Origin of the sequence: Qipengyuania pacifica (assembly GCF_019857205.1) — a bacterium.
Classification (GTDB): Bacteria; Pseudomonadota; Alphaproteobacteria; order Sphingomonadales; family Sphingomonadaceae; genus Qipengyuania; species Qipengyuania pacifica.
The window spans coordinates 57,153-114,514 of the sequence record NZ_JAHWXO010000009.1; the positions used below are offsets into that span (position 1 = coordinate 57,153).

Annotated in this window: 53 protein-coding genes and 1 tRNA gene (2 of these 54 cut by a window edge); 30 read left to right on the forward strand and 24 right to left on the reverse strand. The window is 60.2% G+C overall.

What is annotated here, in order from left to right; translation table 11 throughout:
• Positions 1-804: the 3' portion of an NADPH:quinone oxidoreductase family protein gene (locus KYK83_RS13755; RefSeq protein WP_222828657.1), read on the forward strand. It extends 162 nt beyond the left edge of the window; only the last 804 of its 966 coding nucleotides appear in the window; the start codon falls outside the window, past its left edge; its stop codon occupies positions 802-804.
• A 62-nt stretch (positions 805-866) separates the two neighbouring features.
• Here KYK83_RS13755 and KYK83_RS13760 read toward each other — a convergent pair whose 3' ends face one another.
• From KYK83_RS13760 to KYK83_RS13795, 8 genes are all read right to left on the reverse strand, one after another.
• Positions 867-1,439: a F0F1 ATP synthase subunit B family protein gene (locus tag KYK83_RS13760; RefSeq protein WP_222828660.1), complete on the reverse strand. Its 573-nt coding sequence runs from the start codon at positions 1,437-1,439 to the stop codon at positions 867-869.
• Positions 1,432-1,926 carry a F0F1 ATP synthase subunit B family protein gene (locus KYK83_RS13765; RefSeq protein WP_222828662.1) on the reverse strand — a complete coding sequence of 165 codons (495 nt, stop codon included), beginning with the start codon at positions 1,924-1,926 and terminating at the stop codon, positions 1,432-1,434. Before KYK83_RS13765 ends, KYK83_RS13760 begins: the two co-directional genes overlap by 8 nt.
• A 79-nt stretch (positions 1,927-2,005) precedes the next feature.
• Entirely contained in the window at positions 2,006-2,233 is a 228-nt protein-coding gene (locus KYK83_RS13770) for a F0F1 ATP synthase subunit C (RefSeq protein ID WP_006832363.1), read from the reverse strand.
• A gap of 39 nt (positions 2,234-2,272) precedes the next feature.
• Positions 2,273-3,061: a F0F1 ATP synthase subunit A gene (locus KYK83_RS13775; protein ID WP_255407933.1), complete on the reverse strand. Its 789-nt coding sequence runs from the start codon at positions 3,059-3,061 to the stop codon at positions 2,273-2,275.
• Positions 3,062-3,116: 55 nt separating this feature from the next.
• Positions 3,117-3,437: an AtpZ/AtpI family protein gene (locus KYK83_RS13780; RefSeq protein WP_222828663.1), complete on the reverse strand. Its 321-nt coding sequence runs from the start codon at positions 3,435-3,437 to the stop codon at positions 3,117-3,119.
• A gap of 188 nt (positions 3,438-3,625) precedes the next feature.
• Positions 3,626-4,018: a YdbL family probable chaperone protein gene (locus KYK83_RS13785; RefSeq protein WP_222828745.1), complete on the reverse strand. Its 393-nt coding sequence runs from the start codon at positions 4,016-4,018 to the stop codon at positions 3,626-3,628.
• Positions 4,019-4,026: 8 nt separating this feature from the next.
• Positions 4,027-4,194 carry a YnbE family lipoprotein gene (locus tag KYK83_RS13790; RefSeq protein ID WP_369828432.1) on the reverse strand — a complete coding sequence of 56 codons (168 nt, stop codon included), beginning with the start codon at positions 4,192-4,194 and terminating at the stop codon, positions 4,027-4,029.
• Between the two features lie 32 nt (positions 4,195-4,226).
• The gene (locus KYK83_RS13795) at positions 4,227-7,454 is read right to left on the reverse strand and encodes an intermembrane phospholipid transport protein YdbH family protein (RefSeq protein ID WP_248284473.1); all 3,228 of its coding nucleotides are present in this window, start codon (positions 7,452-7,454) and stop codon (positions 4,227-4,229) included.
• Between the two features lie 59 nt (positions 7,455-7,513).
• On the opposite strand from KYK83_RS13795, the gene radC reads away from it, so the two are divergent.
• The 9 genes from radC (at position 7,514) to KYK83_RS13840 (ending at position 15,883) form a co-directional block, all read left to right on the forward strand.
• Positions 7,514-8,224, forward strand: a complete 711-nt coding sequence (radC, locus tag KYK83_RS13800) for a RadC family protein (RefSeq protein ID WP_222828747.1) — start codon at positions 7,514-7,516, stop codon at positions 8,222-8,224.
• 105 nt (positions 8,225-8,329) lie between these two features.
• On the forward strand, positions 8,330-9,640 hold the full coding sequence (gene purB, locus KYK83_RS13805) for an adenylosuccinate lyase (RefSeq protein ID WP_222828664.1): 1,311 nt from the start codon (positions 8,330-8,332) through the stop codon (positions 9,638-9,640).
• A gap of 56 nt (positions 9,641-9,696) precedes the next feature.
• Entirely contained in the window at positions 9,697-10,053 is a 357-nt protein-coding gene (locus KYK83_RS13810; RefSeq protein ID WP_222828666.1) for a DUF1049 domain-containing protein, read from the forward strand.
• The gene (pyrF, locus tag KYK83_RS13815; RefSeq protein ID WP_103023613.1) at positions 10,053-10,727 is read left to right on the forward strand and encodes an orotidine-5'-phosphate decarboxylase; all 675 of its coding nucleotides are present in this window, start codon (positions 10,053-10,055) and stop codon (positions 10,725-10,727) included. The genes KYK83_RS13810 and pyrF overlap by 1 nt, the downstream gene beginning before the upstream one ends.
• A gap of 11 nt (positions 10,728-10,738) precedes the next feature.
• Positions 10,739-11,380 carry a phosphoribosylanthranilate isomerase gene (locus KYK83_RS13820; protein ID WP_222828667.1) on the forward strand — a complete coding sequence of 214 codons (642 nt, stop codon included), beginning with the start codon at positions 10,739-10,741 and terminating at the stop codon, positions 11,378-11,380.
• On the forward strand, positions 11,377-12,591 hold the full coding sequence (gene trpB / locus KYK83_RS13825; protein WP_222828669.1) for a tryptophan synthase subunit beta: 1,215 nt from the start codon (positions 11,377-11,379) through the stop codon (positions 12,589-12,591). The genes KYK83_RS13820 and trpB overlap by 4 nt, the downstream gene beginning before the upstream one ends.
• A gap of 232 nt (positions 12,592-12,823) precedes the next feature.
• Positions 12,824-13,612 (forward strand): tryptophan synthase subunit alpha, encoded by a 789-nt coding sequence (trpA, locus tag KYK83_RS13830; protein WP_222828671.1) that lies wholly within the window; start codon positions 12,824-12,826, stop codon positions 13,610-13,612.
• Between the two features lie 121 nt (positions 13,613-13,733).
• Positions 13,734-14,582, forward strand: a complete 849-nt coding sequence (gene accD / locus KYK83_RS13835) for an acetyl-CoA carboxylase, carboxyltransferase subunit beta (RefSeq protein ID WP_222828673.1) — start codon at positions 13,734-13,736, stop codon at positions 14,580-14,582.
• 8 nt (positions 14,583-14,590) lie between these two features.
• Entirely contained in the window at positions 14,591-15,883 is a 1,293-nt protein-coding gene (locus KYK83_RS13840; RefSeq protein ID WP_222828674.1) for a bifunctional folylpolyglutamate synthase/dihydrofolate synthase, read from the forward strand.
• Positions 15,884-15,906: 23 nt separating this feature from the next.
• Here KYK83_RS13840 and KYK83_RS13845 read toward each other — a convergent pair whose 3' ends face one another.
• The gene (locus tag KYK83_RS13845; protein WP_222828676.1) at positions 15,907-17,634 is read right to left on the reverse strand and encodes an AmpG family muropeptide MFS transporter; all 1,728 of its coding nucleotides are present in this window, start codon (positions 17,632-17,634) and stop codon (positions 15,907-15,909) included.
• A gap of 71 nt (positions 17,635-17,705) precedes the next feature.
• On the opposite strand from KYK83_RS13845, the gene KYK83_RS13850 reads away from it, so the two are divergent.
• The 3 genes from KYK83_RS13850 to rsmD all read left to right on the forward strand — a co-directional run bounded on the left by KYK83_RS13850 (position 17,706) and on the right by rsmD (position 20,247).
• Positions 17,706-18,869, forward strand: a complete 1,164-nt coding sequence (locus KYK83_RS13850; RefSeq protein ID WP_222828678.1) for an aromatic ring-hydroxylating oxygenase subunit alpha — start codon at positions 17,706-17,708, stop codon at positions 18,867-18,869.
• A 71-nt stretch (positions 18,870-18,940) separates the two neighbouring features.
• Entirely contained in the window at positions 18,941-19,705 is a 765-nt protein-coding gene (locus KYK83_RS13855) for a pseudouridine synthase (RefSeq protein ID WP_103023604.1), read from the forward strand.
• Positions 19,702-20,247: a 16S rRNA (guanine(966)-N(2))-methyltransferase RsmD gene (gene rsmD / locus KYK83_RS13860; protein WP_222828679.1), complete on the forward strand. Its 546-nt coding sequence runs from the start codon at positions 19,702-19,704 to the stop codon at positions 20,245-20,247. The genes KYK83_RS13855 and rsmD overlap by 4 nt, the downstream gene beginning before the upstream one ends.
• Positions 20,248-20,262: 15 nt before the next feature.
• On the opposite strand, the gene KYK83_RS13865 is transcribed toward rsmD, so the two are convergent.
• On the reverse strand, positions 20,263-20,763 hold the full coding sequence (locus KYK83_RS13865) for a hypothetical protein (RefSeq protein ID WP_222828681.1): 501 nt from the start codon (positions 20,761-20,763) through the stop codon (positions 20,263-20,265).
• Between the two features lie 294 nt (positions 20,764-21,057).
• Positions 21,058-21,684: a hypothetical protein gene (locus KYK83_RS17290; RefSeq protein ID WP_234003138.1), complete on the reverse strand. Its 627-nt coding sequence runs from the start codon at positions 21,682-21,684 to the stop codon at positions 21,058-21,060.
• 124 nt (positions 21,685-21,808) lie between these two features.
• On the opposite strand from KYK83_RS17290, the gene KYK83_RS13875 reads away from it, so the two are divergent.
• Complete coding sequence (locus tag KYK83_RS13875; protein ID WP_222828682.1) at positions 21,809-24,118, forward strand: ATP-dependent helicase; 2,310 nt, start codon at positions 21,809-21,811, stop codon at positions 24,116-24,118.
• On the opposite strand, the gene KYK83_RS13880 is transcribed toward KYK83_RS13875, so the two are convergent.
• The 3 genes from KYK83_RS13880 to KYK83_RS13890 form a co-directional block, all read right to left on the reverse strand.
• Positions 24,115-24,942: a sterol desaturase family protein gene (locus KYK83_RS13880; protein WP_222828684.1), complete on the reverse strand. Its 828-nt coding sequence runs from the start codon at positions 24,940-24,942 to the stop codon at positions 24,115-24,117. The two genes, KYK83_RS13875 and KYK83_RS13880, sit on opposite strands and share 4 nt — an antisense overlap.
• A 42-nt stretch (positions 24,943-24,984) precedes the next feature.
• On the reverse strand, positions 24,985-26,340 hold the full coding sequence (locus KYK83_RS13885; RefSeq protein WP_222828686.1) for a DEAD/DEAH box helicase: 1,356 nt from the start codon (positions 26,338-26,340) through the stop codon (positions 24,985-24,987).
• 119 nt (positions 26,341-26,459) lie between these two features.
• Positions 26,460-26,960: a hypothetical protein gene (locus KYK83_RS13890; RefSeq protein WP_222828688.1), complete on the reverse strand. Its 501-nt coding sequence runs from the start codon at positions 26,958-26,960 to the stop codon at positions 26,460-26,462.
• Positions 26,961-27,188: 228 nt separating this feature from the next.
• Between KYK83_RS13890 and KYK83_RS13895 the strand changes: the two genes are divergently transcribed.
• Positions 27,189-28,637: an FAD-binding oxidoreductase gene (locus tag KYK83_RS13895; protein WP_222828690.1), complete on the forward strand. Its 1,449-nt coding sequence runs from the start codon at positions 27,189-27,191 to the stop codon at positions 28,635-28,637.
• 64 nt (positions 28,638-28,701) lie between these two features.
• On the forward strand, positions 28,702-29,490 hold the full coding sequence (locus tag KYK83_RS13900; RefSeq protein ID WP_196845938.1) for a SapC family protein: 789 nt from the start codon (positions 28,702-28,704) through the stop codon (positions 29,488-29,490).
• Between the two features lie 321 nt (positions 29,491-29,811).
• Here the strand turns inward: KYK83_RS13900 and KYK83_RS13905 are convergent, their stop codons facing one another.
• Entirely contained in the window at positions 29,812-30,762 is a 951-nt protein-coding gene (locus tag KYK83_RS13905; protein ID WP_222828691.1) for an N-formylglutamate amidohydrolase, read from the reverse strand.
• A gap of 141 nt (positions 30,763-30,903) precedes the next feature.
• Here KYK83_RS13905 and cpdR point away from each other — a divergent pair, with 141 nt between their 5' ends.
• Complete coding sequence (gene cpdR / locus KYK83_RS13910; protein WP_103023597.1) at positions 30,904-31,296, forward strand: cell cycle two-component system response regulator CpdR; 393 nt, start codon at positions 30,904-30,906, stop codon at positions 31,294-31,296.
• Between the two features lie 78 nt (positions 31,297-31,374).
• Positions 31,375-31,449: transfer RNA gene (locus tag KYK83_RS13915), tRNA-Val, on the forward strand.
• A gap of 118 nt (positions 31,450-31,567) precedes the next feature.
• On the opposite strand, the gene cls is transcribed toward KYK83_RS13915, so the two are convergent.
• A complete protein-coding gene (gene cls, locus KYK83_RS13920; RefSeq protein WP_222828693.1) occupies positions 31,568-33,001 on the reverse strand; it encodes a cardiolipin synthase in 1,434 nt (477 codons plus the stop codon).
• 408 nt (positions 33,002-33,409) lie between these two features.
• Here cls and KYK83_RS13925 point away from each other — a divergent pair, with 408 nt between their 5' ends.
• The 5 genes from KYK83_RS13925 (at position 33,410) to KYK83_RS13945 (ending at position 38,614) form a co-directional block, all read left to right on the forward strand.
• Complete coding sequence (locus tag KYK83_RS13925) at positions 33,410-34,207, forward strand: LuxR C-terminal-related transcriptional regulator (RefSeq protein WP_222828695.1); 798 nt, start codon at positions 33,410-33,412, stop codon at positions 34,205-34,207.
• Between the two features lie 201 nt (positions 34,208-34,408).
• Positions 34,409-35,710: a UDP-glucose dehydrogenase family protein gene (locus tag KYK83_RS13930; RefSeq protein WP_222828697.1), complete on the forward strand. Its 1,302-nt coding sequence runs from the start codon at positions 34,409-34,411 to the stop codon at positions 35,708-35,710.
• Positions 35,711-35,842: 132 nt separating this feature from the next.
• Positions 35,843-36,970, forward strand: coding sequence for a glycosyltransferase family 4 protein (locus KYK83_RS13935; protein WP_222828699.1), 1,128 nt, complete (start codon positions 35,843-35,845; stop codon positions 36,968-36,970).
• On the forward strand, positions 36,967-37,935 hold the full coding sequence (locus tag KYK83_RS13940; RefSeq protein WP_222828701.1) for an ATP-grasp domain-containing protein: 969 nt from the start codon (positions 36,967-36,969) through the stop codon (positions 37,933-37,935). The genes KYK83_RS13935 and KYK83_RS13940 overlap by 4 nt, the downstream gene beginning before the upstream one ends.
• A gap of 16 nt (positions 37,936-37,951) precedes the next feature.
• Positions 37,952-38,614, forward strand: a complete 663-nt coding sequence (locus KYK83_RS13945; protein ID WP_222828703.1) for an HAD family hydrolase — start codon at positions 37,952-37,954, stop codon at positions 38,612-38,614.
• Here KYK83_RS13945 and KYK83_RS13950 read toward each other — a convergent pair.
• The 6 genes from KYK83_RS13950 to KYK83_RS13975 form a co-directional block, all read right to left on the reverse strand.
• Positions 38,611-39,177 carry a sugar transferase gene (locus KYK83_RS13950; RefSeq protein ID WP_222828705.1) on the reverse strand — a complete coding sequence of 189 codons (567 nt, stop codon included), beginning with the start codon at positions 39,175-39,177 and terminating at the stop codon, positions 38,611-38,613. The genes KYK83_RS13945 and KYK83_RS13950 overlap by 4 nt on opposite strands.
• Before the next feature lie 18 nt (positions 39,178-39,195).
• On the reverse strand, positions 39,196-41,535 hold the full coding sequence (locus KYK83_RS13955; protein ID WP_222828707.1) for a GumC family protein: 2,340 nt from the start codon (positions 41,533-41,535) through the stop codon (positions 39,196-39,198).
• 202 nt (positions 41,536-41,737) lie between these two features.
• Positions 41,738-42,970 carry an outer membrane beta-barrel protein gene (locus KYK83_RS13960; protein ID WP_222828708.1) on the reverse strand — a complete coding sequence of 411 codons (1,233 nt, stop codon included), beginning with the start codon at positions 42,968-42,970 and terminating at the stop codon, positions 41,738-41,740.
• Positions 42,970-43,548: a polysaccharide biosynthesis/export family protein gene (locus KYK83_RS13965; protein WP_248284474.1), complete on the reverse strand. Its 579-nt coding sequence runs from the start codon at positions 43,546-43,548 to the stop codon at positions 42,970-42,972. Before KYK83_RS13965 ends, KYK83_RS13960 begins: the two co-directional genes overlap by 1 nt.
• 156 nt (positions 43,549-43,704) lie before the next feature.
• Positions 43,705-44,907, reverse strand: coding sequence for a DegT/DnrJ/EryC1/StrS family aminotransferase (locus tag KYK83_RS13970; protein ID WP_222828710.1), 1,203 nt, complete (start codon positions 44,905-44,907; stop codon positions 43,705-43,707).
• Positions 44,897-46,978 carry a polysaccharide biosynthesis protein gene (locus KYK83_RS13975; protein ID WP_248284475.1) on the reverse strand — a complete coding sequence of 694 codons (2,082 nt, stop codon included), beginning with the start codon at positions 46,976-46,978 and terminating at the stop codon, positions 44,897-44,899. Before KYK83_RS13975 ends, KYK83_RS13970 begins: the two co-directional genes overlap by 11 nt.
• A gap of 390 nt (positions 46,979-47,368) precedes the next feature.
• Here KYK83_RS13975 and KYK83_RS13980 point away from each other — a divergent pair, with 390 nt between their 5' ends.
• The 6 genes from KYK83_RS13980 (at position 47,369) to KYK83_RS14005 (ending at position 54,507) form a co-directional block, all read left to right on the forward strand.
• Entirely contained in the window at positions 47,369-48,586 is a 1,218-nt protein-coding gene (locus KYK83_RS13980; RefSeq protein WP_222828712.1) for a glycosyltransferase family 4 protein, read from the forward strand.
• Between the two features lie 60 nt (positions 48,587-48,646).
• Positions 48,647-49,504: a methionyl-tRNA formyltransferase gene (locus tag KYK83_RS13985; RefSeq protein ID WP_248284476.1), complete on the forward strand. Its 858-nt coding sequence runs from the start codon at positions 48,647-48,649 to the stop codon at positions 49,502-49,504.
• A gap of 2 nt (positions 49,505-49,506) precedes the next feature.
• Positions 49,507-50,196, forward strand: coding sequence for a PIG-L deacetylase family protein (locus tag KYK83_RS13990; protein ID WP_222828715.1), 690 nt, complete (start codon positions 49,507-49,509; stop codon positions 50,194-50,196).
• 226 nt (positions 50,197-50,422) lie between these two features.
• Positions 50,423-52,081: a hypothetical protein gene (locus KYK83_RS13995; protein ID WP_222828716.1), complete on the forward strand. Its 1,659-nt coding sequence runs from the start codon at positions 50,423-50,425 to the stop codon at positions 52,079-52,081.
• Between the two features lie 236 nt (positions 52,082-52,317).
• A complete protein-coding gene (locus tag KYK83_RS14000) occupies positions 52,318-53,511 on the forward strand; it encodes a glycosyltransferase family 4 protein (RefSeq protein ID WP_222828718.1) in 1,194 nt (397 codons plus the stop codon).
• A 132-nt stretch (positions 53,512-53,643) separates the two neighbouring features.
• The gene (locus KYK83_RS14005) at positions 53,644-54,507 is read left to right on the forward strand and encodes a class I SAM-dependent methyltransferase (RefSeq protein ID WP_222828719.1); all 864 of its coding nucleotides are present in this window, start codon (positions 53,644-53,646) and stop codon (positions 54,505-54,507) included.
• On the opposite strand, the gene KYK83_RS14010 is transcribed toward KYK83_RS14005, so the two are convergent.
• Together KYK83_RS14010 and KYK83_RS14015 are read right to left on the reverse strand one after the other, a co-directional pair.
• Positions 54,479-55,663, reverse strand: coding sequence for a glycosyltransferase (locus KYK83_RS14010; protein ID WP_222828721.1), 1,185 nt, complete (start codon positions 55,661-55,663; stop codon positions 54,479-54,481). The two genes, KYK83_RS14005 and KYK83_RS14010, sit on opposite strands and share 29 nt — an antisense overlap.
• 28 nt (positions 55,664-55,691) lie before the next feature.
• The gene (locus tag KYK83_RS14015) at positions 55,692-57,077 is read right to left on the reverse strand and encodes a pectate lyase family protein (protein WP_222828722.1); all 1,386 of its coding nucleotides are present in this window, start codon (positions 57,075-57,077) and stop codon (positions 55,692-55,694) included.
• Between the two features lie 248 nt (positions 57,078-57,325).
• Here KYK83_RS14015 and KYK83_RS14020 point away from each other — a divergent pair, with 248 nt between their 5' ends.
• Positions 57,326-57,362 carry the start of an O-antigen ligase family protein gene (locus KYK83_RS14020; RefSeq protein WP_222828723.1) on the forward strand. It continues 1,328 nt past the right edge of the window, so 37 of the gene's 1,365 nt are visible here — the first part of the coding sequence; the start codon lies at positions 57,326-57,328; its stop codon lies off the right edge, out of view.

The following is a 57,362-nucleotide window of genomic DNA, read 5'->3' on the forward strand; positions in this document are numbered from 1 at the left end:
GTGCCGTTCGTGTCCGGGCTCGAAATGGCCGGCGATGTCGTCGAAGCACCGGAAGGGAGCGGCTTCAAGCCGGGCGACAAAGTGCGCGGCGGTGCCAAGACGGGGGCGTTTGCCGAATATGCCGCCCTCCCCGCAGCCTCGCTCCGGACCATTCCCGCCGGTCTGGATTTCGCTAGCGCGGCCGCGATGGGAGCCGCTTACCAAACCGCATATGTGGCCCTCGTCGAAATCGGCGGACTGCGGGCCGGACAGACCGTTCTCGTCCACGGGGCCAGCGGCGGCGTGGGTCTTGCAGCCTGCGACCTTGCTCGCGCGATGGGAGCGCAAGTCATCGCCGCCACTCACAGAGCGGACAAACTCGAGCAACTCCACACGATTGCCAAACCCCACGCAGCGATTTGCAATACCGGTCGCTTCAGGGAGGACGTTGCGGAAATCACCGATGGCCACCTGTGCGATCTGGTCTTTGACCCCATCGGCGGGGATGTCTTCGACGAAAGTACGCGCTGCGTGACCTTTGGTGGAAAGCTTCTCGTAATCGGCTTCGTTTCCGGCCGCATTCCGGAAATTGCCGTCAACATCCCATTGATCAAAGGCTTCTCGGTCGTCGGTGTACGCGCAGGCGAATATACGCGCCGCTTTCCCGATCGCGGCGCACGAATTGCAGACGCAATCGATCGTCTGGCGCACGAAGGGCATATAGTGCCCCATATCGACCGTAGACTACCGCTCACATCCTGGCGCAAAGCGTTCGAAACGATGCAGCGCGGCGAAATCATCGGCAAACTCGTCCTCGAACCCTGAATCGAAAAGGGCGGCCCCACGGACCGCCCTCTCGAATATTCTCAACCAGGTTCGTTCGCAGATCAGATGCCCGCGATGACCTTGCCGGCCAATGCCTTGTCGGCTTCGGCGTCGTGCTTTTCTGCGATCAGCTTGCGGCTTGCAGCCGTGGCAGCGTTGACGGCACGATTGCGCACATCTTCCACTGCCTCGCGCTCGGCAGCGGAAATCTTGTCTTCCGCCATCCGCTTACGTCGCTCGACCATTGCCTTGCTGTCGGCTTCAGCCTTCTCGAGAAGGGCATCCGCCTCATGCTGCGCATTGGCTAGCATGGCTTCAGCGTCCTTTTCGGCGCCGGCGATCTTGTCCGCATATTCCTGGCGCAGCGTTTCGGCTTCGGCGCGAAGTTGCTTCGCCTCGTCAAGCTGCTCCTTGATGGCGGCGATCTTGCCGTCCAGCCCACTGCCGATGGACTTGTGTACCTTCGCGCCGAAAAACGCGATCAGCAGCAGAACGAACATCGCGACCGAAACGATCTGAAACGGCGCGAGTCCGAACAGTTCGGGTTCGGAATGCGTCGGTGCACCGCCATGCCCCGCCTCGACGAATGTGTCGGCAGATTCGGTGGCGAATACTTCCGGGGCGACATTAGCCATGGTTCATCGCCTCCTTGACGGCCTTGGCGGCTGCAGGCTTGGTCACCTTGGCACCGGCCAGGCGTGCCACGATATCCTGCGCAGCCTCGATGGCAACCGATTCAACCTCGGTAAGCGCGGCAGTGCGGGCTTCGGCAATGCGGGTTTCGGCTTCGGCCAGCTTCTTGTCGAGGCGCGACTGAGCCGCTTTCAACTTGCTCTCGGATTTGGCGGCTGCCTCATCCTTGGCCTTGGCGACGATGGCCTGCGCAGCTGCGCGGTTCTCGTTTTCACGAACCCGCCACGCTTCTTCCTCTGCGTCGGCTGCATCACGAGCAGCCTTTGCGGCGGCAAGGTCTGCAGCGATCTGGCCATCGCGCTGGGCGACGGTTTCCATCACCTTGGGCACCATGCCGCGGCCGATGACGAAGAAGGTTATGCCGAAGAAGACCAATAACCAGAAGACCTGGCTGGACCATGTTTCGGCAAGCTGTGCTATCTGGGGCATTGCAGCTCTCGAAAGGCGGGTACGAAAATTCGTGGGCCGGCCGGGGTTATCCCGACCGGCTCAAATCCGATTGCGTCGATTAAGCGACGAAGATCAGGATCATGGCAACGACGAACGCCAGCAGGCCGAGAAGTTCGGCAGCGGCGAAGCCGATGAACAGGCGGCCCTGCTGGCCGTCGGCAGCACCCGGATTGCGCAGAGCGCTTTCGAGGAACGAACCGAAGACGTTACCAACGCCGATCGCAGCCATACCGGCACCGATTGCAGCGAGGCCAGCACCGATGAGCTTTGCAGCTTCCATTTCCATGACAAACTCCTTTGGGAAATCAGATTGATTAATTGAAGACTAGTGAAGGTTCTCGGCGTCGTTGATGTACAGCGACGTCAGAAGAGCGAAGACATAGGCCTGGATGCCTGCAACCAGCAGTTCCAGCGCGCAGATGCCGATCATGAGAAGGAAGCTCGGCAAGCCGACAACGCCGCTCCACAGGATACCTGCGTTGGTACCGTCGATCACGAAGCTCGACAAGACTTCGAGCAATACGTGTCCGGCCATCATGGCCACGAACAGACGCAGGCCCAGGCTGAACGGGCGCACCATGAACGAGATGAACTCGATCGGCGCAATGATCGGGATCATCGGCAGCGGCGTGCCATGCGGCACGAACAGGCTGAAGAAATGGAGGCCGTGCTTCCAGAAACCAACCAGCAGGACGATCGCAAAGCTGATGATAGCGAGCACGCCGGTCACGGTGAAGTGGCTGGTAAAGGTGAACGGGTGCAGCCCGATCACGCCCAGCGGCATCAGACCGAGGATGTTGGCGAAGAGGATGAACATGAAGAGGCTGAAGACATAGGGCACATATTTGCGGCCCGCCTTGCCGATATTGGCTTCCAGCATATTGTCGATGAAACCGGTGAAGGTCTCCACCGTCATCTGCCAGCGCCCGGGCACCAGCTCGCGCTTCATGCCACCCAGCACGAAGATGAAGAGCACCACGGTGGTGATCAGCATCCACAGCGCGGAATTGGTGAAGGCGATGTTGTAGCCGGCGATTTCCCAGCCACCCGAACCGGCTAGCGGTTCGATGGTGAACTGATGCATCGGATCGACTTTGGCCTGCTCGGCTACCACGTCTCTACTAGTCCCTAGATCCTGTAACTAACGCCCCGGAAGCCCCACGACGGGATCATTCTTCGGGGCGCTGGTTTGCCGCACGGATAATGTTCCTGAAGGCGACCACTATTCCGAGGAACAGGCCGACCAACAGACCCCATGGATTGGTCCCCGTGAAATACCCGACGGCATAACCGATGACCGCACCACCAAGAAGCCCCCCGAGAAGATCCGCAAGAACCCGGTTACCGCTGCGATAGTTCGCATCGGCCCCGGAAGCCTTGGGAAGGTTACGCTGTTCTTCGCGCTGCTGGGCGGCTGCAAGCCGCTTTTCCAGCGCATCGATCCGCGCGTCCTCCTCGATTGGTTCCCGTGCGGGTTTGTCGTCGCTCATGCCTTGCTCCTTTGAAGGGGGTTGCGCGGCACGCGCAGGGACTTGCCCGCCAAGGGCGCCGCCCCCTTAGAAGGGGGGGTGTGGCGAGTCAACACGAGGAAGGTCCGGAAAGAGCCGTCGTGTCGCAAAAAAGCCTCTCGCTCCCGTATCGGGAGCAAGAGGCCGTGAAAGAGTGCGAGGTCCGAATCCTACGGGCAGCGCGGATCGCGTTGCGGAGCGCCCGCACCGCGCGTTTCCCAGCTGCCGTTCGGCGCCTGGTATTTCTCGCCCGGCTTGGTGGCCAGGATCGCCTGGCAACCAGCCGTCAGCGCATATTCCTCGAGCGTCGCATTGTTCGCCTTGGCCCGATCCGAATAAACGGCTCGGCGCTTGATATTGATATCGTTGACGATCTTGCGCAGCGCGGGCGTTTCCGCACCCACGATGCCGAGATAGCCATCCATCTTCTCGCCGATCTCGCCATCCGCGCGGGCAGCGGCATAGGCAGGGTCGCGCTGCGCGAAAGCTGGCGCTGCGAACCCACCGAATGCCGTAGCCACGGCTGCTGCCGCGAGAACCGATTTCGTTACCTTGTTCATCATGTCACCCATCAGAAGATATCCGCATTGTCCTCTATCGTATTGCCCGCATCTTCCGCGAGCCGATAGATCACTTCCTGGCGGATGTTGACGTTCAGCTCGATCACGATCGGCTTTTCGGGCGCATTCACCGTTATGCATCCCCCGAGCGCGACTGTGACAAGCATGGCGGCAGCCATCCTCCCGGTCAATTTGGCATGGTTCATAGCCCTCACTCGCTTTCCTGCTCCTGAATGGTGGGTTCATCCGGAATGATGTCGTCCGGACTGATTTCGGGTGGCGCTTCCTCGCCAGTGATCGAGCGCCTCAGGAAACGTGTTCCGTCGTCGGACAGCAGACCCAGTTCGCGTGGATCGCGTACTGCGGCCGGATCGTACAGCGATTTCAGGCTGGTCATCAGCTGGTAGAACTGCGCCTTGATGTTGATACGGAATTGCAGCGGCAGTGCCGCTAGTCGCCGCGTAATGAAATTCGATTTGGCGCCCTTGCCCTGGCTCACGCCGTCGAACCGCACTCGCGTAACGATCTCGCCCGTCAGGGGGCCTTCCATGACCACTCGCATCTGCGTGTAGTCGAGGCTCTTCAGTGCATCGAAGGCGAAGTTCGCGATGGGCGAAAGATCCTCGTAGGTCAGATCGCCCACATAGGAAATGTTCCCCCCTGGCGGCCGGGATATCAGCACGCCGGTATCGATTCGTCCGTTGCCCGCGGCATCGAACACGATCGGCACCGTTCCGTCGAAAAGTCCGGTGGCGGATATGTTCTCGAGATCCATCTGCGTCATGAACACGGCCGCATCCAGGCCGACGATCTCGAACAGGTAACGGCGCTCTTCGCTGACCCCCAGATTGAGGTCGACATCGCGCAAGATCAGCTGTCCGCCCATGAAGGGCCAACTGCCCCCGGAAACCGCCAGCAACTCGCCATTGCGCAATTGGAACTCGACCTCGCCATCGAAGACCTCCACGCCGGGATTTACCGATGCGACACGGATCTTCTGGCCCGGTGCAGTCGTCAGATTCAGCAGATCGACGAAATCGATCGTGCCTCTGGCGCCCTCGACAGGCCCGAACGCTGCGGCGAAATCCAGATCATCGCTCGAAAAGCTACCCGTGCTCTTGATGATGCCGTTCGGTGCCCAGTCGATCCGGCCCGTGCCGGTCACGATACCCTTGGTGTTGGCGATGACGCCCAGCGCAAGACGGGAAATCTCGCCCGGCTGAAGCTCGTCGTCCAGCTGCAGCCCAGGAACATCGAGATCGGCATGTCCGGCACCGCTCTGCAAATCGTGCCGAATGTCCACGGTTGTCACCAGCCGGTCGCTTGCGGGATTTCGCAATTGTGCCTGCGCGGCGATGACATTGTCGATCAGTGTCAACCTCGCATCGCGCGCGATCAGCGGCTCGAACCGGGGCGAAGCATTGCGGTCCACCAATGTGAAGTCGGTACCATTGATCATCAGCCGACCGTCGGCGAAACGCCAGTTCCCCTCGGCCTTGTTCAGATCCATTGGCACGGCCGCCAGCATCACGTCCGCATCGGTGAACGTTCCTGCGATATCGTCGCCGAACCTCGCCTCCAGGCCAGACACGTTGAAGTGGCTGGCCGTCTCGACAGGGCCCAGCGATACTTCGATTTCACGAGCCGTCATGACGCCGGGATAGGCAAAGCCGACCGGTCCCGACGCAAGCCGGATCGGGGTTTCACCGAGATGGCCCTGCAGATCGAGCGATGGCGCACCCGCGGCTATGCGAATTCCGTCAGCGCCCGCGTTCACGATTGCCCGGCCCCGTGCAGGACACAGCGTCAGCCCACGCTTTTCGAAAGAAAGATTGGCCAGTTCGAGACGGTCGAACCGGATATCCGTGCACGAGCGCCACAAGGCAATATTCCCACCCTCATAGCGTCCATCGACGGGTAACAACAAGTTGGTCGCCGCCCCGCCCGGCAGCTTGCCACTTGCCAGCACCCGGCCCGAAAATCCAAGGGCGTCGCCGCTTTGCTGGGCGATGGTCATTTGCGGCACGGCAAGGGCGGAATCGTCTGCTTCGTACCGCTCCATCGCGAGGCGAAAAATCGAACTGCCGCCCTCGCCTCGCTCCATCCGGCCAGATAGGCGCGGCATATTGGCGCCGCCGGTCGCGATATTGCCTGCGATCCTCGGCGTCTCGCCGCCCCGGGACGCGATTTCGACGCGCGATAGAGAAACCAGCCGCGCACCGCTTCCGCCGCGCAGCTCTGCCCTTGGCGCGAACAGGGAGTAGGTGCCGGGTTCTGTCCTGATACGCAGGTCGGCGGATAGCGCGCTTCCGCGGGTCTCGGCCTGCAACGCATTCGCCATTTTGCGGGTCAGCGGCGCGATCAGCGTGCCATCGCCGGTTTGCGCCAGCGCCTCGACTGCCGCGACCAGGTCGCTACCGAGCCGCAGACCATTTCCTTCAAGATTGCTCTCGACCTGCACGCGCTTGAAACCTTCGTTCGCGCGTAGCTGTCCATCTGCCGTCAGCACAGCCGCCAGTGCCTGCGGCGTTTCGACACCGCGGGCCGCCAGTGAAAAGCGGGCGGTTGTCGACTGGTCGCGGATCTGCGCGCGAATCGTGCCGATGATGGCCGCAGCAGAATTCTCCGCGAACCGCGTGTCACCGCCTTCGATCCGTGCCTCGATCGACGGATTGCGCAGGCGATTGTCCGCCTCGACGGTCAGATTCATCTCGTATTCGGCCAGATCGAGGTCCTGCGCTTCGCATTTCAGAGAAGCGAGCCGCACCGGGCCGACGAATTTCGGTTCGCCGGACGTGCTGGTTATTTTTCCATACGCGCTGGTCTGACCGGCCTCACAGCCCGGCAGCCGAAGGTTTGGCGCAATCGCAGCAAGCGTCCCGTCCCAGCCATGGCTGGCCAGTCCCGAACCGACCATTTTTAGCCCGACGGGGCCATAATCCGTTTCGATCAGCCCACGTCCATCGCGTATTGCGACATTCAGGTTGGGAAGCCCGCCCGGACCCTCGCTCGGCGCAAATATCAGCGTGTCGAGCGAGCCGAAGCTCAGTTCGTTATTACGGTACGTTCCGAAAAGACGCGGCTCGACCAGGGTGACGCTGCCGATCTCCGGCACGCCCAGCCGGTGGCGCAATTGCACGATGATTCGTTTGGCGGTAAAGTCCGGCGCATCCGGATCGCCAAGGACCACGTTTGACAGTTCCTGCGTCTGGCCGCCCACATAATCGATAGTGTACGTCGCGGGGATATTGTTGGCTTCGAGCTGGTCGCGAATAATATCGTCGACAATGCTCTCGCGCGAAAACCATGCGGCGATCCCTGCAGCGATCAGCAGGGCAAGCAGAACACTCGGAATAGCCCAGCGTTTCTGGCGCCATCTCGCGCGCCGGATGGAATCGGCGCCCTCCGCCATGGCATTGTCGTCAGCGTCCCGCTCCATCGAACCCCACTTGCGCCAGCAGCCCGTGAAAGGCAATGCAAGTGGTCGAAACGCCGTGCATGGGGGAATGGTTGCCGGAGGAATCGAATAATTCGGCGGGCCATGCGGGGGCCGGTCATCGCGCTCGACTGCGCGATCGACTGCTTACCGGCGGACCCGAAGCCCTCGCCGATTACGAGCTGCTCGAATTCCTCTTGTTCGCAGCGATAAGGCAGGGCGACACCAAGCCGCTAGCCAAGAACCTGATCGCCCAATTCGGGTCGTTCGCCGCTGTTCTGGCTGCAGATCCGCAGGCTTTGAAGCAGGTCAAAGGCATGGGCGAAGCGAGCGTGGCCGCGCTTCATGCCGTCAGCCTCGCGACCAGGAGGATGGCGCGCGGGGCGGTGCAGGACAAGCCGGTACTGGGCAGCTGGCAGGCTCTGTTGGACTATCTCGCTGTCGACATGGCCCATCTGAACCACGAGCGCGTGCGCGTCCTTTATCTAAACGCGCAAAACCGCCTCATCCTTGACCACCACTTCTCCGAAGGGTCGATCGATGAAGCGGCCATCCACCCGCGCGAAGTCATCCGCAAAGCCTTCGACATTGGCGCAACCGCGCTGATCCTCGTGCATAATCATCCCAGCGGAAATCCCGAACCGAGCCGCGCGGACATCGCCATCACCGCCCGGATCGCAGAAGCCGGTCGCCTGCTCGGCGTTACCGTACACGACCATGTCATCGTTGGTCGCAGTGGCCACGTCTCGCTGCGTGCCAAGGGTCTGATCTGACCGATCCGCTTATAAGAAGCGTAATAAGCGTGCGCCTGCGCCTTGCCACGGGCCGCCGCCTTGCCTAGCGCGCTGCGCAAACAGCCGCCAACTCCGGAGTTCACCATGGTCCCCCGCTACGCCCGCCCCGAAATGACCGCCCTGTGGGAGCCGGAAGCCAGATATCGCATCTGGTTCGAAATCGAAGCGCATGCGACCGAAAAGCTCGGCGAACTCGGCGTTGTTCCGGCAAGCGCGGCCAAGGCCCTGTGGGACTGGTGGGCCACCAACCCCAAGATCGACGTCGAAGCGATCGACGCGATCGAAGCCGTAACCAAGCATGACGTGATCGCCTTCCTCACCTGGGTGGCGGAAAACGTGGGCGACGAGGCGCGGTTCATGCACCAGGGCATGACCAGTAGCGACGTTCTCGACACCACGCTGGCTGTGCAGCTTGCCCGCTCCGCCGATATTCTGCTGGCCGATCTCGACGCACTGCTTTCTGCAATCCAGCGCCGTGCGGAAGAACACAAATACACACCGACCATCGGGCGCAGCCACGGCATCCATGCCGAGCCTGTGACCTTCGGTTTAAAACTGGCGCAGGCCTATGCCGAATTCGACCGTTGCCGCCGGCGCCTTCTCTCCGCGCGCGAAGAAATCGCCACCTGCGCCATCTCGGGTGCGGTAGGCACCTTTGCCAATATCGATCCCCAGGTCGAAGAACATGTCGCCGAAAAGCTCGGCCTGGCGGTCGAGCCCGTGTCGACCCAGGTCATCCCGCGCGATCGCCATGCCATGTTCTTTTCCACCCTCGCCGTCATCGCCGGGTCTATCGAACGGCTGGCGGTCGAAATTCGGCATCTTCAGCGCACCGAAGTGCTCGAGGCGGAAGAATATTTCTCGCCCGGCCAGAAGGGGTCGAGCGCCATGCCGCACAAGCGCAACCCGATCCTGACCGAAAACCTCACAGGTCAGGCCCGGATGATCCGCGCCTATGCCCTGCCCGCGCTCGAGAATGTGGCCCTGTGGCACGAGCGCGATATTTCGCATTCGTCGGTCGAACGCTTCATTGGCCCGGATGCCTGCATCACGCTCGATTTCGCCCTCGCCCGCCTCACCGGCGTGATCGACAAGCTGCTGATCTACCCCGAACGCATGCAGGCCAACATGGACCGCATGGGCGGCCTCATCCACTCGCAGCGTGTTCTGCTCGCCCTCACCCAGAACGGCGTCAGCCGCGAAGATGCCTATCGCCTCGTCCAGCGTAACGCGATGAAGGTCTGGGAATCGGACGGCCGGCTGATGCTGCTCGATCTGCTCAAGCAGGATGAGGAAGTCACCGCAGCGCTCAGCGCCGAACAGCTGGAAGAACGGTTCGACCTCGAATACCACTTCAAGCACGTCGACACGATCTTCGAACGCGTGTTCGGCTAGACGAGCGCGCGCTTGCAGCCTAGCAAGGCTTGCATAGCCAATTAGGGGAGCTCCCGATGCAGATCGTGCGTACTATCGTTTGGGTCCTGCTGCTGTTTTCGCTGCTGGCATTCAGTTTCTTCAACTGGAAATCGGTCGAAGTTCAAATCTGGTCGAACTTGGTGCTGGAAACCAAGCTGCCGGCGCTTGTCATCGTGTCCTTCCTGCTGGGCCTTTTGCCCATGTGGTTGCTCCACCGCGCCAGCGCATGGCGCGCCAGGCGGCGGATAGCTGCGCTTGAAACGGCCACGCACAAGATGTCCGCGCCAGCCGCCACTCCCACGCCGACGGCCACCCCGCCGGTATCGCCGCCGCGCGACGATTTTGCACCCCCGCCCGCCCATCCGGTCGATCCCGAACCAACGAAGCCCTGATGTCCAATCCGATCTATCTCGCACTCGACGTCCCGCAACTGAACGACGGGATCGACCTCGTTAACAAGGTCAAGGGACACGTTGGCGGGATCAAGCTCGGGCTGGAATTCTTCTGTGCGCATGGCGCGCATGGCGTGCACATGATCGGGCAGCTCGGCCTGCCCATCTTCCTCGATCTCAAGCTGCACGATATTCCCAATACCGTCGCAGGCGCCATGCAGGCGATCCACGTGCTCGAACCGGCGATCGTCACCGTTCATGCAGGCGGCGGTCGCGCCATGATGGAAGATGCCAAGGCTGCAGCTGGCGAAAATACCAGGGTCGTCGCCGTGACCATGCTGACCAGTATGGACGAACGCGATCTCGCACGCACCGGCATCGAAGGCAGCGCGCATGACCAGGTCATGCGCCTCGCACAGCTTGCCAACGATGCAGGCCTCGACGGGATCGTGTGTTCGGGACAGGAAGTGAAAGCGGTCCATGACCAGTGGCGGGACGGCTTCTTCGTCGTACCCGGCCTGCGCCCTGCCGGGAGCGCGGTCGGCGATCAGAAACGCGTCGTCACACCGCGCCAGGCGCGTGATCACGGTGCCAGCGTGCTGGTGATCGGGCGACCGATCAGCCGTGCGGACGATCCTGCGCGGGCCGCGCGCGATATCGAAGCCACGCTGTAACGGCGCGCTTCATGGCAGCCGCAATCAAGATCTGCGGGATTTCCATGCCCGAAACGCTCGACGCTGTCCTCGATGCGCAGGCTGACCACGTCGGCTTCAATTTCTTTCCGCCCAGCCCTCGCCACCTCGGCCTCGCCGAAGCATCGGCGCTCGCCGCGCGCGCAGGGTCGCGCATTTCCAAGGTCGGCGTGTTCGTCGATCCGGACGACGCCGCCCTGCGCGATGCCATATCAGCCGCGAAACTCGACGCGGTGCAGCTGCATGGCGACGAGTCTCCCGCGCGCAGCGCCGCGGTCAGGGCGCAGTTCGGTCTCCCTGTCTGGAAAGTGATCCCGGTGGCCACCGCCAGCGATGTCGTCAGGGCTCAGGCTTATACCGACGCGGCCGACTTCATCCTGTTCGACGCCAAGACGCCGAAGGACGCTCAGCTCCCCGGTGGGATGGGGCTACGCTTCGACTGGGGCCTTCTTTCCGGCATCAGCATGTCGCTGCCCTGGGGTCTTGCCGGCGGTTTGTCGCCCACGAATGTCGCGGGTGCGATCGCTGCAACCGGTGCCCCGCTGGTCGATACGTCCAGCGGCGTGGAAAGCGCTCCAGGTGTGAAGGACATGGACAAGATTGCCGCCTTCTGCAAAGCGGCGCGGTCTGTATGACCGAACACGCAAACTCCTTCCGCAATCAGCCCGATGAACGTGGCCACTTTGGCGATTACGGCGGCCGTTATGTCGCCGAAACGCTGATGCCGCTGATCCTCGATCTCGAACGCGAATATCGCAAAGCTCAAGCTGACTCGAGCTTTAAGTCCCAGTTCGACGATCTGCTCGAACACTATGTCGGCCGTCCTTCCCCGCTCTATTTCGCGGAACGGCTGACAGAGGCGCTCGGCGGCGCGCAGGTCTGGTTCAAGCGTGACGAACTCAATCACACCGGCGCGCACAAGATCAACAATTGCATCGGGCAGATCCTGCTCGCGATGCGCATGGGCAAGACCCGCATTATCGCCGAAACCGGCGCAGGTCAGCACGGCGTCGCCACGGCCACCGTTTGCGCACGTTTCGGACTGCCTTGCGTCATCTATATGGGCGCGACCGACGTGGCCCGGCAGCAGCCCAATGTGTTCCGCATGAAGCTGCTCGGCGCCGAAGTCGTGCCCGTCACCAGCGGCGCGGCAACGCTCAAGGACGCCATGAACGAAGGGCTGCGCGATTGGGTCGCGAATGTCCACGACACCTTCTACATCATCGGCACGGCTGCCGGACCGCATCCCTATCCGGAAATGGTCCGCGATTTTCAGAGCGTGATCGGCAAGGAAGCGCGCGCGCAGATGCTGTCGCGCATCGATCGCCTGCCCGATCTGCTCGTGGCAGCCATCGGCGGCGGCTCCAATGCGCTCGGGCTGTTCCACCCCTTCCTCGACGATCCGGATGTAAAGATGCTCGGCGTCGAAGCGGCGGGTTATGGCCTCGATGGGGATCAGCATGCAGCATCGCTGCTTGGCGGGTTCCCCGGCGTGCTCCACGGCAACAAGACCTACCTGCTGCAGGACGATGACGGCCAGATCACCGAAGGCCACTCGATCAGCGCGGGTCTCGATTACCCCGGCATCGGCCCCGAACATGCCTGGCTGAAAGACATGGAACGCGTCGAATACACCGCCATCACAGATGACGAGGCGCTTGATGCGTTCCAGCTTCTCTGCCGGACCGAGGGCATCATTCCCGCGCTCGAGCCCAGCCATGCCATCGCTGCCGTGGCCAAGCGTGCCAAGACCATGCCCAAGGACAGCGTGATCCTCGCCAACCTGTGCGGGCGCGGCGATAAGGACATCTTCACCGTGGCGGAAAAGCTCGGAGTTGAGATCTAGCCCTCGCTCCGAACGATGGAGGTGCCTCGTGCTGGTTTACGCATACCCACTCATGCAGGCTGTCCTACACGACTGCATTCATGCGATGGGGCTTTGATGACGCCTAATCGTTCCTTGCAGTGCAAACCCGGATACGCCCTGATGGCGCGAGCCAGTTTTTTCTCCCTTGGACTGTGTAACACCCGGTCCATGTCTCAGACTTCTGCCAAGCTAGATGAACGAACCTGACACCATGAACGCCTCGAATCGCCTCTCCGCTGCCTTCGCCAAGCCTAACCCTGCGCTGGTCTGCTTTCTGACCGCCGGTGACGGCGACACCGGCGCCAATCTCGATGCGCTGGTCGATGGCGGCGCGGACGTGATCGAACTCGGCATGCCCTTTACCGATCCCATGGCCGATGGCCCGGCCATCCAGGCGGCGAATATCCGCTCGCTTGGCAAAGGCACCACCACGGCCGATGTCCTCTCGATCGCCAGCGGCTTTCGCCAGCGCCATCCCGACGTTCCGCTGGTACTGATGGGTTATGCCAATCCGATGGTCCGGCGCGGGCCGGAATGGTTCGCCTCTGCCGCCATGAACGCGGGCGTCGACGGCGTGATCTGCGTCGATATCCCGCCCGAAGAAGACGACGCGCTAGGTCCGTCCCTGCGCGATGCCGGGATTGCCCCCATTCGCCTCGCCACACCGACAACCGACGACCGCCGCCTTCCCGCCGTGGTCGAAGGTTCCGAAGGCTTTCTCTATTACGTCGCGGTCGCAGGCATCACCGGCATGCAGCAGGCAGCGATCGAATCGATCGAAGCCAATGTCGCCCGCATCAAGCAGGCCACCGACATTCCGGTCGCTGTCGGCTTCGGCGTCCGCACGCCCGAACAGGCCGGCGAAATCGCGCGCGTAGCAGATGGCGTCGTGGTGGGCTCGGCCCTGGTCGAACTCGTGGCCGAACATGGCGCCGATGCTCCGGCCCACCTGCGCGAACTGACATCGAAGCTCGCCGGCGCTGTTCGTTCGGCGCGCTGAGCGGGTCCGACCGCTCTTTCGTCCGGAGACGATCAGCCCGCCCGGCAAAGAGCAATTTGATTTTCCTAGGTATTCTGCCGACTATTTGAGCTTTGCTGCAACAGGACTATAGGCTTCAACTATGAACTGGTTCACCCGCGTCCGCAATTCGATCACCTCGCTGTCCAAGCGCAGCACCGACAAGGATCTGTGGGTCAAATGCCCCAGCTGTCAGCAGATGGTGTTCGCGCAGGAATACGAAGACAATGCCTATGTTTGCCCGCGCTGCGATCACCATGGTCGCATCGGCGCGGACGAACGCCTGCGCCAGTTGATGGATGATGGCTTCGAAGTTCTTCCGATCCCCGATGTGAAGGAAGATCCTCTCAAGTTCCGCGACACGGCAAAATACACCGACCGCCTGAAAAAGGCGCGCGCCAAGAGCCCGCACAAGGACGCCTTCCTCGTTGGCTCCGGCGCGATCGATGGCAAACCCGCGGTGGTCGGGGTGCAGGATTTTGGCTTCATGGGCGGATCCATGGGCATGGCCGTAGGCACCGCCTTCTGCCAGGGTGCGGAACGCGCGCTTACCCGGCGCTGCCCCTATATCGTCGTTACCGCTGCTGGTGGCGCTCGCATGCAGGAAGGCATTCTCTCGCTCATGCAAATGCCCAAGGCGACCGTGATGACGCGCCGCCTGAAGGAAGCCGGCTTGCCCTATATCGTGGTGCTGACCGATCCGACAACCGGCGGCGTGACGGCTAGCTACGCCATGCTCGGCGATATCCATATTGCCGAACCGGGCGCACTGATCGGCTTTGCCGGGCAGCGCGTCATTCAGGACACGATCCGCGAACAGCTACCCGATGGCTTCCAGCGCGCCGAATATCTGCACAAGCATGGCATGGTGGACATGGTGGTCCATCGCCGCGACCTCAAAGCAACGCTGGCGACCCTGCTCGATTACCTCACCCCGGCCAAGGCTGCCTGAGGCACGGCATGCGGGACTTCGCCCGCTCCGACAGTCAGGCAGTGCAGCGACAGCTCGACCGGCTGGCCGCGCTGTCCATTCCCGAAGGCAGGCTTGGCCTCGATACGATACGCGCGCTCCTGGACAGGCTCGGCAATCCGCACCACCGCCTGCCGCCCGTCTTCCATGTCGCCGGAACCAACGGCAAGGGGTCGACCTGCGCCTTCCTGCGCGCAATGCTCGAGGAACAGGGATACACGGTCCATGTTACTACGAGCCCGCATCTTGTGCGGTACAACGAACGCATCCGTCTCGCAGGAACGCTGATCGATGACGACCGGCTGGCCGAACTGCTCGCCGAAGTGCTCGATGCAGGCGAAGATCTCGGCCCCAGCTTTTTCGAAGTCACGATCGCCGCAGCATTCTCCGAATTCGCCCGCGTCCCCGCCGATGCCTGCGTCGTGGAAGTCGGCCTGGGCGGACGCTTCGATGCGACCAATGTTCTGGAACCCGAAAGCGTCGCTGCCTGCGGCATCGCATCGCTGGGCATCGATCACGAACGCTTCCTGCTCACCCCGGAAGAAGGCGCTCCGACGGAGCCTATCGCGCGCATTGCCTTCGAAAAAGCAGGCATCGCAAAACCGGGGGTTCCACTCGTCTGCCTGTCCTATCCAGCCGATGCACGCGCCCAGATCCAGACCGCTGCGGAGCGGGCAAAAGCGCAGCTGGCGCTGCTCGATTACGACTGGGACGTCGAAATCGGCCTTGGCCTCAGCTATCGCGACCGGCGCGGCAGCCTGAACCTGCCCCGCCCCGCTTTGCCCGGCGATCATCAGGCGCTGAATGCCTCATTGGCTGTGGCCATGCTTCGCCATCAGGACAAGCTCCGGATCACGCCCGGGGCCATCGCTCGCGGGATGGGCCAGGCGCGCTGGCCCGCGCGCCTTCAGCGCCTTCTGCCGGGTCCGCTGGCCGGGCAGCGCGAAGTCTGGCTGGATGGCGGGCACAATGCCGATGCAGGGCGGATGTTGGGCAGGCACTTTTCGGGCCGAAGCCTTCATCTCATCATCGGCATGTTGGAAAGCAAGGATCCCGCGGCCATCATCACGCCGCTGGCGGATAGCCTGGCCAGCATTTCCGCCGTCGCCGTGCCGGGGCATGACTGGCATCCGCCTGAAGCCTTTGGCGACCATGCAGCGGCGCAAAGCGATGTCGCGGCGGCTCTCGCCAGCCTGCCCGAAGACGGTCTGCCGGTGCTGATCGCCGGATCGCTCTATCTCGCCGGGGACGTTCTCCGGCAGAACGGCGAGCTACCCGACTAGAACGCCCGGCGCTCCCACCAAGCTCATTCGGCTGGCTGAGCGGCTCCGGCCTCTGGCGCGATAATGCCGGCATCATCCTTCGCACGGCTGACCCGCCACCATTCGATGCATACCAGCACCGCTGCCCCCAACCCGATCCAGGTTGTCAGTATGAATACGTCGTAATAACCCTGGTTTTCGATCATCTCGCCCAGCGCCCCGCGGCCCAGCGTCCCGACCAACAGTGTCAGCGACGACAGAAGCGCATACTGGACTGCGCTGAATTTCTTCGACACGATCGATGACAGCCAGGCGATATAGGCCGCCCCCGCTATGCCGATCGCCAGGTTTTCGAAAGCGATGGTAATAGTCAGTCTGGCCAGATCGGCATCGCCGATGCCCGGCACCTGTTCGATCAGATAGGTAAAGCCTATTGCATCGCTGAACGCCTGCATATTCGCACCGCCAATGGCCATGTCGGCATACAGCAAGTTCGTTAGCGCTGCGAGGATACCGCCGATCAGCAGAGTTGCCATCCGCCCGATGGTGGTCAGCATCAGCCCCCCCAGCGCCAGCCCCGCGATGATTGCACCCACACCGAAGAACTTGGACGCGAAGGCCACGTCGTCATTGGTATACTGCAGCTCGCCCAGATAGAACGGATACGCGAAAGTACCCCAGATCGCATCGCAGATCCGATAGGTCAGCACGACGGCCAGGATCAGCACCAGCGACCAGCCCAGGCGGCCAACGAATTCCACCAAGGGCAGCACCAGTGCACGGTAGAGATGGTCGAGCGCATACGCAGTTCCGCCCACGGCCGGTGCATCTTCGGCAAGCAGGTTTCGCCCCTGCTTCTGCTGGCTCGACAGCCAGCCTGCGATCAGTGCGGGCAGAATGATCGTCGCCACGATGATCCACGGCCCCCATGTGAGCGTAAAATCGGTCGGATTGGGTCGATCTTCCGGCGCATACGTCATCGACATGATCATGAACGCCAGCACGGCACCGATAGCCAGTGCCCATAGAAGCGCGACGGCCGCCAGTGCGCGGTTCCGTACGGAAGGCACCAGTTCACCTGCCTTGCGCAGTGCGCGAACCTGTTCGTCGCCCTCCGTCAGTTCGGCCGCGCCTTCCGCATTCGGAGCGAACAGGCCGACCGCGCCGACGAACAGCAAGATGCCGCCCATCATCATATAGGTTTCCGGCCAGCCGATCCGCGCGGCGATGATCAGGCCGAGCGCGCCGCCCACCAGCGAGGAGAGGCGATAACCCATCTGGTAGATGGTGGAGAGAATATCGATCGTCGCCACTTCGTCCGCGACATCGATGCGCCATGCATTGATTGCGATATCCTGTGTCGCACTGGCAAAGGCGCCGATCCCTGCCAGCAGCGAGAACATGCCGAGCTGCGTTCGCGGTTCAAGCACGCTCATCGTCACCAGGATCGCCCCCAGCAGAAGCTGCATCGGAATGATCCATTGCTTGCGCCTGCCCAGCTTTCGCAGCAGCGGAATATCGACTTTGTCGATCAGCGGCGACCACAGGAACTGGAATGCGTAAGCCAGCCCGATGAGCGAGAAGATGCCCATGGTCTCGAGGTCCACATCCGCCTCGGTCAGCCAGGCAAACAGCGTGCCCAGGAAAAGTGCGAACGGCAGTCCGCTGGCAAAGCCGAACAGCAGCATGAAGCCGGTCTTGCGGTTGCCGAGCGCCAGACCAAGCGCTCGCCAGGCTGAAATCTTTTTCTTATGTTCTGCGACCGCGGCCATTCCCTAGCGTCCTTCCTATCGGGCGTGTAATTTGCAACACTAACGGAGTGTGAGAGAGAGGAACAGGCGTCATGAGCGATGTCGACACCAAACATTCGGCGCGGCGACCAACCGACGGCATGCTGGCTTTGGCGAAGGACATCGCAGACGGGCGGATGCGCGATTCCTTGCAGGTTACCACCGTCCCCGCCAGCGTCTACACCGATCCCGAATACTGGGCACGCGAGAAGGCCGCGATCTACGATCGGCTGCCGCAGATCCTCGCCCCGTCGGCGCTGCTTCCGGACCCCGGCATGGCAGTCCCTCACGATGCAACCGGGCGCCCGCTCCTGATCACGCGCGATGGCGACGGCACGGCACGCGTATTCCTCAACGTCTGCCGACACCGTGGCACCCGGCTGGTGGAAGGCGGCGAGGTGCAGTGTACCAAGAAGCTTGTCTGCCCATACCACGCATGGACCTATTCGGTGGACGGGCGATTGCTCGCCCTGCCCCGGCCCGACACCTTCCCGGGCCTCGACAAGAGCAACCACGGCCTTGTCGAACTGCCCAGCAGGGAGACCGGTGGCCTGATCTGGTTCTGCCCGCAGGATGGCCCAGCCGATTTCTCGCTGGCGGAAGAGATCGGACAGGATTTCGACGCGCTCGGCATGGGCGATCAGGTCCTGTTTCGCCGCAAGACGCACGAGGTCGCCGGTAACTGGAAGCTCATCATGGACGCTTTCCTGGAAAGCTATCACGTCACCCGCCTGCATGCGAAGACCATCGGCCCCTTCTTCAAGGACGGCGCCACCAGCGGCGATATGATCGGCCCCCATTCGCGCAGCGCTGTGGGGCGGCTCGAGGAAATGGAAGGCATCGATCTGGAGGATATGGCGCAGCTGCGCCGTGTGGTGACCTTCGCCTACCAACTTCTGCCGGGTGCCCTCATCATCCCCAGCCCGGACTACATCAACGTGATGGTGATGATGCCGCAGGCGCACGACCGCACGCTGGTCGAAGATTTCATGCTCATTCCGGAACACCCTGCGACCGACAAGGCGCGCGACCATTGGGAACGCAGCTGGGCCCTGCTCGATGGCGGCGTGTTCGCCGGTGAAGATTTCCGCGCGGCCGAGCTCGGGCAGCAGGGGCTCGCCACGGGGGCGGTTCCGCACCTCACCCTCGGTACACTCGAAGGCGGCATCCGGCGCTATCACGAAACCGTCGAAGAGGCCCTGCGCGCCGCCAACTGACGCGCTCCCCGCGCTGGTCTCTGCTCAGCTTGCGCTTCCGCTTGGGCGGGGTTGTGTGTAATGGCGCGCCCATGGCCGACAATCGATTACCAGAAGAAGGCGACCGGATCGCCAAGTTACTCGCCCGTGCAGGCATAGCGAGCCGTCGAGAAATCGAACGCATGATCGCCGACGGTCGCGTGTCGATCGACGGCAAGGTTCTGACCACACCCGCCGTGAAGCTGAACAACCTCAACGGTGTGACCGTGGACGGAAAGGCCGTCGCCCAGGCCGAAGCGCCGCGCCTCTTCGCGTTTCACAAACCCTCGGGCCTCATCACGGCAGAACGCGACCCCAAGGGCCGCCCGACCATCTACACGGCGCTGCGCAATGCCCTGCCCAAGAATGCCGGCCGGGTCATGCCCGTGGGGCGCCTCGACTTCAACACCGAGGGCCTGCTGCTGCTGACCAATGACGGCGAGATGAAGCGCGCGATGGAACTGCCGTCCTCCGGCATTCCGCGCACCTATCGCGCGCGCGCCTTCGGCGACATCACACAGGCGCAGCTCGACGAATTGATCGAAGGTATCGAAATCGACGGCATTCGCTACGGCCGGATCGAAGCCGATCTGGAACGCGGATCGGGCAAGAACCGCTGGGTTCAGATGACACTGACCGAAGGCAAGAACCGCGAAGTTCGCCTCGTGCTCGAACATCTCGGCCTGCAGGTCAATCGCCTGCTGCGTGTCGGCTACGGTCCATTCGAACTGGGCGAACTTGCCCGCGGACAGGCGGTGGAGATCCGTCAGGCGGACGTCGAACGCTTCCGCAAGCAATTGACCCGGGCCCGCAAATGAGAATCATCGCAGGCGAATGGCGCGGCCGCAGGCTGACTGCTCCGCCCGGAGAGGTTACGCGCCCGACGGCGGATCGCACGCGCGAAACGCTCTTCAATATGCTCGCAAGCAGGCTCGGATCGTTCGAAGGAGTTAACGTTGTCGACCTGTTCGCTGGGTCGGGTGCGCTCGGGCTCGAAGCGCTATCGCGTGGCGCTGCGTCCTGTCTCTTCGTCGAGCAGGATGCCGATGCGGTAAAATCCATCCGGAAGAATATCGAGGCCCTCGACGCGAGGACACGCACAACCGTCCAGCAGGCCTCCGTGATGAGCCTCGGTCCGGCAAAGGCCGCGCACGACCTGATCCTGCTCGATCCGCCTTACGATACCGGAGCAGGCCATGTCGCCATCGACCGGCTTACGCGTCTGGGATGGATCGGCCCGGCGACTTGGGTCGCGCTGGAAACCGGGGCAAGGGAAGAGCGCGAACTGCGCGGCCTCGAAGTTGTGGCGGACAGAAAAATGGGCAAGGCGAAGGTATCTCTTCTCCGCCTTGCCCAATGATTTGATCCAGACGGATCACATCGGATCGGTGGCTGCATCCGTTTCGGGTTCGACCGGTGCGGTAGTGTCGCCCATCGGATCGGCCGGTGCCGTAGTATCAGTCATCGGCTCGGTAGGGGCCGCCGGTGCGGTTGTTGTGGGCGCAGTGGTTGCCGGTGCAGTCTGGGCTGCGGCCTGAGCTTCGATCTGAGTCCAGGCCTGCGCCTGCTGCTCGGCGCTTAAGGCAGTGATCGTCACCTTGTTTTCATCCGAAATCCGCCAGAACAGTTCCTGACGCTCCGGTGTAAGGCCCCAGTAATAAGCCTTTACGTCTTCCGGCCAGGCGTCGAACTGGGTCTGCTGCTCGGTCGGCCATCCGTCATAGGAAACCTGTTGTTCGGCCGTCATAGCCGTGGACGGGGTCGTCGCAGCATCGGGAGTGTCGGTTTCCGCTGCAGTCATGTCCTGTGCAACAGCCGGGATAGATACGGCAGCAAGTGCGCCGCCAGCTATGTAATAGAATGTCTTACGCATCATTGGTCCTTTCGTTTGGCCACTCGGCCTTCCTGAGGCACAATTCGCATGTGCTCGATTATGGGGGATCAACGGACGGTGCGGGGATTTGGCTGCGGCTCGAACGCAGCCGCGGACCGGTTTGTCGTAAAATGTGCTCAAAATGCGGCAAACTGCGCCTCGCCCCGTAAGATCATTTCGAGGAAAACCCGCTAACGCCATGAGGAGAATACGAAAAGGGGCGGGGACACCATGGTGTCTCCGCCCCCTCCAAGCGTCGCGCTGCCAGCTTCGGGCGCGCGAGCGGAAAGCCTGTTGTTATGAACCTGGCTTGGTCGCAGGCAGTGGCTCGTCGATTTCACTCGCGGGCTTGCCCGGCCAGTATTCGAGCGGACGGGTGCCGGTCTTGTTCTTTTCCCAGCTGTTGATGCAACCGTCCTGCTGATCGCCGCGGCAGACGGGCACGTCTTCACCCGATGCAGCCGCGTAACCCGACGGCGTTGCCTGCGTGACTTCCTTGCTCACGAACCGCGGCGTGGCCGAACTTGTGGACGCACCGGCAGGCGTCGCAGTACGCGCTGTTGCCGTGCTGGACGGAGCAGAAGTGGTCGCAGCCGGGGCAGCGCTCATCTGCGAAGAGATCTGCGTCCATGCCTGCGTGCGAGCTTCAGGCGTCATTTCATAAATGCGCACGCGCTGATCGTCCGTCAGCACCCACCAGCCTTCGACCTGCGCCGGGGTTAGCGTCCAGTAATATTCCTGCACCTCGTCAGGCCAGGCGTCATAGGTCGTCTGCCGGTCGGCAGGCCAGCCGTCATACATGGTCTGCTGCTCGTCTGTCAGCACATAGACCGTACCGTCGGCATCTACTGCCACGTCCTGCGCGATGGCAGGAACGGCCGTAAAGGCGATTGCTGCGGCGCCGGCGAAGATAAGATTACGCATAGGAGAAGTCTCCATTATCGTTGTCATTGCCCGTCTTACGCAGGAAACGGGTCGTCGGTTCCAGAGGGGGGCCATGCGCAGGGCTTGTGTTCTGCCTTGGCGTTCCCTAGCTGTTCCGGACTTCATGTCCGACCCATCACCCTCGTCCGGCGCGCTCGAAAAGGCGCAGATTCCCGCCTATGCGGCCCAGTTGAACGCACCCCAGCGCGATGCCGTATTGACCACGGAAGGACCGGTGTTGATGCTTGCTGGGGCGGGCACCGGCAAGACCGCGGCACTCACCGCACGTTTGGCACATCTCATCGCAACTCGGCGCGCATGGCCCAGCGAAATCTTGTGCGTCACCTTCACCAACAAGGCAGCGCGCGAAATGCGCGAGCGTGTGGGCCGTCATATCGGGGATGCGGTCGAAGGCATGCCGTGGTTGGGGACGTTCCACTCCATCGGCGCACGCATGCTGCGCCGTCATGCTGAACTGGTGGGACTGGAAAGCAATTATACGATCATCGATATCGACGATCAGCTTCGTCTGCTCAAGCAGTTGATCCAGGAAAACGATCTCGACGAAAAGCGCTGGCCCGCCCGCCAACTGGCCGGTTTGATCGACCGGTGGAAGAACCGTGGGCTCAATCCCGGCGATCTCGATGCGGTCGAAAATGAAGCTTATGCCAATGGCCGCGGAACGCAGTTCTACAAACTGTATCAGGACCGCCTCAAGACCCTTAACGCCTGCGACTTCGGCGATTTGCTACTGCATATCCTCAACATCTTTCGCGATCACCGCGATGTGCTGGAACAGTATCAGCAGCGTTTCAAATACATCCTCGTCGACGAGTATCAGGATACCAATCAGGTCCAGTACCTCTGGCTACGTCTGCTTGCCCAGGCGCGCAAGAACATCTGCGTGGTGGGCGATGATGATCAGTCCATATATTCATGGCGCGGCGCAGAAGTCGCCAATATCCTCAAGTTTGAAAAGGATTTTCCTGGCGCAGCTGTGATCAAGCTTGAACAGAACTACCGCTCCACGCCGCAGATCCTTGCCGCGGCATCGGGGCTTATCGATGCCAATAGCGAACGGCTCGGCAAGACGCTGTGGACCGAACTGCCCGCCGGCGAAAAGGTCCGGGTTATCGGCGTCTGGGATGCGCCCGAAGAAGCGCGCCGCGTGGGCGAAGAGATAGAGCGGCTGGAAGCCGAAGGCGCTCCGCTGGACGAAGTCGCCATTCTCGTTCGCGCACAATATCAGACGCGCGAATTCGAAGACCGCTTCATCCAGATCGGCCTCAACTATCGCATTGTGGGCGGCTTCCGCTTCTACGAACGTGCCGAGATCCGAGACGCGCTCGCCTATCTGCGCACCATTGCCCAGCCGGCTGACGATCTGGCATTCGAACGCATCTACAATCAGCCCAAGCGCGGCCTTGGCGCAAAGACGCTGGAAGCCATGCGCCGCCATGCGCGCCGCACGCAGACGCCGCTGGCCGCCGCCAGTCTCGATCTGTGCGATACGGACGAATTGCCGGCGCGCGCGCGCAACACTTTGATCGGCCTGCTCGGTCAGTTTGTCCACTGGCGGGAGCTATCGGAACAGATCACGCCGTCCGAACTGTTGCGCACGGTGATTGCCGAAAGCGGCTACGAGGACATGCTGCAGAAGGATCGCAGCGCCGAGAGCGCGGGTCGCCTCGAAAACCTGACCGAACTTGCCCGCGCCATGGAAGAATACGACACGCTCGGCGATTTCCTCGAACATGTCAGCCTGGTAATGGACAATGAACGGGCCAATGACGGTGAGAAAGTAACCATCATGACCATGCATGCGGCCAAGGGGCTGGAGTTCGATCATGTCTTCCTCCCCGGTTGGGAAGAAGGCGTCTTCCCCAGCCAACGCGCTATCGACGAAGGCGGATTGGCCAGCCTCGAGGAAGAGCGCCGCCTCGCCTATGTCGCGATCACGCGCGCCAAGCGCCGCTGCTCGATCTTTCACGCCGCAAACCGCCGCATCTATGGGCAGTGGACGAGTTCGATACCCAGCCGCTTTATCGAGGAACTGCCCGAAGAACACGTGAAGAGCGAAACCACCATGACCGGTGGTGCCTCGCTCTGGCGCGCGAACTGGAGCGAGACCGACGACCCCTTCGCCCACGTTTCCTCCAACCGCCCGGATCGCTCGGGCACGCGTGGACCCGGATGGCAGCGGGCCCTGTCGACGAAATATGATGCGACGCCCAAGCGTATAGCCGAACCGGGCCGCAGCGCCGCCAGCTTCGCCGCCAAGCCCCGCAGCGACATCGCCGATGGCGCCCGCGTCTTCCATGACAAGTTCGGCTACGGCACCGTAACCGGCCAGGAAGGCAACAAGCTGACGATCGATTTCGAAAAAGCCGGCGAAAAACGCGTGCTCGACAGCTTCGTCACCCTGGCCGACTAGACCGCCTCATCGCATCCCTGCGCAAGCGGCGCACTTTCACGCTTCCAGTATCGCCCCTCGAATGGACGACCTAGCTCACCGAGAAAGCCCCGCGTTCCTTCCGCGATGCCCGTCTCGCAATTCAGATGGGGTGCCGGGTCCCGATAGGTTCCGAAAAGCCGATCCCACAGCGTGACCGTATTGCCATAATTGGCCCCCATCAGCGCTTCGTCGCGAATATGGTGGAGCCGATGCGCGGCTGGTGAAATCATTACCTTGCCCAAGAGACCCAGAGTCCATGGGACATCGGCGTGAATAAAAAATGCCCACCAACTGCGAAGAACGCCGGCCGTTGCGATCGCCCATTCAGGGAAGCCGATCAAAAAAAGGATCCAGACGTCGATCAGTACACTAAACAGCTTGCTCAGTGGGTGTTTGCGCTGCACCGAAAGCCAATGCAGCGCCGTGTCTGCATGATGGGTTGCGTGGATCGGCCAGAGTATGGGATGGTGTTCCGCTCGATGCCGCCAGTAAACGACAAAATCGGACACAAGCACGGTAACTGCGACGACGATCACATCGTAACTATTGCTCCAGAATGCCATCAGCGCGGGCATCACAGCGATGTGATTGCGAATGAACCCTTCAGGCATGGCGAATAGCGGAGCGAGAAGGACGATATTAAACAGCATCAACGCAAGGTTTGTAGTGAACTCAACATGCACGCGCATCAGCGCTTTTCCAATCGCACGGCGCTTGATCACCAGAGCCAGCGCACCAAACAATGAACCGGCCATCGCCAAGATAGTCAGCGCCATCAGCGCGTGGTGGGCTATCGTTTCCATAAACCGCCGATATGCCGCGGCTGTAGTTAGGAACCCGTTAAATCAGGTGGCGGAGATGTCGAGAAAGCCCGGGCGCGGCCCGTTCCATTCGCCCGCTGCAACCGGCGCTTCGTCTTCGTTACGGCTTCTGCGCGGTTCGCGCTTGGCCTTCGGCGCTCGCTCCGGCTTGGTCCGCGGCGCGACATCGTCGTCCTCGCGCTTCTTCCGGCTGCGCTGGGGATGCTCTTCCGGTTGCGCCGTCTCTTCGGGCTTCGGCGTGTTCTCGACCAGATCGACGCGCACGTCCTTCTTCCCGAACACAGGTACTTTCGCACCGGTCAGCTTCTCGACGTTGGCGATCGCCTCGGCGTCTTCCTCTGCCACGAAGGTGAACGCGCGGCCCTTGGCGCCCGCCCTGCCCGTACGACCAATGCGGTGAACGTAATCGTCCGGGTGCCAGGGAGTGTCGAAATTGAACACGTGGCTCACGCCTTTTACGTCGAGGCCGCGCGCTGCAACGTCCGATGCGACGAGAATGTTGATCTCGCCCTTCTTGAACCGGTCGAGTTCCTTCAGGCGATTCGACTGATCCATGTCCCCGTGGATTTCGCCGCTGCGGAATCCGTGGCGCTGCAGGCTCTTGTTGAGCTCGCGCACCGTCGTCTTGCGGTTGGCAAAGACGATCGCGGTTTCGACCTGGTCGTGATTGAGCAGCCAGCGCAGCGTCTCGCGCTTCTGGCGGCTCTTCACCGGAATCTTGAAAGCGGTAATGTCCTTATTCGTGGTCGCGGCGCGGCTGACCTCGATCCGCTTGGGATTATTGAGGAATTTCTTTGTCAGCTTCTCGATCGGGGGCGGCATCGTCGCCGAGAAAAGCATCGTCTGCCGCGTTTCGGGCAGCTTCGAACAAATGAACTCGATGTCGGGGATGAAACCCATGTCGAGCATGCGGTCCGCTTCGTCGATAACCAGCAGTTCGCAGCCATTCAGCAGGATCTTGCCCCGCTCGAACAGATCCATCAGGCGACCCGGCGTCGCAATCAGCACATCGACGCCTTCGTTCAGCGCCTTGACCTGATCGCCCATCTGCACGCCGCCGATCAGCAAGGCGAGCTTGAGATCGTGGTTCTTACCGTATTTCTCGAAGTTTTCGGCGACCTGGGCTGCCAGCTCGCGGGTCGGCGCCAGGATCAGCGAACGCGGCATCAGCGCCCGGCGGCGGCCACTGGCCATGATGTCGATCATGGGCAGCACGAAACTCGCCGTCTTGCCCGTACCCGTCTGGGCGATACCGATGATGTCCTTCATCATCAGCACCGGCGGGATGGCCTCGCGCTGGATGTCGGTCGGCTCGGTATAGCCGGCTTCGCTTACTGCCCTGAGCAAGTCTTCGGAAAGGCCGAGATCGGCAAAAGTCATGTGGTTCGAAATTGTCCCTGGAACATGGGCCGACGCGAAATTGCGCATGCGCAGCATCGGCTGGCGCCGCCCTTCGCCGGAAATGCGGTAAAAGTCAAGAAAACGGCGTTAGTCGCCGTTCAGCGATCCCCGCCCACCGCTACAAGGCGGCTGAAATGGGAAATCCTGCATTTCGCTCCGGCCCTCGACATCAGCCGGTCGCGATCCACGCAAAGTTTCCCGTCCTCGCTACGCTCGACATAAAACCCGAGGTAGAAGTCGCGGGGGCTGCAGGACTTTTCCAACTCGGCCGAAATGATGTGCCGGCCCCGCATGTACATCATCAACCTGCTACCGCGATCGGAAACACCCACGATGTCCCCGGCATCGACACATTTTCCGTGCGGACGCTCGACCAACCGTGGGGGAACCGCCTGCTGCGGCAACTCGCTCAACATGCTTCGGCTGATGCTGCTCGGCCGCGGGCTGACGCGCATGATAACCCGCCGCTCGATCCTGACCTGATTGACGATCGGTATTATCGTCGTGTCGACGAATCCGCGCCATGCCGGCCTACGCGCAGACAGCGACTTCAGATCGACCGACCCAGCCTCGCTATCCTGGGTATGACGTGCGGCCATGTCAGATCCCGTCCCCTGCGGAGTGCCCAATGCAATCAGCATGGCAGCCAGGGGGGAAAGCAAGGACATGGGGTTGGTACGAAAGCTCCTCTGCCCGCAGGTTTTGGTGACGTGCGGAAATCCAGAGAATGCCGATGCGCCCCCACGCTTGAATGCGGGCTTAATTGTTCGGCATAGATTGGCAAGTGCTGGTAATCACTTGTCAGGATGTGGCAAAGACGCTGCATTATGAGAGACAGAGACACGTTCCGAAGCGCTGCGACAAAATTGCTGGGGCCGCGAGGGTTCACATACGACAAGGATCTTGTGGAACCGTGGCTGACCGACTGGCGTGGCCGTTACACCGGCAAGGCTGTCGGGCTGGCATCTCCCGCGTCGACCGATGAAGTGTCGCGCTTCGTGAAGCTGTGCAGCGCGCATGGCGTACCGATCGTACCACAGGGCGGTAACAGCGGAATGTCGGGCGGTGCCACGCCAGACGACGGGGGCGACAGCGTGATTCTTTCACTTCGCCGGATGAACACAATCCGCGAGCTGGACGCCGCTGCCCAGCAGGTTACCTGCGACGCTGGTGTGGTCTTGCAAACGCTGCACGAGGCCGCAGAAGCGGAAGGCCTTCGGTTTCCCTTGACCCTCGGCGGGAAGGGGTCGGCCACGATTGGCGGCCTTGTTTCAACGAATGCCGGGGGCACGCAGGTCCTGCGCCACGGTACCATGCGTGCGCAGGTTCTCGGCTTGGAGGGTGTGCTGGCGGATGGTTCCGTTTTCTCGAACCTCGTCCCGCTCAAGAAAGACAATCGCGGTTTCGATCTCAAACAATTGCTGATCGGTTCTGAAGGGACTCTTGGAATTGTTACGGCCGCCACATTGCGTCTCGTGCCGCAAACGGCGCAGCGGCGTGTGGCTTGGATCGGCTTGTCGAGCATTTCGAGGGCGCGCGAATTGCTGCTTCACTGCGAGAAACGTGTAGGCGATGCGCTAGAAGGCTTCGAAGTGCTGCCTCACCATTGCCTCCAGTCGGTGCTCGCACATCTGCCCGATTCGCGAAGTCCATTGTCCAGTGACCACGCATGGTACGCATTGGTCGAACTGGTCGCCGAAGCTGCTGACGCAGACGCGATCGACGGGCTCGCCGAAGACGTGCTGCACAGCGCTATGGAACGTGACCTCATCGAAGACGCCGTCATTTCTGCGAGCGAGGCGCAGGCGGAAGCTTTTTGGTTGTTGCGCGAGAGCATCTCTCCTGCAGAAAGAGCCATCGGCCCAGCGATGCAGCATGACATTTCCGTCCCGGTGGCGCGCATGGCCGAGTTCGTCGAAACCGCCTCTCCCGAAATCGAAAAACGATTTCCCGGCACGACAGCAATTGGATTCGGGCACCTTGGCGACGGCAATATCCATTATCACGTACTTGCCCCCCCAAGTGCCGTCCAAGGCGAGTGGGAAATGACTGACGGCAAAATCATCAGCGCCTTTGTGCATGATCTTGTCACCGAGTTTGGGGGATCGATCAGCGCGGAACACGGGATCGGTCAGATGAAGCGTGACGAATTAAGCAGGCTTGGCGATCCCGTGGCGCTGGGACTAATGCGGACTATAAAACAGGCGCTCGACCCACAGGGAATACTCAATCCTGGCAAACTCGTGCCGCTTGCACCCGACGCGCCAACACCGTAAAGCGCCCGCTTCGAACGCTTGCCTGCCGGCTTGTCGACAATCCAACTGAATTTCGGAGAGATCCATGGCCAGCGCGCCGCAGCCCAACCTGCCCCTGTTTTTCAAAGACCTCATGCCGCTCAACAGCAAGGACCATGCGAACTATCGCTCGCGTCCGATGACCAAGGCGCCATGGCTTGCCAAACAGCATGCCATCCCCCTGACAGTCGATGAATTCGTGCAGGCACAGCGTGACATGCCGATCGTGTTTTCCACCGGCCCCGATGCCGTGCCGCTGGCACTGATGGGCCTCAACGATGGCGTAAACACCTTCTGCGACGATGAAGGCACTGTCACCGAGCAGGTTTACATTCCTGCCTATGTCCGTCGTTACCCGTTCATGCTTGCTCGGCTGAACCAGAACAGCGACGATCTTTCGCTGTGCTTCGATCCGACTGCTGAAAACATCGGCGAGTTCGAAGATGGCCAGCCTCTTTTCGAAGATGGCCAGCCCAGCGAAGGCACCAAGGAAATCCTCAACTTCTGCGAACAGTTCGAGCATGCCGGTCAACGCACGCAGAATTTCATGAAGGAATTGAAGGACCACGACCTGCTGATGGAAGGCGAAGTCGCCATCACGGAACAGGGTAATGACAAGCCTTTCGTTTATCGCGGTTTCCAGATGATCAATCAGGAAAAGCTGCGCGAACTTCGCGGCGACCAGTTGCGCAAGTGGACCGAGAATGGCTTGCTGCCGCTCATCTGGGCACAGATCTTTTCGATGGACATGATGCGCACGATCTTCGGTCGTCAGATCCAGCAAGGCAAAGTCCCGCAGCCCGACGCCGCCACCGCGGCAGTGCCTACTGCGTAAGGCCTCAAAACCCAGCAAATCGAGGGCGCGCCCGCATGCGGGTTGCGCCCTCTTTCCATTTACCGACCGCTCCACTTTGGAGAGCCGCGCTCTTGCCGACACTCCTCGGCATCTCGCCTCTGACGAGGCGCATTGCGGCGAACTGTTTTAAGTCAGCGCCGAATCTCTCCGAACCGCTTGAAACGGCTTCATACCCCCCTATTTTGGTGATGCTGGCAGGGCTTCCCCTCATGGCTCTTCCGGCAGATGCACGTGAGTGCATTTCCTCCCTGAACCTTGGCCACCTCGCGCAACTGCGCGAGGTGGTTTTTTATCGTCTACCTACTCCGCTGCCTGTGGCATCTGCCGGTTGCCACTGATGGCCTCGACCTCGGCAGCCATCGTCTCGACAAGCCCTGCCAGCAATTTAGTGATCGCCCCCGCCCGAAAACTCGGCTGATCGAGATTGGCATCGAGATACGACGTGCGGCACACCTCTATCTGCATGGCATGTATGCCTCGCGCGGTTTGCCCATATCGATCAAGGACGTATCCTCCCGAATAAGGACGGTTGTGCGCAACACGCCGACCGTGCGCCGAAAGATAGCGAATGGCCAGATCGACCAATCCGGGATCACAGGAAGCGCCGAACCGATCGCCGATCACGAATTCGGCCGGTCGGTCCTCCGGATGGGTTTTCCGCAGCGGCGGCATTGAATGCAGGTCAATCAAAAGCACAGCGCCCCACCGATCGCGCAGCCTTTCCAATTCACTGGCTAGAGCCATGTGATAGGGCCTGTAAATCCCTGCGATCCAGCTATCGAGCTCGGCCTTCTCAAGTGGTTGCCGCCAGATTTCCCCCATGCCGGGAATGCGGCGCGGTACGAGGCCCAATCCATTGCGTGAGCGACGATTGGCAAGCGAGTGCCGAATTGCACGGGGCTTTTCGCCGCGGACCATGGACCAATCGATATCGTCTGCCGACCGGTTCAGATCGATCATTGCGCGAGGCGCTTCTGCCATCATCAGGCTAGCCCCCGCCGCCGCCGCAACTGGGCGGGCGACGACGTCGATATATCGATCCTCAAGCCGAAGCATTGCCTGCGCGGAATCTCGAAGTGCCGAAACGACCGCCTCGGGATAACACCTTCCGCTATGTGGAACTGATACAAGAACCGGAACGCTGCATTGCGCCGAGCGCCAAAGCCGATAGGCCGGTCCGGCACATCCGGCAATCTGCCCGCCACTCGAAAGCTCGATATCCGTCGCCGATTCTGACTGAATCTCCCGCATCGAACGAGCGTTGTCCGCGAAAGATCATTAATCAAGACCGGAATTGCCAAGCCCCGGCTACGGTGCGCAAAAACTGTCCCATATTTACATTACCCGTTTGCGATACATGCTTTTTTAAAGCGGTGGGGCTACAAGGCCCCCATGACGAACACAGCGACTCAACGGATCCTGCTTGCAGAGGATGACGATGCAATGCGCGTTTATCTCGAACGCGCCCTCGTCAATGCTGGATACAAGGTGGATTCGGTTGATCGCGGCACCGCTGCCGTTCCCCTCCTGGTGGAAAGCGATTACGACCTGTTGCTGTCCGATATCGTCATGCCAGAAATGGACGGCATCGAACTTGCCCAGAAATGCAATGAGGTAAGCCCGCATACAAAGGTGATGTTCATCACCGGATTTGCCGCGGTTACCTTGAAGGCGAGCCGTGAGCAGCCGCATGCCAAGGTTCTGTCAAAACCCTTTCATTTGCGTGACCTCGTACTGGAAGTCGAACGGGTCTTGGACGACCGCGTGAGCGCTCGTCTGCAATAACTGGCGAATTGCCCTTGCGCGGCCAGATCAGCCTCGCTAAAGGGCCCGCCTGCCCCGGAAAGGGGCGCTCGATGGTGCGGGCGTATAGCTCAGTGGTAGAGCACTATGTTGACATCGTAGGGGTCGCAAGTTCAATCCTTGCTACGCCCACCATCGAAGCCTGAAAGTCGGCCCGGCCCATATGGGCGGCCCCTTGGCCCCAAGCCATTTCATCGCATTCTTGACCCGCTCGAGGCGCTCGCCGCGCTGACGCAGTCATTGCACCCTCGACTTAAAACAGGGGCGCAATCATCGTCAGGAGATTGTCCGCAAGGCGGCGTGCCAGGGGGCGCCGGGTAACGTTATCGGAATCGATCTCGATAGCATCGTCCAACCAGAGATTCTGCCGGTCGCTCAGTTGAGTTGCGAACTCCGGGGACTCGAGCAAAATGTTGTTTTCAAAATTAAGGTCCAGGCTGCGCCGGTCCATATTCGACGATCCGATCAAGGCCAGCGTATCGTCGACCACCATCGTCTTCGCGTGCAGCAGCCCACCTCGAAATTCGAAGATTTTGACACCAGCCTCTACAAGTAACGGATAATAAGCTCGGCCAATGGCGCCGACGATCCGGCTGTCGTTACGATGGGGAAATACGATACGAACCGCGACTCCGCGTCGGGCCGCGGCAACTATTGCAGCCAGTAGCGGGGGATCGGGCGCGAAATAGGGTGTGGTGATAGTCGCGCTGCTCTGTGCTGCGGCGAGCACGGCAGCAAACATCTCGCTCATAGTTCCGCGAGGTGAGAGCGGGCCCGTCCCCGTCGCAATTGCAGGAATACCTGTCGGCGACGCCCGAGGCGGCTGCGCAGACATTACCGCGCCAAGATCCTCCCCAGTTTCGACAGTCCATGCAGATGCGAAAATGATATCCGCCTGGCGCGCCACCGGCCCTTCGAAACGAACGAGGATATCGACCCAGGGCGCAAACTTCCGTTTGATGAGAAATGCCGGGTCGGCGCAGTTCTGGCTTCCGCAATAGGTTATGCTTCCATCTATCACGGCAACCTTGCGATGGTTGCGCAGGTCCGTGCGATGCCCGGCAAGGAAAGCCATTCCGAACGGCACTTCCAACGATTTGCAAAGTCTGGCGCCCGCCTGGCGCATCATCGTCCACAAATCGGAGTTAATAAGGGCGCGCGACCCTATTGCGTCCGCTGCAATCCGGCAGGTCACCCCCCGCCGGGCAGCGCGACAGACCGCTTCAACGACTTCCCTGCCATTGTTATCGTCGAGCCATATATAGAATGACAAGTGAACCGATTGCGCTGCCGCGTCGATGTCCTCCACGAGCATCGCGATGGCAGTATCTGAATCAGGCGCGAGGCGCGCAAGGTTGCCAGTGGAAGTGGGCCAGCGCGATGCCCCCTCGAAAGTGCGGAAGGCATTTGCATTCGGTCCCTTCGCGCCTGAATGGATCGCTGGCGAAGGTGCGAAAGGGAGCAGCTCTTCATATACAAGGCGTCCGCGCTGCCTGAACCTCTTCGACGTCCACGGCTCTCCGAACAGAACATACAATGTCAGCCCGACGAAGGGCAAAGCGATCAGCAGCAGCAACCACGCCGCACGTGCATAGGGATCGCGCCCCGCCAACAGGACTGCCCTGGCGATGACAGCGAGGTGGAGCGCCGCGATGATTACCCAGATGGCTACATTCAGTTTAGTCAATTAAACGCCACCATGTCCCCCGCCCGCCGGTGATCCGTCGAACCGACGCTGGTTCGTGCTGAAACATCCCGTCAGAATACGCATGCGGGCGAATTCGATACAAGCATGGTGGATCCGAAAATCAGAGATTGTTTGCGCTCACACGCTCACGATTGTGTCTAATCGTCCAGGATGTCCAGATTTAGGACAGGCGGAAAGAGTGCAGGTGAATCCACTGGTAATCAGTATGATTGTGTTTTACCAAAGAGAATAGGTTAACGAATCGATTAACCGGCCAGTCGCACCCACAATCAAAAGGCCTCTTCTCGCTTTAAGCGGGGGTCAGGTGGTGTGCGATTTCTGTGTAGAACCATAGATGAAGAATAAGAAAAGGGAAGCATAGTTTAAACAACTTGGGGGGTACGTATCATGCGTACGGTATCAACGAGTGTTTCACTTATCTGCTCAAACCCGATCGTCAGTGAAGGACTGAAGTCCATCCTGTATGATGAAGAATTTTCGGTTGTAGGTTTACACAAAACCTGTTCCGCCATGATTTCAGCCAAGGATCACGCTGCAGTCCCTGTCGGAATGATAGTCTTCGACGCCGATGCGTCCCGTAATATTGCCGAAGATGTCCATGCTGTGCGCCAGGCGTTTCCGGATACACGCTTAGTCGTCTTGCACGAAGGTCTCGAAGTCGATTGCCTCGTGGATGTGTTCGAAGCCGGCGCGGACGGTTATATCCTCAAGGAAATCTCGTGCGAGTCCCTCGTTAACTGCCTTCAATTGGCAGCGCGTGGTGAGAAAGTTGTTCCGGGAGAACTGGTGAAACAGTTGCCGCACTTCACCTTGGCAACAGCCGACCGGACAAAGGCCGAAGGTGACCTTTCGAACCTTCTTTCCGAGCGGGAGATCGCTACTCTGCGATGCCTCGTTATGGGTTACCCCAACAAGGTGATCGCTCGCCGTCTCGATATTGGCGAAGCGACTGTGAAAGTTCATGTGAAGGCAATTCTGCGCAAGCTTAATGTGCAGAACCGTACGCAAGCCGCGATCTGCGCCGTCAATCATGGGGTGCAGGCTGCCATGCCCGAAATTAAGGTACGCGCTCCCGTCGCGGCGATAGAGGCGGCGAGCAAGCCTGCCGACACGTGTGACACCGGCGCGCCACGCCCGTTTATGCTGGCCGAGACGCGTCCCGTGGAGCATGCGGTAAAGGCCTGAACCTCACCGGACGTTTGCTCGTGAGAGGCCTGGTGGAGATATAATCACCATTCGCCTGGCCGCCCTGGTGTCGAGGAAATCCGGAGATTCCGGCTTCACCTCCAAGCGTCAGTTGCTGGTTTTAGCCACCCGACTGAGGCCCTGGGCGAGTACGTCTAACGTGCCCTGCCTCTCGTACGCGAATAGCGAAGTGGAAATGCGATGAAGATCACAATGATCGGATCCGGGTATGTCGGCCTCGTTTCCGGCGCATGCTTCGCCGATTTCGGGCACGACGTTGTCTGCGTCGATCTCGATGAAGCTAAGATCGAGGCGTTGCGAGGCGGTAAGGTTCCGATTTTCGAGCCCGGACTTACCGATCTGATAGAGCGCAATGCGCGGGCCGGACGAATTTCGTTTACGACTGAGCTGGCCCCTGCCGTTGCTCGTGCAGAGGTCGTATTCATCGCTGTCGGCACTCCGTCGCGCCGCGGGGACGGTCATGCCGACTTGAGTTTCGTCGAAGCCGCCGCCGCCGATATTGCGCGCGCGATGGACGGTTTTACCGTTGTCGTCACAAAGTCGACGGTTCCGGTCGGTACCGGCGACGAGGTGGAGCGGATCATTGCCACAACCCGGCCGGATGGCGAATTTGCGGTTGTCTCGAACCCCGAATTCCTCCGCGAAGGCGCCGCGATCGAGGATTTCAAGCGACCCGACCGCATCGTAATCGGCAGCGAAGACACGCGAGCGCTCGGCGTAATGCGCGAAGCCTATCGCCCGTTAAGCCTGAACAAATCGCCGATCCTCGAAATGAACCGTCGTTCGGCCGAACTCACCAAATATGCCGGCAATGCTTTTCTGGCGACCAAGATCACATTCATCAACGAAATCGCCGATCTCTGCGAAAGGACGGGCGCTGATGTGCAGCAGGTGGCTCGCGGCATGGGCCTCGACAAGCGGATCGGCAGCAAATTCCTCAATGCCGGCCCCGGTTATGGCGGTAGCTGCTTTCCCAAGGACACGCTCGCACTGCTCAAGACCGCTCAAGACTTCGAAGCCCCGCAAACCATTGTCGAAGCGGTCGTCCAGACGAATGAGAAGCGCAAACGCGCAATGGGTCGGAAAGTCATTCAAGCGATCGGCGGGGACGTACGCGGCAAAGTAGTGGCCGTGCTCGGGCTCACCTTCAAGCCAAACACCGATGATATGCGTGACAGCCCCGCAATTGCGATCGTGCAAACACTACAAGATGCAGGCGCTGTGGTTCACGCGTATGATCCGGAAGGTATGCCCAACGCCGGCCAGATGTTCGAAGATGTGGTGTACTTCGATGACCCTTATGCGGCCATGCAGGATGCCGAAGGGCTCGCGATCGTGACTGAATGGGATGAGTTCAGGGCGCTGAACCTCACCAAGGTTCAATCGCTGCTCAAAGGTCTGGTCTTGGTCGATCTCAGGAATATCTATGATCGCGGCGAGCTGGAAATGCTTGGAATCAAGTATGTCGCTGTCGGTCGTTAGGAACCTGAACCTCGATGACGCGGGTTTCGAGGCGGTCTTCACGCGTAAGCGGTTTGCTATGAGACGTTCCGACAGCGTCACCGTGCATACCGGCAGGCGCTTTCCGCAAATAGGATCGCTGGAGCCTCGCCGATGCCGAAAGTAATGTTCGTCATCTCTGGCCTCGGCGCTGGCGGCGCGGAGCGCGTTATTTCGCAGATCGCCTCGCATTGGAATGGCCGTGGCTTCGCCGTAGAGATTGCCAGCTTCGACACGCCTTTCGATCCGGTTTTTCATCACTTCGACCCCGGGATCGGACTTCATCGTATCGGCACAGGAGATACGGCAACAAAGAGACGCAAGCTGACAAAACTCGGCGACCTGCGCCGCCTCAGGCGGTTGTTACGCCACAGGCGACCGGACGTGGTCGTTTCTTTCCTTACCAAAAATAATCTGCTCGCTCTCAGCGCAACCATGGGCCTTTCGATCCCCGTCGTCTGTAGCGAGCGGAACAATCCAGAGCGGCAGGAAAAGAACCCGATCTGGAACCGCCTGCTCGCGATTGCTTACCGGCGGGCAAAATTGATCGTCTGCCAAACGGCTGCGGTCGAGAGGTGCTTTCCCAAGGCCGTTGCGGATCGGGTGCGCATCATCCCGAACCCCGTTAGCGCTTGGCCAATGCGGCGAATTCCGGCGAAGCCACCGCGTATCGTCGCGGTTGGCCGACTGACCGAGCAGAAAGGCTTCGATCTGCTTCTCGATGCATATGCGAGGGCCGAAACGAAAGATTGGCAACTCTATATCTTCGGCGAAGGTCCCCAGCGAAGTTCTCTTGAAGATAAAATTGCCCAGCTCGGGCTTGGGAGAAAAGTAAGGCTGGTGGGAAACAGTGTCGTGCCTGGCGACTGGACCCGTAAAGCGGACTTATTTGTTCTTTCATCGCGTTACGAAGGCTTCCCCAATGTGCTCGGCGAAGCAATGGCAGCCGGATTGCCAGTCATCGCCACCCGATGCGACTTCGGACCCGCCGAGATGATCGATCATGGTCACTCGGGTCTGCTCGTGGTGCCCGAAGATGCCGATGCAATGAGCGCTGCCATTCAAGAGTGTATTGACGACAGCGCGCTGCGGGACCGGCTCGGACGTGAAGCGAGCCGGGCGGTCCGTGCCTTCTCACCACAGCGCGTGATGCGAATGTGGGACGAAGTCTTGAGTGAAGTTCTATCGGCAGCACCGGTGCTGCATCACAATATCACCGAAGCGAAAGAGCCGACCGCGTGACCGGGTTGCCCATCAAGATGCTGCTCACCTCGGCCGGTAGGCGCGCTGGACTTGTCGAAAGCTTCCGCCGTTCTGCAGAACGTATGGGAGTGAAGCTTGAGCTTCACGCCTGTGATCTGCATCCCGAACTGAGCGCTGCTTGTGCTCTGGCCGATCAGCACTTCACAGCACCTCCCTGTACCCATTCGGAGTATATTCCGGCCCTGCTGGACTACGCGCGTCAGAACGACATCGTCCTTGTCGTGCCCACCATCGACACCGAATTGCAGCCGCTCGCGACACGGCGAGCCGACTTTGCTGCTCTTGGTATCTATGTCCACGTGTCGTCTTCGGATGTGATCGACATCGTGCGAGACAAGAAGCGCACAATGGACGTTCTCGCGAACGCCGGCGTTCCCGTCCCTCACACCGCTACGCTCGAAGATTTTCGACAATGCCAGGAGGGCTGGAAATGGCCACTATTCGTCAAGCCCGTGGCGGGCAGTGCGAGCCGCGGCGTCGCGCTGATCTGCAGTCCTGCGGATTTGAAGCACGAATATGACGAGCCCATGCTCGTTCAAGAAGCGCTCCAAGGCGATGAATATACGATCAACATCTTCGTCGATGAGGGCGGTGTGATGCGCGGTGCAATCCCGCACCTTCGAATATCGGTCCGCGCAGGGGAAGTCGAAAAGGGACGTACCGTTCGCCGCGCTGACTTCGATGCGATTGCTCGCAATCTCGCCGTCTCCCTGCTTGGGGCACGCGGCGTTCTGTGTTTCCAGCTATTCGACGACCCTAAACTCGGTCCGCGCGTATTCGAGATCAACGCCCGGTTCGGCGGCGGCTATCCGCTTGCTGATCACGCGGGCGGCCATTTTGCCGAGAATGTCCTGCGTACTGCCATCGGCATGCCGCTGGTTGCCTGCCACGACTGGCAAGACGGCCTCACCATGTTGCGATACGACAGTGCTGTCTTCCTGTGAATCGCCACCTGCCCATGTGCTGGTCTTCGATCTAGATGACACGCTGTATCTCGAGCGCGATTTCGCTTCAGGTGGATTTACGGCAGTAGAGACGCACTTAACCGACAAATATGGCAATAGGGTTAGCCACGGGACCTGTTGGCGGCTTTTTGTCGAAGGCGCGCGAGGCAAAATCTTCGACCTCGCGCTGGAAAGCTTCGGCATTGAAGCCACCCCTTCACTTCTTGACGAACTGGTTCAGGTTTACCGCAGCCACCCCCCTCAAATACGGCTCTGCCCGGATGCCTACCGGTTCCTTGCGACCGATCGGAGACGGCGTGCTATCATCACCGACGGGCCAGCAGACATGCAGCGATCCAAGATCGCGGCGCTCGGGATCGAGGAGAGTTTCGATTGCATCATACCGACCGGCGAACTGGCGAAAGGTATGGGAAAGCCGCATCCGATGGCGTTCGAGCAAATAATGCAATGGTCTGGTGAACTGGGAGAAATGCACGTCTACATCGCCGACAACCCGGCAAAGGACTTCATTGCGCCGCGCGCGCTCGGCTGGCGCACAGTGCAGATAGATCGGGTTGGAAGAATACACTCTCCCGACGCCACGTCGTCCGAACACGGTGCGGAACTTCGAATAAACACCTTCGACGACCTGTCGAAGGCGATTGAACTAACGCACTAAGTCGGAGTTTCCCGAACTGGAGAAGCCGTAAGCCGCTCGCCAGCGATCATTACTAGGATTGTTCGAATGAGTATCCTGGCGTCGAGCAAGGCACTGCGGTTTTTAACGTACCAGAGATCAAGGTCTATCTTCTCGTCGAGCGAGAGCAAGGTGTTGCCGTTTACTTGCGCCCAACCGGTAATCCCCGGTCGAACCTCGCCACGCACCCGTCCGGCTTCGCCCTTCATTTTGATCGTTTCAGGAAGGAGCGGTCGCGGCCCGACGAAATTCATATCGCCGCATACCACATTGAGCAGCCCCGGCAGCTCATCTAGACGGGATCGCCGCAGAAACCGTCCGACAGGCGTAGTCCGCTCGCTATCGGACAGAAGCTCCCCTGCACTATCTCTTTGTTCGCTCATTGAGCGGAGCTTCAGGAGTGTGAACGGCTCACCCCCTGCGCCGGCGCGGGCCTGCCGGAAAATAACCGGACGCCCCATGGTCAGAGCCACCAGCACCCCGAGACACAAAAGCAGCGGCAACAGCAGGACGAGCAGTGCCAGAGCCGTGATACGCGAGATCATGATCGAACAACTACCGTATCAAGCCATTTCACTTTCCAGGCCCCGCCTTTTGCGGAAGATCCGCATGATCCGGTCCTTGATCGAAGGCGGCGCGTACAGGGTATCCGAATAGTAATCAGACGAATCGACGTAAAACTGGATCGCATCGCCATATTGCCGGCGCGCATGTTCTTTGTAATCGACATGATCGAAGACGACGCCATCGGCGCGCCCGGAAAGGGTTTCCAGGGTTGCGTTCATCTGCTCGATCGTCGTCCGTCCCCAGCGCGAAACGACCAGGGTGTGATCGGTAAAGTCGCACATTGCCCGGGCATCCCGCACAGCAAGGGCGGCAGGAGCATTGATGATCAGGAGGTCGAAGTGGTTCTTCAGCTCCGCTAGCAGGTGCCGCAAGCTCTGTGCGTTCAGAAGGGCGGCCGGGTTATCCACCGGCTGCTTGGCGCTAAGCAATACGATCCGCCCCTCATCCTCCGGCCCTTCACTCTGACCCACGGACTGATCGATACCGTCTGGTGCCTTGAGCAGCGCCGAGTGATCATCCAGCAGGCTTTGGAGGCTTGCATGGCCCGAAAGTACGTCGACAATATCGGGTGTATCGAGATTGCTCTGAACGTTCTTCAGCAAACCCATAGCGCGAAGGTCGAGATCGACCAGCACCACGCTTTGCCCCATGACCTTGGCTGCAGCGGCCAAGGTTAGGGAGACGGTCGATTTGCCGTCGTTTGGAAGCGGGCTCGTGATGAGCACGGATTGAGAACCGCTCTTCGTGCGCAATGCCCGCATCTCCGAATAGGTAGCCCGCGCAGCTTCCGCAAAGAGCGATTGCGGGCTCTGGATAACCGGGCTCTCGCCGATTTGGTCGGATAGCCCCGAATCGATGCGCGGTAACATGCCGAGAGTCGGCAGCCCGAAGTGGCGCGCGACCTGGGCCGAAGTCCTCACGCGGCCGTCGGCCAGTTCCAGTCCAAGCGCCATCATCACCGCCAATGCACCCGACCCCAGCATTGCGAGCAGCGTAAGCTTCAGTGGTTCTGGCGATATGCGGTCAAAGTTAGCCACGGCAGGTGAAACGACGGTTGTGTTCACTCCTTCGAGTTGCATCTGCGCGCGAACCTGCTCGATGCGTTCGACTATCGCGGAAAATGCCGCGTTCGCAAGCGCATCGTTGCGCTCAAGCTCGGACAGACGGACCGAATTTTCGTTGTTTTGAAAAGCCTGCGATTGAACCGCAGCAAGCGTGCCCCGCAATCGCCCGGCCCGCGCCGCATCCTGCGCAGCCTGGCTGCGAGCAACCTCGCGCATTTGTGCCGCATCGGCATTGGCAACCGCCTGCGCAGCTGCCTGGGCCTGGGCTCGCTGCTGCGCCAGCGCGGACTCGACTGACGACAGTTCGGAAGTCACGCGCACGACGTCAGGATGGTTGGATCCGAAGGTCGCGCCCAGCCGGGCACGTTCGGCAACCAGCGTCGCCTGTTGACGCTGAAGTTGCTCCACCGCGGCCGATGTCGCCTGTGCCGTACTGCGCAGGCCGGCTGCATTCGCGATGACGGCGCTTCGGGAAGAAGAGCCTGCGCTATTGGCGCTCGCCGATGCTGCCTCTGCGGCAATTTGGTTCATATACGACAGATTTTCATTCGTCCCCAAACCGAACGGCATTCGCGCATCCCGGCGGAACTCCGCGAGTTCGGTCTTGGCATTTCGTGCTGCCTCTTCACGATCCGCGCGCTCGGCAAGCAGCGATTGCAGCAACTCTTCCCTCTGCTCGGTTCCACGGCGCGTTCGCACCTTAGCGACAGATTCGGGATATTGATTGGCAATCCTCGCGGAAAGCTCAGGAGATTTTGTCGTAACGGTGACTTCGATAAGATCGGAACTCGGCTCGCTCGTGACGGTCAAGGCGCTCAGAAGCGTATTGATGGCCTGATGCATTTGCGCCGCTTTTTCTTCCGGAAATTCTCCGACCTCCGCACGGAAATCCGGATCGCTGAGAAGATCTAGATCTTCCACTACCGATTCAGCCGACGACCGCGAGCGATAAAGGCGAACCGCATTGACCACGCGCACTTCGTTGCGATTGCTGATGTCGGCCTGATTGATCCCGACTTCGTCGAGCAGCTGCACCTGTACCTGTGCGGAGGAGCTGTAGAGATTCGGTGACAAGAGCTGATACACAAGAACCGAAATTGTGACCGCGGCGATCGTCACCACAATCAGTTTCTTGTGACGCTCCAGCAGACGGACAAAATCGCGCAGGGATAACGCGTGATGCGTCGCGGCCTCCGGCCGGTAGGTCCATGGGAGCCTTCGTTCCGCAGGCGGATGGTTTTCGAACTCGCTGACTTCTACTAGATTTGCCATGATCAACAGCCTGTTACGCCTCTTGCAGAGGCGGCTTTCCGAGGAAATTCGACGGTCAACATTGTGCTGGAAGGCGACCGGTTGTCATCTGACCATCGGTATTGAAGCAGAGTTATTCAGGTTAGCCCATTTTGATATGTAGACCGCAAAGCATCATCGGAGCTTTGCGCGTACGAAATAACGCCAAGACCTTCGTTCGATCTTACAAACGAACTCTCACGCCCACCCCCGCTTGAAACCGATTGTACTCATCGAGCGGATCGTCACCGCTGCGGGTCCCGTAGCTTGCCCTTCCAAACACCGACAGCCGACGGTTAACGAGATATTCCAGGCCGCCGCCAACGCGAACGCGATCCTGCCTGACATTTGAACCAACGAACTTCGTTCGCTCCCAACCAATCTCGGCTGATCCAAGAAGGTTATGGCGAATCTCCTGATCGACCGACAAACCGATTCTCGTTTCGTTGCGCGTCGAGCCACCTGCTCGAAATGATGCGACGTCGCCGCTGAACAGATTGAGATTAAGTGCAGTTCGCTCTCGCGGCCGATAGGTCAAAAGGCCCTGCATCGAAAAGCCGGTCCGGTCGGGGCGTAAGTCATCGTCGGCTTTAAGGCGAAAAACACCTGCACTGACACCGCCGCTGATCAGGCCACCATCAGCAAATCGGATCCCAACCATACCGCCAATGGTCGATACGTCACGGTCGACGTTCGTAACAGCCTCGGGCAGGCGGAAATTCAGCCGGTTATAATATCCCGTGCCGGTGAAGTAGAACGGCCCGCCAGGGCGATACCCCACCGTCAGTCTGGCAGAGTAGCTTGAGTAGTCGCGATCATCGTCGATGGGATCGAGTGCGTTGACATTTCGTGCGTCTCCTACCGCCTCGATCAGAAAGCGCGAGCCTTGCCGCGTGTATCCCGCACTACCGCCTGCAATGCGATAGATACGCGGGCCGATACCCTGTACCCTTCTCGCTTCGGGGTCGCCGCGATCTTCGATTGCGCGGTCGATCGATCCGGTCAGGAAAAGTGCTTCACCTTCTCTCGGGCTAAACCGGGTTGTCAGTGTCGCATTATATGCCTCGGCATTCTCGCTGGTGAAATCGGCATAACGACGAGCGTCCAACTTCCCCGAAAGAGACGTGGTGAAGGAGCCAGCAGCATGTTCGATCTCAGCGTAAGGCCGAATTCGCGCGATAAAGTCACTCCGAGCAGCGACCGGTTCCGCAAACACGTTGCTATTGTATTCACCATCAGCCTCGGTACCGGCCTTAAGGGTGAAAGGGCCGACGCGGATTGGCGACTGGCGATATTCGGGATCCTTCGCAAGGATCGCCGGGGCCGTCGAACCGATCTCCTGGGCGCTGACAGGGCTAGCGATGCCCGAGACTGCGCACGCTGCCGTCAGGGTAACCCAGAACCTGCCATTTCGCATCAGAACCACCGTTCATAGACCCTGATACGATCGCCAGGCTGAATTAAAGTATCCTCACTCGCTTTGGAGCGAACCTCCTGACCATTTACGGTGCGGACGACTTCGACCTGGCCCTCTTGCGCGCGATAGGTGTAGCCACCGGCCGCCGAAATTGCCGAGAGTACGGTCATACCCTGCCGATAATTGATTTCGCCGGGCGAGTTCACCTCGCCGATCACGTAGAAGGGACGCAGCGCCCCCGGTTGCACCGAGATGATCGGGTTCTTCAGGAGTTCCCGCGCCCGGAACCCCTCAGCGATGCGGTTTTCGACCTCCCGCACGCTGAGCCCAGCAACTTTCACCTCTTGCAGCAGTGGAAGAGAAATCGTGCCGCTGCTGTCGATGATGTAGGACCGGTCTGCTTGCGCAACATCCTGGATCGTCACAAGGAGTTCGTCGCCAGGCTGGAGCCTATACTCGGACGCCGAAGCGGCGGATACCGGCGGCAGGCTCCCCAAAGGGGACGAACACGCACCGAGCAGCGCAAATGCTGCCAAGAAGGTCATTGTCAGTACGAGTTCTTTCGATCGTTGCATCATGTCACGGCTCCCCGATCATTACGGTGTTCGATGATAAATTCGGACGAATGGAAGAGTATCGCCGGTCGGACCTGGCGCTGCTGCCTGATCGCCTCAGGAGCAGATTGGCCTCGCTCTTCTGATTTCGCAGCGGGGGTCCGAAGAGTGTCACCTGCCTCATAGGGAAATCCGCAAAACCGCATCCGCGATGCTCTTCATGTCGTTCTGATCAAGTGTGTGATCCACCTGAAGTGCAAGCGTACGCTCTCCAAGCGCGTGGGCGGAAGCCAGTTCGCCATCGCGGGAACATCCAAATGGCTTCAGGGCCAGTTCCTGGCTCATGTCAGGGCAGGATCCCGAACCACAAGGAATCCCGCTTGCCATAAGATCCGCAATGATTTGGCCCCGCCGTGCGGCTGGATCGGACACTTCCGGCCGGATCATCAAATAATATTTGTACCAGGCATGTGTCACGCCGGCGGGCGGTTCGGGGGTCTCGACCAATGGGTGGTTCGCCAGTGCATTTGACAGATAGCCTGCGTTGGCGCTGCGAACTGCCAACCAATCGGGGAGCTTGCGTAATTGCACACGGCCGATCGCAGCCTGCATTTCTGTCATCCGGGCATTGGTCCCCAAACTGTCGTGGACATAACGGAATTGACCGGGAGCCCCTTGCCCGTCGGATAGTTTGTGCGGATTCTTGCCATGATCCTTCAATGACCAGGCGCGCTCGTGCGCAGTGTGATCGCCCATCACCAGAAGTCCGCCCTCCCCTCCGGTCGACATGATTTTGTCGGTGCAGAAGGAGAAGGACGCCGCATCGCCGAATGTGCCTACCTTGCGTCCGTCGATTTCTGCCCCATGCGCCTGGGCACAGTCCTCAATCAGGAACAGCTCATGCCGGTCGCAGAGATCGGCAAGCGCGTACATATCGCATGGCCATCCTGCCAGATGCACGCAGATCACGGCCTTTGTCCGCGAGGTGATCATTCGTTCAACCGAGGCTGGATCGATATTCTGAGACGGTGTTAGGACGTCAGCGAATACCGGCATCGCCCCGACCGCCGCAACGCAACTCGCTGTCGCAAAGAAACTGCGTGCCGGCACTATCACCTCGTCACCGGCACCAATTCCGAGCGCACGCAGAGCGATTTCCAAGGTAACCGTGCCGTTCGCCATGCAGATCGCGTGCTGAACACCGAGAAATTCCGCAAATTCAGCAGCGAAGGCATCGCACTCGCCCCCGTGAACGAGCGCGTTGACCTTTCCCGAGGTAAGAACCTTCAGCGCAGCTTCGCGTTCGTCTGCTTCAAACCTGGGCCAGGCCGACTGGACACCGATTTGCGGTCGAGCGTTCATGGACACGGCCTCAGCGGTCATTCGCTGTCTCCGTTAAGCTCGCGCTCTCGAACTTGGTCACCAGTTCTGCCGCAGATGAATAGTCCAGAAGATCCTTGTGATTGCCCTTGGCGGGATAGCGCGCAAGACCATGGACCAGCCGCACGATCCCCTCATCTTCCCCGCCTACCGCAAGCTCGGCAATGCGATTGATGGCCATGGTAATGAACGGCAGGGGGATCGGGCGAGAGCGTGCCTCGAAGATCCCTTCGATGCCGGATTCGATTTGCTCCTCGCAGATGTCGAACAGCTCTTCATAAAGCTTCTCGCCGGGTCGCAATCCAACGAACTCAATGGGAACGTCCTCGTCCGGCTCGAGACCGTAGAGCGTGATCATGCGTCGAGCGAGATCGACGATCCGGACCGGATTGCCCATATCGAGGACGAAGATCGATCCTCGCTGTGTCTCGGTTTCCAGGGCACTCGAACTACTCTGCAGAATCAATTGCACCGCTTCGCGCACGGTCATGAAAAATCGCTCGATGTCCGGGTGAGTGACCGTCAGGGGCCTCCCCTCGCGTAATTGTCGCTCGAACAGCGGCACGATAGAGCCACTGGAACCGAGCACATTGCCGAAGCGGACCGTCATGAAGCGGGGTGCCTTGGTGTCGTCGACACCACACATGTCGAGAGCCTGACAATAAAGTTCACCAACACGCTTCGTTGCGCCCATCAACCCGATCGGGTTGACAGCCTTGTCGGTCGAAACCTGAACCATCGCCCGCGCACCGTATTCACAGACGGCGTTGGACACGATGCGAGTACCGATGATGTTGGTCATCGCGCCGGCGCAGGGGTTCACTTCCACGATCGGCACATGCTTGAGCGCGGCAGCGTGATATACGATGGAAGGTCGGTAGGTTGCAAAAACCCGGTTGATTGCGGGTGCATCGCAGATCGAGGCGATCTCGGACACTATATTGAGATCGGGGTAGAGCTCTCGCAGGCTCATCTCGATTTGATAGAGATTGTATTCGCTCGAATCGACCAGAACCAACGTCCCTGGCCTGATCTGTGCGATCTGCCGACACAGCTCTGACCCTATGGTGCCACCTGCCCCAGTGACGAGAATGCTTCGACCCGCGATCTGGCGCAGCACCGTCTGGCTATCCAGTTTGTATTCGCTCCTGCCGAGCAGTTCCTCAACCGGGAGGCGCTGACCATTGGGGTCTGACGAGTGCTGCAACAGCTGCGCCCAGGGATCCCTTATACGGCAGACTTCTACGCCACGCTCCCGGCAAGCGTGTATGATGCGGGTGACATCGCGATTGCTGAGGAAGGTCCCGTCATCGCAGACGATGACATGGTCGGGCAGCTTTTCTTCGAACTCGAGCCGTCGCAGCACGCTGGCAATGTCATGCTGGCTGCCCAGGATCGGAACTCCACATCCACGGACAAGCGAATCTTCCTGGCGCGGCAGCAGGACACCTTGGATTTCAACAGACGAACCATGATCGGTTTTTGCCAGATCGATCGATACGCGTGCCCACTGCCAAGACCCGACGAGGATTGCTTTCTTCCGGACTGCAGCTTTTGGGCCCACGCGGCTTGCCGACTTTCGCCGCTCTGAAAATTGGCGCTCGCCTCGCCGCAGCATCCTCACACTAAGCAGCCCGAGTATCGCGAAAGCCCAATGGACCACTGCAACCTCAATTAGCGAGGAAGCCTCTGCTCGAGCTTGCGGAAAAACCGATGCGATGAGCCACGCCAGGGATGTCCCGCCTAGTATTACCGCGACGAGAAAGCCTGATTGCGTGAAATTCACGTATCGCCAGCTACGTTTGTACAGGCCCGCAAGCGCGAAGACCGCTGTTGCGACGAATGCGAAGCTCAGAGCGAAAGAGGCGTTGTTGGAAAATGGAGGAAACGGACGAACGTGCGCCACGTGAAGCGCCGCGTTGAGCGTTGTTGCAACGATCGCAAAATCGATGCCGATCACCGCTATGTCACGCAGCACGCGGCGCAGTTTCACCTTTCCGCCAAACAGGGCGCTGACGCCCTTTCCGGCTGCCAGCTCACCGTCGCTTTGCATGATCCTCTCAGGCTTGTTCATCGACTTCGGCTCGCTTCTTTGCCCAGATGTTGCGGCCCTGTGGCGAACAGCACATCATGATGGCGTGCCACACGATACCCGCCCCGACAGAAGGTGCGGCATGTGCAAGCAGGCAATAGCCGGAGTAGTCGCAGGCCGATCAGAAACGCCCGACCAGATAGCCGAGCGACAATTTGGCTAACCGGCACTGTCCACAGCGCAGCGGGCTTTTCCAAATGCGCCAACGGAACATATCGAAAGGGTAATCGCCGTTTGTCCGGTTGTCGGTCTTTGCAATCGACCGCATACCGCGATCGTGTTTTGTCGAAACAAATACCGTTTGTCGGTCTATCGGCACCAAGGTGGATATTGCAGTAAAGTATGGCTGCGATCCACTGCAGTCGCGTTCCGATGAAGATTATCGTTCTCTCGAGCCTCGCGTACTCGCTCGTGAATTTTCGTGGCGACCTGCTCAAAGCCATGATCGACAATGGCCACACGGTTATAGCCTGCGCCCCGGATCGCGACCTCGTCACTCAGAACAAATTGACCGATATGGGCGTCGAGTTCGTGGTGACCCCGATGCAGCGTACAGGAACCAACCCCGTGTCAGACCTCGTCTTGGCATTAGACTACTTTCGCCTGATACGACGCGAACAGCCTGACATCGTCTTGGCCTACACCCAGAAGCCGATAATCTACGGCGGCCTTGCCACTCGCCTCGCCCACCTTGTTGGTTCGCGTGCGAAATTCTTCGCCCTGATGTCCGGGCTGGGCCAGGTTTTCACCGAAGGTGCCGGCTACGCCAGTTGGCTGCGGATTGCTGTGATACGGCTATATCGCGCAGCGATCGCGAAATCTCAGGCTACCTTCGTCTTTAATGCCGACGATCGGAAGGATATGATCGCGCTTGGAATTATTAGCCATCATCAGAAGGTGATCCAGGTTCCCGGATCAGGTGTTTCGCTGGCGCGGTTTCCACCCTGCGCTCCTGTCGTCCTGCCGACACGTTTTCTGATGATCGGACGGCTGATGCGGAACAAGGGTATCGTCGAATTTCTTGAAGCTTCGCGGCTTGTTCGCAGGAACTTTCCACATTGCGAATTTCAGATTGTAGGCCGCTGCGAAGATGAAAATCCGTCGGGCATATCGCGCGCCGAAAGCGAGAGACTGGCGGCAGAGTACGAGGTCGATTTTGTACCCGGTACCGACGATGTGCGACCATATCTCGCAGCATGTTCTGTATTCGTATTGCCATCTTATTATCGCGAAGGCCTGCCCCGCACTATCTTGGAAGCCCTCGCCAGCGCGCGTGCGGTGATAACCACCGATTTGCCCGGATGTCGCGATGCGGTCGTGGACGGCATCAACGGCTATCTTGTCCGCCCGCGGGACGAAAACGACCTGGCGATGGCCATGATGCGTTTCACTGCGGAGCCCGAACGCGCTAATTTGATGGGCAAGGCATCCCTTGCGTTGGCGCGGGACGTTTACGACGTGGACAAAGTCAATTTGCAGCTGCTCGGTGAAATGGGCCTGATAAACAGCAGCGGTGTACATCCGCAGGAGAGGCGCCCCAGTACCAGCAAGATTCCTCCCCATCAGATAGCTGCGAGCAGTGGGGCCTGATGAGCGATGTTAAAGGCGGCTCTTGTGGGATGCGTTGGCAGTACTGCGTTGGCGGCCGAAATGATCGCTCGCTCGGCAGACTGGTCGCTCGAGTTGATTGTCACTCTCGAACTTGAGGCGGCTGGCAGACATTCGGATTTCGTTGATCTCAACGACATCGCCAGTACGGCAGGCGCAAGAATTTTCCGAACGATCAATTCGAACGGTGTCGATTGCCTCGATGCAATTGCGCAATCCGGTGCGGACTTCATCTTTGTAATTGGTTGGTCTCAAATTTGCCGTGAGGAATTTATGAACCTCAAGCCCGGCAAGATAATCGGATATCACCCCTCTCCTCTGCCACGTCTGCGCGGCCGCGCTGCACTGCCGTGGACGATTCTCCTGAACGAACCGATTACCGCGGGTTCTCTCATGTGGCTCGGTGACGATGTCGATAATGGCGATTTGATTGACCAGCAGTTCTTCCACGTGGCGCCGAATGAGACTGCGGAATCGCTCTATGCCAGGCACCAAGCAGCGCTCGCGGTAATGCTAGAAAGGTCGTTGAAACTCCTTGCCGCAGGCACTGCGCCTCGTTTGCAGCAGGATGAGCAATACGCGACCTATGCAGCAAAACGGACACCGGCCGATGGCTTGATAGACTGGCGCGCTGCTGCAGCTGACATCGAGCGATTGATACGTGCCGTCGGGAAGCCCTATCCTGGCGCATTTACATATGATCGGGGAGAGCGACTGACCGTGTGGCGCAGTACGGTTTTACATGATGCTGGCCGTTTTCACGCAACCGTGGGCCAGATTGTCGATCAAACTGAAGAGCACTTTACGGTCATGACAGGCGACGGACTGCTCCGGGTTGAGGATTGGGAATCGGGGGCGAACAAAAGGCCGAGGCTGCATTCAATCCTGGGAAATTTGTGACAATGACGCTTGCCGAGCGATTTGGCCGGGTGCTGGTAATCGCCCCCCATCCCGATGACGAGATTCTGGGGTGTGGAGGTACCCTCGCGCGGCTGGCAGATGAAGGTGGCGACGTTACTATCGCAGTGGCCACAACGGGCCGGTCACCGGCTTTTCCCGCACAGCAAGTTCAGCAAGTACATGCGGAGATGCGGCGAGCGCACGCCATTCTGGGGGTGATCGACACGCGGCTGCTCGATCTTCCGGCTGCCGAGATGGACACTCTCTCGGCGCGGGACTGCAACGCCCCGTTTGCCGAGTTGGTCGAAACCCTACAGCCCGATACCCTGTTGTTGCCATTCGTCGGAGACATTCACCTGGACCATCAATTGACCTTCTTGGCGGCGATGGTGGCCGCGCGGCCGCGGCATGCGAAGGCACCCAGCCAGATACTCTGTTACGAAACGGTGAGTGAAACCAACTGGTACGCCGCGCCCATTACACCGGCGTTCGTTCCGAACGTATTTATCGACATCTCGGCAACGCTCGACCGAAAGCTGGATGCCTTTGCTGCGTTCAAAAGCCAGTGCCGCGCTTTTCCTGATGAGCGCAGCCCGGAGACATTGCGTGCCCTGGCAAAGGTGCGCGGCTCTACCGTCTACTTGCCGGCGGCGGAGGCTTTCATGCATGTGCGGTCAATCCTTCGAGCATGATGCACTGATGGGAGAATGTGTCACATCCCGGCGCTTTCCCTGCACATCCCGTCCAATTCATCCGCATGACCGCAGCCTCGGATAGATACCCGCCGCGAGAACGCGTGTATGGAGACATGCCAAGAGGGCCGCAGACTCGAAGTCCATTTCAGGTGACGAGACGATGGCCCGCATATCCAAAATTTACTCGTTCAGCAGAACCAGAAGCATAATTGCCAGGAAGGTCTTGAGCCCTGCGGCTTTGTTGCTGCTGACGGCCTGTGGTTCCGGCGACAGCGCTCCGCCGACCCCGACACCGACTGCGTCACCAGCGCCCTCACCGACGCCGACGCCGAGCCCAACGCCTACGCCCACTCCGGGCACCGGTGCCGGTTCCGCCTTCGCAAACCCGGACGACGGGGCCATTCCCGAGGCAAGTCGCCACCCCCTCGCCTTCCCGACCGCGATTGGATTTGGAGCACAGGCTAGTGCCCGTGGCTCCAATGCGGTCGTTTACCGGATCAATAGCCTCGCCGACACAGCAGACCCCGACGATGGCCTTATCACATTGCGCGAATGCGCACTCGCTCTGGCGGTGTCCTCCCCATACGCAATTCCTGCAGGGCGCCCGCGTTACTGCGTGTTCGATGTAAGCGGGCAAATCGTGGTGAATTCGGAAATGCGGATCACCGTGGATGGCATTTACATCGCCGGTCAGACATCGCCGAACGGTATCGAGGTCGTTCGCGGCAAGGGACTGGTCGACGCACCACTATTCTATACGCGAAGCCAGACCAACGCGATCGTTCGCCATATCAGGTTCCGCTATGGCAATCACACCGATGCGCCGAGCAGCAATGGAGATTCCGTCCGCATCGGCAGCAGCAGCCGGCAGATACTCGACCATGTGACCGCCATGTTCGGCACGGATGAAAGTCTGGATGCGGTTTGCACCGATTGCACGGTGCAGTTTTCCATGGTCGGCCCGAACCTTTGCCGCGACGCTGGCCATGATCCAGGCAATTATCACTGCAAGACCTTCTTTATGAAGCCCGTCAACCGAGCCACGATCGCTTACAACCTTTCGCAGCACGGCGACGAGCGCGGCGCCAATATCGCGGCGGGTACGACGCCTGAAGCCACAGGCAACACCGGGCAGGTCGATTACATTGGCAACACGGTCTACAATTTCATCAGCGAGCCCGGCCTGATTTCAAACCAGTTCGGGAGCGTCTACCTCAACTGGATCAACAACACCCACATGGAGGGTGTCCTTTCACAGGACCGCCCGGAATCGTTCTTTCCAGCCATCTTCAACCGAGCGACGATCGCATCGTTCGGCTTCTCGATCTATCGATCGGGTAACGAGGCACGACGCGGGTTCGGCGCCTATCCCGGAACGACGATCAATTCGGGCATGTTTGTCGATGCCATGACCTACGCGCCCGGCATCAGCCAGAATTACCTTCGCCCCTGGATGCTGACCGATGCCCGAACGTCGCAGCGTACGGTGTTGGATCAGGCGGGGGCGATACTCTGCCGAGGGGGCGGTTGCCGGGACAATGTCGATGCGCTGTACATCGAAGATCTTCAGACGTGCGATCGTGCACCCTACCTTTTTCAGGGTGGCTTCACGAGCGGAGACCCTGCAGATTACGGCGGCTTCGCTCGCATCACGGCCGGATACGATCCACTGCCGGACGGGGACAATGACGGCATGCCCGATGAATGGGAAGCCCGTTACGCAAACACAGATGCGAACCGTCCAGATGCAAACGAGGATGCGGACGGCGACGGCTATCCCAACATCGAGGAATATCTGAACATGCTGGCAAAGGACGACGTCCGTTACGAAAACCTGTTCAACAGTTCCCGGCAACTGCCAGCACCGAACTGCGGTCGGTGATTGGGCGGAAAGCTATGTCCGTCGTGGGCACAAGGCGCGATCCACATTGGCAAGCCGCGGCAAATCAGGTGGAGGGTATACCTAAGAGAATTTGAGTTTCCGGCCGCCAGCGCCGACTGTCCCGCTTTCAGATGCTGCGCCCTTTCGATGCCGATCGGCCCTGTCACGCCGTGTTTCGTGACCCTGCCTTTTCCCTGTCGGCCAATGCGCAACCGGTGAGGAGCGAGCTTAGCGATATGGCTACCCGGCGAAGAACGACCATCTGCCTCGCATTTGCCGGTGATCGGTTGGGAGGCAGTCATATTTCCCTCCGCGGCCTCCTCGATGCGCTCTCCGAGCACCTCTATCGTATCATCGTCATCGTCGAAGTTCCCGATGGCCGGATTGCGCAGTATTTCAGCCATTTCGAGCAGGTCATCGATCCCTGCGCTCTGGAGGAGCCATTTACGGTCGGCAGCAGGTTCGGCCTAGGAAGTACTCTCCGCACCGTACCTCGCATCGCGGGCCGCGCTCGCCTGCTGAAAGAATTGCAGGCCGATATAGTCCATACGAACGATGGTCGAAGTCATGCGAGCTGGGCGCTGGCAGCAAAGTTGGCGGGAGCGAAAGTCCTGTGGCACCACCGGGGCGACCCGGATGCCCGCGGAACGGGTTTCGTCGCCCCTGTTCTTGCCGACCAGATCGTCGCGGTTTCGGAATATTCGCTTCCTCCGCGGCGCTGGGGCAAGTTGAAAACGGCACGCGTGATCCACAGCCCGTTCGACGTCAATCTGAACATCGACCGCGCGGCCATGCGCAAGCGTCTGGTCGCCGAACTGGGCTGCCCGGATGATACGATCATCTGCTGCTACTGCGGCCAATATATCATCCGCAAGCGCCCCATAAAGTTCATCGACGCCATAGAGGAGCTGGCAAAGATTGCCGATCGGCCGGTCATGGGGGTCATGTTCGGCGAGCCGGAGGACGCAGAACTTTTCGCGGAGATGCAGGATCGGCTGGCGTCGAGCCACGCTGGGTCATTGGTCAGACTGATGGGCTATCGAGAACCGGGGCATGACTGGATTGCGGCTTGCGACGCGCTGCTTGTGACAGCGTTGAACGAACCTCTTGGACGCACCCTGGTAGAAGCCATGCTGGTCGGCACACCCGTTGTGGCCACGCAATCGGGGGGCAATGCGGAAGCCCTGACCCCTGATTGCGGCATTATCGTTCGACCTGACGATCCCCATGCGATGGCAACGGCCGTCCTGGATTTGCTTGGCTCTCCGGAGCTCTGCACCGACCTTGTTCGCCGTGCCCAAGCGATGGCGAAGAAGCGGTTCTCGCGAGAAAGGCACGTCGAGCAGATGACGCTGATCTACCGAGAACTGGCTAAGGAAGCGCAGCCTGCCGTGAACATAACAGACAGGAGTAGCCTCTCGTCTCAATAGCGGGCGCGCTTCGCGCACTACCCCGCTTTAGAGCGCATTCTCATCATGCTTGCTTCAATCGAAGATCTCGACGGTGCACTCCGATGTCCCCTGACTGGAAAAGCCCTTAAATTCGAAAACGGGCGTGTGAGCATGCGGACCGCGGCCGACGCAAGCGAGCCTTGCGACTTTCCAGTAGCCCGTGAAAAACCCGTGCTCATCGATTTTGCGAATTCGGTAATCCGCCGCGAAGATCTTGAAACAACGAATGCAGAAAGCGCGATCGCGCGGCCACGATATTCCTTCGCCACGAAACTGATCAAATCCCTGCTGTCGCCCGAAAAGAAATCGACGCGCAGAAATGTCTGTCGCCTGATTTCCGAACTCAAGCGCCGGTCCGATTGTCCCAGGGTTCTCGTGATCGGTGGCGGAAGCGAGGGACAGGGAATGAAGGCGCTATATGCCGATCCCGATGTGAAAATTTTTGCGTTCGACATTTATTCGACGCCGCAGGTGCAGTTCGTCGCCGATGCGCACGATATTCCGATCATCGATGGCTACTTCGATGGGGTCGTGGTGCAGGCTGTGCTCGAACACGTCCTGGAGCCGCAGCGAGTGGCCGACGAAATCCGGCGCGTACTGAAGCCCGGAGGGCTGGTTTATGCCGAGACCCCCTTCATGCAGCAGGTCCACGAAGGGGCTTACGACTTCACGAGATTTACCGAGAGCGGCCACCGCTATCTGTTCCGCCGATTTGCCCTGATCGATTCAGGATCTTCCGGTGGGCCGGGAAGACAGTTGATGTGGGCAGTCGATTATTTCGTGCGCAGCGTCTTTCGCTCACGCTCTGCCGGCAAGATCGCCAAGCTGGCGTTTTTCTGGGCAGTCTATTTCGACGCGATCATCCCTGCCGACTATGCCATCGACGGTGCCAGCGGAGTTTATTTCCTGGGCACGAAATCGGACGAGGCTGTCGGTCCGGATGCGATCATCGCGCATTATGGTGGTGCGCAATAGCGGCCTCACCCGAGTGATCATCGTACAGCGCCATATCCAGGCACGATGCATGTAGTTCCTCATAAGCAGCGCCGATCTTTTCGAGCGCGTAATCTCTCACCACGCGCTCTCGCCCTGCCCGACCCATGGCCGCACGTTCCGCAGCGGGGCGTGCGGCAAACGCCAGTATGGCCTGGGCCAGCGCCGCCGTGTCATTGGGCGGCACGACGATGCCCTGCCCCCCCACGATCCGCGCGCTGTCCCCGACATCGGTGGCAACCACCGGCACGCCGCAGGCGAGTGCTTCGCCGATGACATTCGGAAATGCCTCGCCCCAAGCAGACGGTACGGCGAGAAGGTCCATCCCCGGAAGCCAATCGGCCACGTCGAGGCGCGCGCCGCAAACGGTTATCCGATCGGACGGAATATTGGCCTCGATCGCCTGTTGAAGATCGCGAGGCGGATCGGCCAGTCCGTGACCGACCATGACGAGATGCACATCGCATCCCGTGCTTCGCACCCGGCCGATCGCGCGCACCAGACGCGCGTGATCTTTCATCGGATGCAGCCTTGCAACACATGCGACCCGCAAAACACCCGGAGCGAACCCGAATGCTGCCCGGGCCGCATCGCGCGCAGACAGATTTGGCGCGAAGCGGGCCGTATCGAAGCCGTTGCCAATCACGACGGATCGACCGGAAGAATAGCCGACAGCCTGATGCTGAGAGCGGGACACATGTGCGTTGTACACGATCGCTTCGGGCCCTGCCGAGATAATTGCGCCCAGCCTTAAGATTGCCCTCGTCTTGAAGGATTCCTTCGCAAGATCCGGAATGGAATGCCTGACGTTCCAGACCAGAGGCACTCTACGCCCGAGCCCGAAACGCGCATAACTCGCGACGAGATTTCCGTGATACATCCAGCCATGGATCAGGTCGGGGCGAATTCGATCGACCAGTCGCCGCACGCGGAGCATTGCTTTTGGACCCGCCATGCCGCGCCGCATTCCGAGCGAATGCACCGGGACACCCCGCGCGGTAATACGTTCGGCAATCGGCCCGGGCGGAAGGAGGGAGAGGACTTCAGCCTGGTCCGCCCCGCCCTGTTCTATCAACTTGGCAAGCATGTTCTCCGCCCCGCCGACATTGAGCCCGGTGATGACGTGCAGAACTTTCATGGTTGCCAATTTCGCATTCGGACGAGCATCAGGAGGTGCTCGATGACCGGACGCCGCCCGTCAGCTGCTGATGGCGTTCCTCGAGCCATTCCTCGATATTCGCCAGGCCATTCCCGTTCGCATCTTTCCAGGCATCGGGCAGGTCCGGATTTGAACCGTGAGCGTCTTCCCAGTCATCCGGCATACCATCCCTGTCCGTATCGGCAGGCGCGCGAGACGCCGGGATTGCCGGTATCGTTCCCGGTGAATGGACGATCGCCCCCTCGCGCCGCTCCACCTCGCCGACGACCTGCCGGTCGAGCGCGTCGCGCGGGAATGCGCCGGCCATAGCCAGAACGCGGGCATAGGCGGCTTGCGGCGAAGCAGGGGCGACGGTCAATGGACAGTCCGGCCGGTCCAGCGTGATCTCCGCCAGATCGTGATCCTTCAGCAGGAATTTCCCGATGAAGTCGTTGTCGGCAACGAACACGCGCGCGGGCCCGGTGCTGGCGATCCTTTGTCGCACGATGCCGATCGCGTTGGATTTCGTGTCGGGGCCGGCGATGAAGGTGTTTCCGACAATCGCCACGGGCGTGCCGCCATAGGATTCCCAGACCTCGGCGAATTCAGACTGGGCGTTGTAGAACACGTTGTTGACGACCTCGACGCAGGAGAGCGGCGGGAAGTTGATGTCGGGATTGCGATCGCCATTATGGGCGCACAAATTGCCCAGGAAGCTGAAATGCTGTGGCCTTTCCGGATCGGAAGCGAGCAAGGCGCATTTGTCGTGCTTGGGAATGCCCCAGGAAAACAGCGAATTGCTTATGGTAATGAAGTTGTTGTTACCAAATCCGTTCACCAGTTCATCACGCGCCCATGATGCGCTGACATGATCGATGATCACGTGGGAGCTATTCTCAATGGTTATGCCATCTTCGCTTCCGCGCTCATCGCCGACCCGGTCGTTGCGAATGCGCAGATGGCGCACGATCACATCATTCGTGTTCTTGATCACAAGGGGCGTGCGCCCAACGCTGCCGCCGCCATGCGCCAGGGTAATGCCTTCGCCCGGCGCGCTCTCGCCAGCGATGGTTATGAAGGGATGGCGGATGCGAGGCGGAGCGCCGGTGAAACGGATCAGGCCCGAGACGCGAAAGACGCAGACCCTCGGCCCCAGAGTTTCGATGCAATCGCGCAGGCTGCCCGGCCCGGAATCGGCCAGTGTCGTCACCCGAATGATCCGCCCGCCGCGGCCGCCCTTGCTCCGTGCGCCATAGCCTTCGGCGCCCGGGAAGGCGGGGACGTCGGGCTTTTGCCAGACCTCCTGTTCCGCGTCCGGCTGAGTGCCGCTTTCGGCGGAATCCGCGCAGGAGGCCAGGCTCGCCGCGAAGGCCAGCCCCGACAGTTTCGCACAGAGTGTCCATCCCGGTCGCATGATGATTACTGAGCCTGAGACCTCGCCCGCAAAAGTGGTTAGCCGAGGGCAGACGCTGCAGTCCGCCGGGGCGAGTGTCCATCGCTCACCCGGATAGCGCGTCGGCGAAGTTTCGCTGCCGCCGAGGGGCACTCCCCCATAGGGCGTAGGCATCGACCCAAAATTGCCGGTCCGAGGCGCTAGAGAGCCGCGGCGATAGCCAAACCCGTCTTTGGCTGCGGAAAAGCGATACAGTACATTTCGGTGTGATGAGCACTGTCTTCGAAGATGCGCGCCTCGACGCGC

Bases quoted from the DNA above. Each gene is read 5' to 3' on its own strand.
- KYK83_RS13965 (WP_248284474.1), bottom strand. From the start codon at position 43,548: ATGATGCAACGATCGAAAGAACTCGTACTGACAATGACCTTCTTGGCA.
- KYK83_RS13760 (WP_222828660.1), bottom strand. From the start codon at position 1,439: ATGGCTAATGTCGCCCCGGAAGTATTCGCCACCGAATCTGCCGACACA.
- KYK83_RS13865 (WP_222828681.1), bottom strand. From the start codon at position 20,763: ATGATGCGTAAGACATTCTATTACATAGCTGGCGGCGCACTTGCTGCC.
- KYK83_RS13780 (WP_222828663.1), bottom strand. From the start codon at position 3,437: ATGAGCGACGACAAACCCGCACGGGAACCAATCGAGGAGGACGCGCGG.
- KYK83_RS13980 (WP_222828712.1), top strand. From the start codon at position 47,369: ATGAAGATTATCGTTCTCTCGAGCCTCGCGTACTCGCTCGTGAATTTT.
- KYK83_RS13890 (WP_222828688.1), bottom strand. From the start codon at position 26,960: ATGGCCGCACGTCATACCCAGGATAGCGAGGCTGGGTCGGTCGATCTG.
- trpA (WP_222828671.1), top strand. From the start codon at position 12,824: ATGAACGCCTCGAATCGCCTCTCCGCTGCCTTCGCCAAGCCTAACCCT.
- KYK83_RS14010 (WP_222828721.1), bottom strand. From the start codon at position 55,663: ATGAAAGTTCTGCACGTCATCACCGGGCTCAATGTCGGCGGGGCGGAG.
- KYK83_RS14005 (WP_222828719.1), top strand. From the start codon at position 53,644: ATGCGGACCGCGGCCGACGCAAGCGAGCCTTGCGACTTTCCAGTAGCC.
- KYK83_RS13790 (WP_369828432.1), bottom strand. From the start codon at position 4,194: ATGGCTGCCGCCATGCTTGTCACAGTCGCGCTCGGGGGATGCATAACG.
- KYK83_RS13990 (WP_222828715.1), top strand. From the start codon at position 49,507: ATGACGCTTGCCGAGCGATTTGGCCGGGTGCTGGTAATCGCCCCCCAT.
- KYK83_RS13935 (WP_222828699.1), top strand. From the start codon at position 35,843: ATGCCGAAAGTAATGTTCGTCATCTCTGGCCTCGGCGCTGGCGGCGCG.
- accD (WP_222828673.1), top strand. From the start codon at position 13,734: ATGAACTGGTTCACCCGCGTCCGCAATTCGATCACCTCGCTGTCCAAG.
- KYK83_RS13930 (WP_222828697.1), top strand. From the start codon at position 34,409: ATGAAGATCACAATGATCGGATCCGGGTATGTCGGCCTCGTTTCCGGC.
- KYK83_RS14000 (WP_222828718.1), top strand. From the start codon at position 52,318: ATGGCTACCCGGCGAAGAACGACCATCTGCCTCGCATTTGCCGGTGAT.
- trpB (WP_222828669.1), top strand. From the start codon at position 11,377: ATGACCGAACACGCAAACTCCTTCCGCAATCAGCCCGATGAACGTGGC.
- KYK83_RS13905 (WP_222828691.1), bottom strand. From the start codon at position 30,762: ATGCGGGAGATTCAGTCAGAATCGGCGACGGATATCGAGCTTTCGAGT.
- KYK83_RS13845 (WP_222828676.1), bottom strand. From the start codon at position 17,634: ATGGCCGCGGTCGCAGAACATAAGAAAAAGATTTCAGCCTGGCGAGCG.
- KYK83_RS13795 (WP_248284473.1), bottom strand. From the start codon at position 7,454: ATGGAGCGGGACGCTGACGACAATGCCATGGCGGAGGGCGCCGATTCC.
- KYK83_RS13855 (WP_103023604.1), top strand. From the start codon at position 18,941: ATGGCCGACAATCGATTACCAGAAGAAGGCGACCGGATCGCCAAGTTA.
- KYK83_RS13955 (WP_222828707.1), bottom strand. From the start codon at position 41,535: ATGGCAAATCTAGTAGAAGTCAGCGAGTTCGAAAACCATCCGCCTGCG.
- KYK83_RS13850 (WP_222828678.1), top strand. From the start codon at position 17,706: ATGAGCGATGTCGACACCAAACATTCGGCGCGGCGACCAACCGACGGC.
- cpdR (WP_103023597.1), top strand. From the start codon at position 30,904: ATGACGAACACAGCGACTCAACGGATCCTGCTTGCAGAGGATGACGAT.
- KYK83_RS13985 (WP_248284476.1), top strand. From the start codon at position 48,647: ATGATCGCTCGCTCGGCAGACTGGTCGCTCGAGTTGATTGTCACTCTC.
- rsmD (WP_222828679.1), top strand. From the start codon at position 19,702: ATGAGAATCATCGCAGGCGAATGGCGCGGCCGCAGGCTGACTGCTCCG.
- KYK83_RS13950 (WP_222828705.1), bottom strand. From the start codon at position 39,177: ATGATCTCGCGTATCACGGCTCTGGCACTGCTCGTCCTGCTGTTGCCG.
- KYK83_RS13880 (WP_222828684.1), bottom strand. From the start codon at position 24,942: ATGGAAACGATAGCCCACCACGCGCTGATGGCGCTGACTATCTTGGCG.
- KYK83_RS13875 (WP_222828682.1), top strand. From the start codon at position 21,809: ATGTCCGACCCATCACCCTCGTCCGGCGCGCTCGAAAAGGCGCAGATT.
- KYK83_RS13820 (WP_222828667.1), top strand. From the start codon at position 10,739: ATGGCAGCCGCAATCAAGATCTGCGGGATTTCCATGCCCGAAACGCTC.
- KYK83_RS13765 (WP_222828662.1), bottom strand. From the start codon at position 1,926: ATGCCCCAGATAGCACAGCTTGCCGAAACATGGTCCAGCCAGGTCTTC.
- KYK83_RS13900 (WP_196845938.1), top strand. From the start codon at position 28,702: ATGGCCAGCGCGCCGCAGCCCAACCTGCCCCTGTTTTTCAAAGACCTC.
- KYK83_RS13970 (WP_222828710.1), bottom strand. From the start codon at position 44,907: ATGACCGCTGAGGCCGTGTCCATGAACGCTCGACCGCAAATCGGTGTC.
- KYK83_RS13925 (WP_222828695.1), top strand. From the start codon at position 33,410: ATGCGTACGGTATCAACGAGTGTTTCACTTATCTGCTCAAACCCGATC.
- purB (WP_222828664.1), top strand. From the start codon at position 8,330: ATGGTCCCCCGCTACGCCCGCCCCGAAATGACCGCCCTGTGGGAGCCG.
- KYK83_RS13840 (WP_222828674.1), top strand. From the start codon at position 14,591: ATGCGGGACTTCGCCCGCTCCGACAGTCAGGCAGTGCAGCGACAGCTC.
- KYK83_RS13895 (WP_222828690.1), top strand. From the start codon at position 27,189: ATGAGAGACAGAGACACGTTCCGAAGCGCTGCGACAAAATTGCTGGGG.
- radC (WP_222828747.1), top strand. From the start codon at position 7,514: ATGGGGGAATGGTTGCCGGAGGAATCGAATAATTCGGCGGGCCATGCG.
- KYK83_RS14015 (WP_222828722.1), bottom strand. From the start codon at position 57,077: ATGCGACCGGGATGGACACTCTGTGCGAAACTGTCGGGGCTGGCCTTC.
- KYK83_RS13810 (WP_222828666.1), top strand. From the start codon at position 9,697: ATGCAGATCGTGCGTACTATCGTTTGGGTCCTGCTGCTGTTTTCGCTG.
- KYK83_RS13960 (WP_222828708.1), bottom strand. From the start codon at position 42,970: ATGCGAAATGGCAGGTTCTGGGTTACCCTGACGGCAGCGTGCGCAGTC.
- KYK83_RS17290 (WP_234003138.1), bottom strand. From the start codon at position 21,684: ATGCGTAATCTTATCTTCGCCGGCGCCGCAGCAATCGCCTTTACGGCC.
- KYK83_RS13770 (WP_006832363.1), bottom strand. From the start codon at position 2,233: ATGGAAATGGAAGCTGCAAAGCTCATCGGTGCTGGCCTCGCTGCAATC.
- KYK83_RS13975 (WP_248284475.1), bottom strand. From the start codon at position 46,978: ATGAACAAGCCTGAGAGGATCATGCAAAGCGACGGTGAGCTGGCAGCC.
- KYK83_RS13785 (WP_222828745.1), bottom strand. From the start codon at position 4,018: ATGATGAACAAGGTAACGAAATCGGTTCTCGCGGCAGCAGCCGTGGCT.
- KYK83_RS13885 (WP_222828686.1), bottom strand. From the start codon at position 26,340: ATGACTTTTGCCGATCTCGGCCTTTCCGAAGACTTGCTCAGGGCAGTA.
- pyrF (WP_103023613.1), top strand. From the start codon at position 10,053: ATGTCCAATCCGATCTATCTCGCACTCGACGTCCCGCAACTGAACGAC.